The 57,671-nt window shown below is 54.0% G+C and carries 53 protein-coding genes and 1 tRNA gene (2 of these 54 running past the window's edge); 25 read left to right on the forward strand and 29 right to left on the reverse strand.

Annotated features, from left to right (window positions below; genetic code table 11):
• The 3 genes from betA to OGV67_RS21770 all read left to right on the forward strand — a co-directional run.
• Positions 1-493, forward strand: partial view of a choline dehydrogenase gene (gene betA, locus OGV67_RS21760; RefSeq protein WP_012133412.1) — the 3' portion only. It extends 1,184 nt beyond the left edge of the window; only the last 493 of its 1,677 coding nucleotides appear in the window; its start codon lies off the left edge, out of view; it ends in the stop codon at positions 491-493.
• A 105-nt stretch (positions 494-598) separates the two neighbouring features.
• Positions 599-1,717, forward strand: a complete 1,119-nt coding sequence (locus OGV67_RS21765) for a YbdK family carboxylate-amine ligase (RefSeq protein ID WP_115614983.1) — start codon at positions 599-601, stop codon at positions 1,715-1,717.
• A gap of 65 nt (positions 1,718-1,782) precedes the next feature.
• Complete coding sequence (locus tag OGV67_RS21770; RefSeq protein ID WP_012133415.1) at positions 1,783-2,031, forward strand: DUF1158 domain-containing protein; 249 nt, start codon at positions 1,783-1,785, stop codon at positions 2,029-2,031.
• On the opposite strand, the gene OGV67_RS21775 is transcribed toward OGV67_RS21770, so the two are convergent.
• The gene (locus tag OGV67_RS21775; RefSeq protein ID WP_115614984.1) at positions 1,960-3,585 is read right to left on the reverse strand and encodes an alpha/beta hydrolase-fold protein; all 1,626 of its coding nucleotides are present in this window, start codon (positions 3,583-3,585) and stop codon (positions 1,960-1,962) included. The two genes, OGV67_RS21770 and OGV67_RS21775, sit on opposite strands and share 72 nt — an antisense overlap.
• A 157-nt stretch (positions 3,586-3,742) precedes the next feature.
• On the opposite strand from OGV67_RS21775, the gene OGV67_RS21780 reads away from it, so the two are divergent.
• Positions 3,743-5,887 carry a TonB-dependent siderophore receptor gene (locus OGV67_RS21780; protein WP_114847776.1) on the forward strand — a complete coding sequence of 715 codons (2,145 nt, stop codon included), beginning with the start codon at positions 3,743-3,745 and terminating at the stop codon, positions 5,885-5,887.
• 36 nt (positions 5,888-5,923) lie between these two features.
• Here the strand turns inward: OGV67_RS21780 and OGV67_RS21785 are convergent, their stop codons facing one another.
• Positions 5,924-6,265: a RamA family antibiotic efflux transcriptional regulator gene (locus OGV67_RS21785; RefSeq protein WP_024130566.1), complete on the reverse strand. Its 342-nt coding sequence runs from the start codon at positions 6,263-6,265 to the stop codon at positions 5,924-5,926.
• Between the two features lie 29 nt (positions 6,266-6,294).
• Entirely contained in the window at positions 6,295-7,395 is a 1,101-nt protein-coding gene (locus OGV67_RS21790) for an MBL fold metallo-hydrolase (RefSeq protein ID WP_012133420.1), read from the reverse strand.
• A 190-nt stretch (positions 7,396-7,585) separates the two neighbouring features.
• Between OGV67_RS21790 and OGV67_RS21795 the strand changes: the two genes are divergently transcribed.
• From OGV67_RS21795 to nfsB, 3 genes are all read left to right on the forward strand, one after another.
• Positions 7,586-8,167, forward strand: a complete 582-nt coding sequence (locus OGV67_RS21795) for a TetR/AcrR family transcriptional regulator (RefSeq protein WP_012133421.1) — start codon at positions 7,586-7,588, stop codon at positions 8,165-8,167.
• Positions 8,167-8,535, forward strand: a complete 369-nt coding sequence (locus OGV67_RS21800) for an MmcQ/YjbR family DNA-binding protein (RefSeq protein ID WP_058668738.1) — start codon at positions 8,167-8,169, stop codon at positions 8,533-8,535. Before OGV67_RS21795 ends, OGV67_RS21800 begins: the two co-directional genes overlap by 1 nt.
• A 120-nt stretch (positions 8,536-8,655) precedes the next feature.
• Positions 8,656-9,309: an oxygen-insensitive NAD(P)H nitroreductase gene (nfsB, locus tag OGV67_RS21805; protein WP_286466077.1), complete on the forward strand. Its 654-nt coding sequence runs from the start codon at positions 8,656-8,658 to the stop codon at positions 9,307-9,309.
• Between the two features lie 239 nt (positions 9,310-9,548).
• On the opposite strand, the gene OGV67_RS21810 is transcribed toward nfsB, so the two are convergent.
• Positions 9,549-10,415, reverse strand: a complete 867-nt coding sequence (locus OGV67_RS21810; RefSeq protein WP_049010291.1) for a helix-turn-helix transcriptional regulator — start codon at positions 10,413-10,415, stop codon at positions 9,549-9,551.
• Positions 10,416-10,522: 107 nt separating this feature from the next.
• Between OGV67_RS21810 and OGV67_RS21815 the strand changes: the two genes are divergently transcribed.
• Together OGV67_RS21815 and OGV67_RS21820 are read left to right on the forward strand one after the other, a co-directional pair.
• The gene (locus OGV67_RS21815; protein WP_200003501.1) at positions 10,523-11,959 is read left to right on the forward strand and encodes an MFS transporter; all 1,437 of its coding nucleotides are present in this window, start codon (positions 10,523-10,525) and stop codon (positions 11,957-11,959) included.
• Positions 11,960-12,033: 74 nt separating this feature from the next.
• Positions 12,034-13,278 carry a mechanosensitive ion channel family protein gene (locus tag OGV67_RS21820; RefSeq protein WP_012133427.1) on the forward strand — a complete coding sequence of 415 codons (1,245 nt, stop codon included), beginning with the start codon at positions 12,034-12,036 and terminating at the stop codon, positions 13,276-13,278.
• A 2-nt stretch (positions 13,279-13,280) separates the two neighbouring features.
• On the opposite strand, the gene OGV67_RS21825 is transcribed toward OGV67_RS21820, so the two are convergent.
• From OGV67_RS21825 to OGV67_RS21850, 6 genes are all read right to left on the reverse strand, one after another.
• Entirely contained in the window at positions 13,281-14,261 is a 981-nt protein-coding gene (locus OGV67_RS21825) for a LacI family DNA-binding transcriptional regulator (protein ID WP_071259815.1), read from the reverse strand.
• 77 nt (positions 14,262-14,338) lie between these two features.
• Complete coding sequence (locus OGV67_RS21830) at positions 14,339-15,490, reverse strand: Gfo/Idh/MocA family protein (RefSeq protein ID WP_115614987.1); 1,152 nt, start codon at positions 15,488-15,490, stop codon at positions 14,339-14,341.
• Entirely contained in the window at positions 15,487-16,515 is a 1,029-nt protein-coding gene (locus OGV67_RS21835; RefSeq protein ID WP_049010298.1) for a sugar phosphate isomerase/epimerase family protein, read from the reverse strand. The genes OGV67_RS21830 and OGV67_RS21835 overlap by 4 nt, the downstream gene beginning before the upstream one ends.
• Before the next feature lie 15 nt (positions 16,516-16,530).
• Positions 16,531-17,772 (reverse strand): MFS transporter, encoded by a 1,242-nt coding sequence (locus OGV67_RS21840; protein ID WP_049010302.1) that lies wholly within the window; start codon positions 17,770-17,772, stop codon positions 16,531-16,533.
• Positions 17,773-17,969: 197 nt separating this feature from the next.
• Positions 17,970-19,364 carry a phenylalanine transporter gene (gene pheP, locus OGV67_RS21845; RefSeq protein ID WP_115614988.1) on the reverse strand — a complete coding sequence of 465 codons (1,395 nt, stop codon included), beginning with the start codon at positions 19,362-19,364 and terminating at the stop codon, positions 17,970-17,972.
• 125 nt (positions 19,365-19,489) lie between these two features.
• Positions 19,490-20,575 carry a YncE family protein gene (locus OGV67_RS21850; protein ID WP_115614989.1) on the reverse strand — a complete coding sequence of 362 codons (1,086 nt, stop codon included), beginning with the start codon at positions 20,573-20,575 and terminating at the stop codon, positions 19,490-19,492.
• Positions 20,576-20,982: 407 nt separating this feature from the next.
• Here OGV67_RS21850 and OGV67_RS21855 point away from each other — a divergent pair, with 407 nt between their 5' ends.
• Positions 20,983-22,158, forward strand: coding sequence for a coiled-coil domain-containing protein (locus OGV67_RS21855; protein ID WP_047458292.1), 1,176 nt, complete (start codon positions 20,983-20,985; stop codon positions 22,156-22,158).
• A gap of 64 nt (positions 22,159-22,222) precedes the next feature.
• Here OGV67_RS21855 and OGV67_RS21860 read toward each other — a convergent pair whose 3' ends face one another.
• From OGV67_RS21860 to OGV67_RS21880, 5 genes are all read right to left on the reverse strand, one after another.
• Positions 22,223-22,918 carry a flagellar brake protein gene (locus OGV67_RS21860; RefSeq protein ID WP_012133436.1) on the reverse strand — a complete coding sequence of 232 codons (696 nt, stop codon included), beginning with the start codon at positions 22,916-22,918 and terminating at the stop codon, positions 22,223-22,225.
• Between the two features lie 627 nt (positions 22,919-23,545).
• On the reverse strand, positions 23,546-26,692 hold the full coding sequence (locus tag OGV67_RS21865; RefSeq protein WP_012133439.1) for a CusA/CzcA family heavy metal efflux RND transporter: 3,147 nt from the start codon (positions 26,690-26,692) through the stop codon (positions 23,546-23,548).
• 11 nt (positions 26,693-26,703) lie between these two features.
• A complete protein-coding gene (locus OGV67_RS21870) occupies positions 26,704-27,975 on the reverse strand; it encodes an efflux RND transporter periplasmic adaptor subunit (RefSeq protein ID WP_200003499.1) in 1,272 nt (423 codons plus the stop codon).
• A 98-nt stretch (positions 27,976-28,073) separates the two neighbouring features.
• Positions 28,074-28,421 carry a cation efflux system protein CusF gene (cusF, locus tag OGV67_RS21875; RefSeq protein WP_115615347.1) on the reverse strand — a complete coding sequence of 116 codons (348 nt, stop codon included), beginning with the start codon at positions 28,419-28,421 and terminating at the stop codon, positions 28,074-28,076.
• Positions 28,422-28,452: 31 nt separating this feature from the next.
• The gene (locus OGV67_RS21880) at positions 28,453-29,835 is read right to left on the reverse strand and encodes an efflux transporter outer membrane subunit (RefSeq protein WP_115614990.1); all 1,383 of its coding nucleotides are present in this window, start codon (positions 29,833-29,835) and stop codon (positions 28,453-28,455) included.
• A 194-nt stretch (positions 29,836-30,029) separates the two neighbouring features.
• Here OGV67_RS21880 and cusR point away from each other — a divergent pair, with 194 nt between their 5' ends.
• Entirely contained in the window at positions 30,030-30,713 is a 684-nt protein-coding gene (cusR, locus tag OGV67_RS21885) for a copper response regulator transcription factor CusR (protein WP_024130574.1), read from the forward strand.
• Positions 30,703-32,154, forward strand: a complete 1,452-nt coding sequence (locus tag OGV67_RS21890) for a Cu(+)/Ag(+) sensor histidine kinase (protein ID WP_012133444.1) — start codon at positions 30,703-30,705, stop codon at positions 32,152-32,154. The genes cusR and OGV67_RS21890 overlap by 11 nt, the downstream gene beginning before the upstream one ends.
• 57 nt (positions 32,155-32,211) lie before the next feature.
• Here the strand turns inward: OGV67_RS21890 and OGV67_RS21895 are convergent.
• Positions 32,212-32,288 (reverse strand) — tRNA-Arg (locus OGV67_RS21895).
• A 257-nt stretch (positions 32,289-32,545) separates the two neighbouring features.
• Here OGV67_RS21895 and fimW point away from each other — a divergent pair.
• The 4 genes from fimW to fimZ all read left to right on the forward strand — a co-directional run bounded on the left by fimW (position 32,546) and on the right by fimZ (position 36,019).
• The gene (fimW, locus tag OGV67_RS21900; RefSeq protein WP_047458307.1) at positions 32,546-33,139 is read left to right on the forward strand and encodes a fimbria biosynthesis transcriptional regulator FimW; all 594 of its coding nucleotides are present in this window, start codon (positions 32,546-32,548) and stop codon (positions 33,137-33,139) included.
• 178 nt (positions 33,140-33,317) lie between these two features.
• On the forward strand, positions 33,318-34,043 hold the full coding sequence (locus OGV67_RS21905) for an EAL domain-containing protein (protein WP_258865976.1): 726 nt from the start codon (positions 33,318-33,320) through the stop codon (positions 34,041-34,043).
• A 19-nt stretch (positions 34,044-34,062) separates the two neighbouring features.
• The gene (gene fimY / locus OGV67_RS21910) at positions 34,063-34,785 is read left to right on the forward strand and encodes a fimbria biosynthesis regulator FimY (protein ID WP_115614992.1); all 723 of its coding nucleotides are present in this window, start codon (positions 34,063-34,065) and stop codon (positions 34,783-34,785) included.
• A gap of 601 nt (positions 34,786-35,386) precedes the next feature.
• The gene (gene fimZ, locus OGV67_RS21915; protein WP_012133449.1) at positions 35,387-36,019 is read left to right on the forward strand and encodes a fimbria biosynthesis transcriptional regulator FimZ; all 633 of its coding nucleotides are present in this window, start codon (positions 35,387-35,389) and stop codon (positions 36,017-36,019) included.
• A 55-nt stretch (positions 36,020-36,074) separates the two neighbouring features.
• Here the strand turns inward: fimZ and sfmF are convergent, their stop codons facing one another.
• The 6 genes from sfmF to fimA form a co-directional block, all read right to left on the reverse strand.
• A complete protein-coding gene (gene sfmF / locus OGV67_RS21920; RefSeq protein ID WP_012133450.1) occupies positions 36,075-36,587 on the reverse strand; it encodes a fimbria assembly protein in 513 nt (170 codons plus the stop codon).
• A 15-nt stretch (positions 36,588-36,602) separates the two neighbouring features.
• On the reverse strand, positions 36,603-37,610 hold the full coding sequence (gene fimH, locus OGV67_RS21925) for a type 1 fimbria D-mannose specific adhesin FimH (protein WP_115614993.1): 1,008 nt from the start codon (positions 37,608-37,610) through the stop codon (positions 36,603-36,605).
• Between the two features lie 13 nt (positions 37,611-37,623).
• Positions 37,624-40,236 (reverse strand): fimbrial biogenesis usher protein, encoded by a 2,613-nt coding sequence (locus tag OGV67_RS21930; protein WP_058668727.1) that lies wholly within the window; start codon positions 40,234-40,236, stop codon positions 37,624-37,626.
• Between the two features lie 31 nt (positions 40,237-40,267).
• Positions 40,268-40,960, reverse strand: coding sequence for a type 1 fimbria chaperone FimC (gene fimC / locus OGV67_RS21935; protein ID WP_101743900.1), 693 nt, complete (start codon positions 40,958-40,960; stop codon positions 40,268-40,270).
• A 44-nt stretch (positions 40,961-41,004) separates the two neighbouring features.
• Positions 41,005-41,538 (reverse strand): type 1 fimbrial protein subunit FimI, encoded by a 534-nt coding sequence (gene fimI, locus OGV67_RS21940; RefSeq protein WP_012133454.1) that lies wholly within the window; start codon positions 41,536-41,538, stop codon positions 41,005-41,007.
• A 75-nt stretch (positions 41,539-41,613) separates the two neighbouring features.
• A complete protein-coding gene (gene fimA, locus OGV67_RS21945; protein WP_024130577.1) occupies positions 41,614-42,165 on the reverse strand; it encodes a type 1 fimbrial major subunit FimA in 552 nt (183 codons plus the stop codon).
• Between the two features lie 576 nt (positions 42,166-42,741).
• On the opposite strand from fimA, the gene folD reads away from it, so the two are divergent.
• Together folD and ybcJ are read left to right on the forward strand one after the other, a co-directional pair.
• Positions 42,742-43,608, forward strand: a complete 867-nt coding sequence (folD, locus tag OGV67_RS21950; protein WP_012133456.1) for a bifunctional methylenetetrahydrofolate dehydrogenase/methenyltetrahydrofolate cyclohydrolase FolD — start codon at positions 42,742-42,744, stop codon at positions 43,606-43,608.
• A gap of 1 nt (position 43,609) precedes the next feature.
• Positions 43,610-43,822, forward strand: a complete 213-nt coding sequence (gene ybcJ, locus OGV67_RS21955) for a ribosome-associated protein YbcJ (RefSeq protein ID WP_047458327.1) — start codon at positions 43,610-43,612, stop codon at positions 43,820-43,822.
• 98 nt (positions 43,823-43,920) lie between these two features.
• Here ybcJ and cysS read toward each other — a convergent pair whose 3' ends face one another.
• Positions 43,921-45,306: a cysteine--tRNA ligase gene (gene cysS / locus OGV67_RS21960; protein ID WP_115181883.1), complete on the reverse strand. Its 1,386-nt coding sequence runs from the start codon at positions 45,304-45,306 to the stop codon at positions 43,921-43,923.
• A 173-nt stretch (positions 45,307-45,479) separates the two neighbouring features.
• Here cysS and ppiB point away from each other — a divergent pair, with 173 nt between their 5' ends.
• From ppiB to mnmH, 5 genes are all read left to right on the forward strand, one after another.
• Entirely contained in the window at positions 45,480-45,974 is a 495-nt protein-coding gene (ppiB, locus tag OGV67_RS21965; protein ID WP_003021875.1) for a peptidylprolyl isomerase B, read from the forward strand.
• A gap of 2 nt (positions 45,975-45,976) precedes the next feature.
• Entirely contained in the window at positions 45,977-46,699 is a 723-nt protein-coding gene (lpxH, locus tag OGV67_RS21970; protein WP_200003498.1) for a UDP-2,3-diacylglucosamine diphosphatase, read from the forward strand.
• Positions 46,700-46,817: 118 nt separating this feature from the next.
• Complete coding sequence (purE, locus tag OGV67_RS21975) at positions 46,818-47,327, forward strand: 5-(carboxyamino)imidazole ribonucleotide mutase (protein WP_049011469.1); 510 nt, start codon at positions 46,818-46,820, stop codon at positions 47,325-47,327.
• Positions 47,324-48,391 carry a 5-(carboxyamino)imidazole ribonucleotide synthase gene (gene purK / locus OGV67_RS21980; protein WP_012133462.1) on the forward strand — a complete coding sequence of 356 codons (1,068 nt, stop codon included), beginning with the start codon at positions 47,324-47,326 and terminating at the stop codon, positions 48,389-48,391. Before purE ends, purK begins: the two co-directional genes overlap by 4 nt.
• Before the next feature lie 99 nt (positions 48,392-48,490).
• Positions 48,491-49,573 carry a tRNA 2-selenouridine(34) synthase MnmH gene (mnmH, locus tag OGV67_RS21985; protein WP_115614994.1) on the forward strand — a complete coding sequence of 361 codons (1,083 nt, stop codon included), beginning with the start codon at positions 48,491-48,493 and terminating at the stop codon, positions 49,571-49,573.
• Positions 49,574-49,634: 61 nt separating this feature from the next.
• On the opposite strand, the gene OGV67_RS21990 is transcribed toward mnmH, so the two are convergent.
• The 6 genes from OGV67_RS21990 to ybbA all read right to left on the reverse strand — a co-directional run bounded on the left by OGV67_RS21990 (position 49,635) and on the right by ybbA (position 57,030).
• Complete coding sequence (locus tag OGV67_RS21990; protein WP_012133464.1) at positions 49,635-50,294, reverse strand: methionine ABC transporter permease; 660 nt, start codon at positions 50,292-50,294, stop codon at positions 49,635-49,637.
• Positions 50,287-51,303, reverse strand: a complete 1,017-nt coding sequence (sfbB, locus tag OGV67_RS21995; protein ID WP_012133465.1) for a virulence-associated ABC transporter ATP-binding protein SfbB — start codon at positions 51,301-51,303, stop codon at positions 50,287-50,289. The genes OGV67_RS21990 and sfbB overlap by 8 nt, the downstream gene beginning before the upstream one ends.
• A gap of 62 nt (positions 51,304-51,365) precedes the next feature.
• Positions 51,366-52,196, reverse strand: a complete 831-nt coding sequence (locus tag OGV67_RS22000; RefSeq protein WP_114847729.1) for a MetQ/NlpA family ABC transporter substrate-binding protein — start codon at positions 52,194-52,196, stop codon at positions 51,366-51,368.
• Between the two features lie 291 nt (positions 52,197-52,487).
• Positions 52,488-53,630 carry a porin gene (locus OGV67_RS22005; RefSeq protein WP_024130578.1) on the reverse strand — a complete coding sequence of 381 codons (1,143 nt, stop codon included), beginning with the start codon at positions 53,628-53,630 and terminating at the stop codon, positions 52,488-52,490.
• 302 nt (positions 53,631-53,932) lie between these two features.
• Positions 53,933-56,347 (reverse strand): putative ABC transporter permease subunit YbbP, encoded by a 2,415-nt coding sequence (gene ybbP / locus OGV67_RS22010; RefSeq protein ID WP_110494573.1) that lies wholly within the window; start codon positions 56,345-56,347, stop codon positions 53,933-53,935.
• Complete coding sequence (gene ybbA, locus OGV67_RS22015) at positions 56,344-57,030, reverse strand: putative ABC transporter ATP-binding protein YbbA (protein WP_012133471.1); 687 nt, start codon at positions 57,028-57,030, stop codon at positions 56,344-56,346. The genes ybbP and ybbA overlap by 4 nt, the downstream gene beginning before the upstream one ends.
• Between ybbA and tesA the strand changes: the two genes are divergently transcribed.
• Both tesA and OGV67_RS22025 read left to right on the forward strand, forming a co-directional pair.
• Positions 57,001-57,624, forward strand: a complete 624-nt coding sequence (gene tesA / locus OGV67_RS22020; RefSeq protein WP_115615349.1) for a multifunctional acyl-CoA thioesterase I/protease I/lysophospholipase L1 — start codon at positions 57,001-57,003, stop codon at positions 57,622-57,624. The genes ybbA and tesA overlap by 30 nt on opposite strands.
• Before the next feature lie 28 nt (positions 57,625-57,652).
• A protein-coding gene (locus tag OGV67_RS22025) for an SDR family oxidoreductase (protein ID WP_049009020.1) crosses the window boundary here: on the forward strand, positions 57,653-57,671 show its 5' portion. 752 nt of this gene lie beyond the right edge of the window; 19 of the gene's 771 nt are visible here — the first part of the coding sequence; the start codon lies at positions 57,653-57,655; its stop codon lies off the right edge, out of view.

Raw genomic sequence — 57,671 nt, forward strand, 5'->3', positions numbered from 1 at the left:
ACATGTGCACATTAAATCGCGCGATCCGCGCGAGCATCCGGCCATTCTGTTTAACTATATGTCTACCGGGCAGGACTGGCAGGAGTTCCGCGATGCCATACGCATCACGCGTGAAATCATCAACCAGCCTGCGCTGGACAAATACCGTGGACGCGAAATCAGCCCCGGCATTACGTGCCAGACCGACGAACAGCTGGATGCGTTTGTGCGCGACCACGCGGAGACCGCGTTTCATCCTTGCGGCACCTGCAAGATGGGTTACGACGAAATGGCGGTAGTCGACGGCGAAGGCCGGGTTCACGGCGTGGAAAATCTGCGCGTGGTGGACGCCTCCATTATGCCGCAAATTATCACCGGCAACCTGAACGCCACCACTATTATGATCGGCGAGAAGATGGCCGATGCGATTCGTGGCCGCGAACCGCTGGCAAAGAGCACCGCGAGCTATTACGTCGCAGGTGATGCGCCCGTGCGTCAGCCGCCGCTGCGTTAATCCCGCCTCTTTTTCCCGCTCTGCTGCTGAGCGGGAAAAGACCACGCCCCCCTCCTCCTCCCTGACATCTATACTCAACGCAACGCCCTGACAAAAGAGAACGTTATGCCGCTACCCGATTTTCACGTTTCCGAACCGTTTACGCTGGGAATTGAACTGGAAATGCAGGTGGTCAATCCGCCGGGTTACGATTTAAGCCAGGACTCTTCCACCCTGATTGACGCCGTCAAATCCCAGCTCACCGCCGGAGAAGTGAAGCACGATATCACCGAAAGCATGCTTGAGATGGCGACGGGAGTCTGCCGCAACATTGACCAGGCGGCGGCGCAGTTCTCCGCCATGCAGCAGGTGATTTTGCAGGCTGCCGCAGACCACCATCTTGAAATCTGCGGCGGGGGTACGCACCCTTTTCAAAAGTGGCAGCGCCAGGAGGTGTGCGACAATGCGCGCTACCAGCGTACGCTGGAAAACTTCGGTTATCTGATTCAGCAGGCGACGGTATTTGGTCAGCACGTCCATATTGGATGCGCGAACGGTGATGACGCTATCTACCTCCTGCATGGTCTGTCGCGCTTTGTTCCTCACTTTATTGCGCTGGCGGCGGCATCGCCGTATATGCAAGGGTCAGATACCCATTTTTCCAGCGCCCGGCTGAATATCTTCTCAAGCTTTCCTGATAACGGCCCGATGCCGTGGGCCAGCAACTGGCAGGAATGTGAAGGGCTGTTCCGCCGCCTCGCGTACACCAGCATGATCGACAGCATCAAAGATCTGCACTGGGATATCCGTCCCAGCCCTCACTTCGGCACGGTAGAAGTTCGGGTAATGGATACGCCTCTGACCCTTGCTCATGCGGTCAATATCGCGGGGCTGATTCAGGCGACGGCCCACTGGCTGCTGACCGAGCGCCCGTTCAGGCATCAGGAGCGGGATTATCTGCTGTACAAATTCAACCGCTTTCAGGCCTGTCGGTATGGTCTGGAGGGAACATTGACCGATGTCCACACCGGCGACCATCACCTGCTGTCTGATGACACGCTGCGCCTGCTGGAGAATGTCGCCTCCTCCGCAGATAACGTCGGCGCCGCCAGCGCCATTAACGCTCTGCGCCTACAGGTGAAAAACGGGCTGAATGAAGCGCGGCAGATGCGGGAGTTTGTGACGGATGGCGGCTCACTAATTGGGCTGGTGAAAAAACATTGCGAGATCTGGGCGGGTCAGTAGGCGACGATTTGCGTTAGCCGGCGATATCCCGGACAATGGCTTTTTAACTCAAGTTTAACAATGCCATGAAACACCCGCTTGAATCGTTGATGACCGCTGCTGGCATCCTGCTGATGGCTTTTCTCTCCTGCCTGCTGCTGCCAGTGCCCTCGCCTGGCATGGTGCTGGCGCAAAAGCTGGTTGCGACCTTCCATTTAATGGATCTCAACCAGCTTTACACCCTGCTGTTTTGCCTGTGGTTTTTAACGCTTGGCGCTCTCGAATATTTCGTGATCCGCTTTATCTGGCGTCGCTGGTTTTCGCTGGCTGACTAAGCCGGTGAAATCCCGCATACCGTGAACCAGCGCTTCACACCACGCGGCGTAATCGTGTCCGCTTGACCACGGATGAAAACTCACCGGATAGCCTTTTTCACGTAGTACCTGCGCAAATTCCAGCGTGTTGCGATAAATACCGCCGTCCGGGCCTTTGGTTTCAAAGCGGCCAGCCTGCAACCAGAAGCGGACAGGATAACGCGGCGAATTCTGGTACTGACGCGTCAGCCAGCTGGCCTCCTCGTCTTTTGGCGCCCACCAGTACGAACCGGATAAACTCAGCACGTTGCCGAACAGACGCGGATAGCGCAACGCGACCCAGGATGACGCCAGCCCGCCATAGCTGGAGCCCGCCAGCACCGTTTTTTGTCGTTGCGTAGTCACCCCCTGCTGACGCAGCCAGGGCAATAATTCATGCGCCATAAAGTCGGCAAAATCAGGGTTCGGCGGCAACTCTTTCGCCCGTCTGGCGTGATCGAGCGTATCAATAAACACCACGTTTATCGGCGGCAGTTGATGGCGCGCGATCAGCCCATCCAGCACGCGATCGATATGGTAATCATCAAGATACGTTTTGCCGTCAAACAGCATCAGCGTCCAGCGTGCCGGTTGCGCGCTGTGTGGGCGATAAATCGCAATTTCACGACTGTTGCCCAGACGTTCGCTGAACAATGTTTTGCGCGTAAGCGAACCGTAACGAACAGGCTGCGCGGTAGCTTGCGCAGAGCAAAAGCGCGCGGGACTCAGATCGAGAAGGGAAAACTGATTCCAGCGATCGGCATACTTCTCGCCAAGCGTCAGCGGGTTAAGCGGATCTCTCTGCGCGCTGACCAGAATCGCCCGCCGCTGATCGCGCGGCGAACCGTTCACCAACGGAACATCCGGCGCCAGTTTGTACTGCATTACCGTATCCGCAGGCACCACATAGCTGCGGAACCAGACGTCGGAATCGCCCAGGCGGAACAGAGGATCGTGATCGCCTGCCGGAGAACCGAGAATAAAAACGTTCTGCTTCGCACCGCGCCACAGAAACGTAACCCGCTTATGGCTGTCGTCAACCGGCTCCACCAGCGGCGTGCCGTTGCGCTGTAGATCCTGCCAGAAATGGGCGGTTCCGGCGCCTGCCGCCAGCGCTTTTTCCAGTTGCTGCAAGGTTGGGCTGACGGGAGCGACGCGCTGTATTTTCGGCAGCGGTGTGGTCTCTTTCATCTGCCATGTAAACCGCCAGCGAGCGCCCTCATTACCGTGCAACACCAGCGAGGTGGCCTGTTGTACCGGCAAAGAAAACAACAGCTGATGCTCGCCATCGGCCGGGCCGCCTTCCAGTAAAGTACGGATGCGACGGTTCTGGCCGTCCAGCAAACGAGCATCGGTAATCCCCGACAGGGTGGCCGAAACATAATTTTCACTCAGCGCGGGAAGCACAAAGCAGATCTCGCCGCTGGCATCAAATTTCCCCTGCTGCTCTCCCTGAACGGAGGGCGTCGAACACGGCATCGCCTGAGCCGACATCGTCCCCAGCCCAACCACCAAACCACTCCATGCCATCTTCATTAACGGTGCTTTCCTGATGAAATTTGTTAACAACGCTAATGCAAATGGTAATGATTTGCAATAACATCTGTCACGTTTAATGAGGATGGCAGTCCGGCATTTGTCTGACAGGACGACCGGACAATTTCAGGTATGGCATAGAAAAGGATGCTAAATGATATTTAAAAATAACAAGATAATGCAGCTCTGGGTTCTCAGTCTGGCGACCGTCAGTACGACGACGTTTGCCAAAACGCAGGAGGAGACCATTCTGGTGACGCAAGGCGTCAGCCAGGAACCCACTGCGCCGGTGAAGGGAATGGTGGCGACCAAAACCCTGTCGGCAACCAAAACCTCCGCGGAGCTGGTAAAAACGCCGCAGTCCGTCTCCGTCGTTACCCGCGACCAGATGGACGCGCTGGACGCCACCTCCGTCTCCCAGGCGCTGCGCTACACCGCCGGGGCATTTACGGAGTATCGCGGCTCATCCAACCGTAACGATGAAGTGTTTGTACGCGGCTTCAGCTACGTTCCTAAATTCCTTGATGGTCTGAGCTTTGGCGCAACGGCGTCATCGCAAACCGGCACCGTTGATCCGTGGCTGCTGGAGCGGGTAGAGCTGGTACGCGGCCCGGCTTCGGTTCTGTTTGGCCAGGTGAACCCCGGCGGGCTTATCAGCATGACCAGCAAACGCCCCACCAGCGAACCGATTCATAAGGTTCAGTTCAGCACCGGTAATCGCGATCTGGCGGAAGGCGCATTTGATTTCGGCGGCCCGCTGAGCGATGACGGCCGGGTACTGTATCGCCTGAACGGGATCGCCCGCACTCAGCATAACCAGGTTGAAGACTATAAAGATTCGCGCGTCGCGATTGCTCCGGCTATCACCTGGTATCCAAACGATCAGACCCGTTTCACGCTGCTGACCAGCTACCAGAAAGATCCCGATGCGGGCTACCGTAACTTCCTGCCTGCTTACGGCACCGTCACCAGCGCTAACGGAAAATATATTCCGCTCGATTTTAACGTCAGCGATCCTGATTACGATCAGTCGTGGCGTGAGCAGACGATGGTGGGTTATGAGTTTGAACATCAGTTCAACGACATGATGACCTTCCGCCAGAACGCCCGCTATGCCAGCATCAAGCAAAAATACCGCTATCTGGTTTACTTCAACAGCAAACCGGAAAGCACGCTGCTCAGCCGTCGCGCCCAGCATGAGGAGCGCACGACCAATGAGTTTGGCATTGATAACCAACTGGAAGCACAGTTTGCGACCGCGCAGATGAACCATACGCTGCTCGGCGGGCTGGATTACAAGTCCAGCAACGACAAGCAACTGTTAATGCGCGGTTCCGGCTCGCAGTACGATATGGACTGGACGCACCCGGTTTATGGCGTAAACGTCGATGAAAGCACCTTCAGCACCGCCAGCCACGAACAGCAGAACCTCGATCAGATGGGCCTCTATTTGCAGGATCAGATGAGCTGGAACAACTGGGAGCTGCTGCTCTCCGGGCGCTATGACTGGACGGAAGTTCGCACCACCGATTACATCAACAGTGAGAAAACGCAGCAGAACGACAACAAGTTCACCTGGCGTACCGGCTTGCTGTATGCCTTTGATTTCGGCCTCTCGCCGTACATCAGCTACAGCACCTCGTATGAGCCTAATCTGCAAACCAACCGCGCGCCGGGCAGCGCGCCGTTTAAACCCACTACCGGTAAACAAACCGAAGTGGGCGTGAAGTATCAGCCGGTGGATAACACGCTGATGTCGCTGGCGTTATACGATCTCAAACAGAGCAATGTGTCCACTTACAACAGCACGCTGGGCTGGTTCGAAAACGCAGGGGAAGTGCGTTCCAAAGGCGTGGAAGCGGAAATTCACTCTTCACTGTGGGATAGCGTCAACCTGATTGGCTCGTATACCTACACGGATGCGGAAACCGTCAACACCACGGTAGCGGGTACGGAAGGGAAAACCCCTGCCCGTATTCCTGCTCACATGGCTTCCGCCTTCGCCAGTTATACCTTCCCCGGCGGCCCGCTGAAAAGCCTGACGACCGGCGTGGGCGTGCGCTACATCGGCACCAGCTACGGCGATGCGAAAAACACCTTTAAAGTGCCGGCGGTGGATCTGTATGACGCGATGGTGAGCTACGAACTGGGAGAACTGAACAGCAGCCTGAAAGGCGCAGCCGTACAGTTTAATGTCAATAATATCGCCGATACGAAATACGTAGCCTCTTGCGCCAGCGACACCGCCTGCTTCTATGGCGTAGGTCGTACGGTTACGGCAACAGTGAGCTATTCCTGGTAAGAAAGATTCCCGGCAGCCAGGCGCTGCCGGGGAAACTCAGTGCGTACGGCTGTGATTCTCTTTACGGTAGGCACCCGGCGGCTGATTAAAGGTTCGGGTGAAGATCCGCGTAAAGGTCTGCTGCGAATCAAAACCGTACTTCAGGCAGATGTCATACACCCTTTGGTCGGTATCGCGTAAATCACGCGCCGCCAGCCGCAGCTTACGCTCCCGGATATAGCGCCCCAGACTCTCCCCTTTGTACTGCATAAACAGGCGTTGCAGATGCCATTTGGAGTACCCGGCGTGGCGGGCAATATCATCAATGCGCAACGGTTGATTTAAATTATCATCAATCCACTCGACAATAGTGTCGATTACCTGAGCGGAAATGGTCATCGTGCTCTCCCCCTCCGAAAAATGGTCGCTTATTCCCACCAGGCCGTAAACTGCTGGGTCGGATCGGCCAACATCACCGGTTCTCCCAGCGTCGGCGTCAGCAGGCGGTAGCGTTTATGACGACTCGCCAGCGCCAGACGTTTATACGGATCGTCCCAACTGTGTTTCGCCAGGACAAAACGCCCGGCATGACCGGGTAAAATCGCTTTTGCGCGCAGGTCCTGCGCCGCCTGCGCGGTCTCTTCCGGCATCATGTGAATGTATCGCCAGTCCCGGTCGTACTGACCGTTTTCCATGATGGCCAGATCGACTGAGCCGAACTGTTCTCCAATCGCCTTAAAATGCGGCCCGTAACCGGAATCCCCGCTGTAATAAACCTTCTGTTCAGGCGTCTCAAACATAAAACTCGCCCACAGCGTCTGGTTACGTTTGAGCCCCCGACCAGAAAAATGGCGCGCGGGCAGGACGTGGATCAGCAGCGCGTCATCGATCCTGACGGACTGGTTCCAGTCGCGCTCGTCGATAATCCCGCCATTCATGCCCCAGTAGCGCAAATGCGATCCCACACCCAGCGGCGTAATGACCCGCTTAATCTTCGGCATCAGCGCTTTGATGGTGGCGTAGTCCAGATGGTCATAGTGATCGTGCGAGATGATCAGCAGGTCGATCTCCGGCATATTTTGCGCCGTCCAGGGGTAGTCTCCGGCAAAGGCTTTATTCAGAAACGAAAACGGCGCGGCATAGCTGCTGAATACCGGGTCGATCAGAATGCGTTTTCCCGCCAGTTGCAGATACCAGGAGGAATGGCCCAGCCAGATGAGCGTGTCCCGATCGCGCGGTACGCTGGCGAGATCGGTGTTTACCAGCGGCAACGGCTGGGCAGGCCGCGCATTTTCACGTTTAGCGACCAGAAACTCCCACCATGCGGCGAGCATCCCCTTATCCCCGGTGTAACCGGGAGTGGGTAATTGATTATGAAACTGTCCATCACGATAGTGTGGAGACTGTTCCACCAGGCTCAGTTGAGCGCCCTGCGGCACCTGACCAAACCCGGCGTTAAGGACAAACGGCAGACTCGCTGTAGAAGCAATAAGCATAATAACAACCACACAAATTGTGAGACGCTTCATATCCTGATCCGAAAACGCGCCCCTTTCCGCTGGTTTGCGCGACTGTCACTTGATTATGAGTGAGTAAGCACTCATTATAGAAAGCGAAGGAATCTCGTCAAGATGATTTTCAATCTTTGACATTCACCGTTGCGGCGCTGCAAAGAGCGTGTTTCAATCGTGTTTTTTACATCATTAAGGGTAAAGTGTAGTGGCTCGTCCGAAGAGTGAAGACAAAAAACTGGCGTTACTGGAAGCCGCAACAAAAGCGATCGCGCAATCCGGCATTGCCGCCTCCACCGCCGTCATTGCTCGCAACGCAGGTGTTGCTGAGGGAACATTGTTTCGCTATTTCGCGACAAAAGATGACTTAATCAACGAGCTTTATCTGCATTTGAAGCAGGATCTCTGCCAGTCGATGATGGCGAATCTGGACCGTTCAATCACCGACACCAGAACCATGACGCACTTCATCTGGAACAGCTACATCAACTGGGGCCTGAACAACACTAACGGACACCGCACCATCCGCCAGCTTGCGGTTAGTGAGAAAATCACGAAAGAAACCGAGCAACTGGCGGACGATATGTTCCCGGAACTGCGCGATCTCTGCCATCGTTCGGTTCTGCCCATTTTCATGTCTGACGAATACCGCGCCTTTGGCGATGCCCTGTTCCTCACCCTGGCGGAAACCACGATGGAATTTGCCGCCCGCGATCCGGCCCACGCAAATGAGTACATCTCGCTGGGTTTTGAAGCGATGTGGCGCGCCCTCACCCGCGAGGAAAAATAATGGACGGCCAGACGCTGCACCGTTGTGCGAAACGCATCGCGCTCGAACTGCCTTTCACCGAACACTGCTGGCCGTTCGGCCCAGAGTTTGATGTCTTTAAAGTTGGCGGCAAGATATTCATGATCGTTTCAGAACAACGCGGCCGTCGGTTTGTGAACCTGAAATCCGATCCACAGAAATCCCTGTTAAATCAGCAGATTTACCGCAGTATTGAACCCGGTTACCACATGAACAAAAAACACTGGATTTCCGTTTACGCAGGAGACGATATCACGCCGTCGCTGCTTGCCGACCTGATCGGCGACTCCTGGAATCTGGTGGTGGATGGTCTGGCTAAAAAAGATCAAAAACGTCTGCGCCCCACCTGATTTATCGTTGATATCGATAAGTGTTTTCGCATTTTTCTCTCTTATCTTTTATGCGCTAACCCTGTACCCTGCTGGCACGAAAACGCACCCGCAGGGTATTAAAAAACATCAGGAGTATTTATGGATATCGTTTCTGTCGCCTTAAAACGCTACTCCACTAAGGCGTTCGATCCCAGCAAACAACTGACCGCAGACGAAGCGGAAAAACTCAAAACATTGCTGCAATATAGCCCTTCCAGCACCAACTCTCAGCCGTGGCATTTCATCGTCGCCAGTACCGAAGAAGGGAAAGCGCGCGTTGCGAAATCCGCCGCCGGTAATTTCGTGTTTAACGAGCGCAAAATGCTGGATGCTTCCCATGTCGTCGTGTTTTGCGCAGAAACCGCAATGGACGACGCCTGGCTGGATCGCGTTGTCGATCAGGAAGATGCCGATGGCCGTTTTGCCACGCCGGAAGCCAAAGCGGCAAATAACAAAGGCCGTCGCTTTTTCGCGGATCTGCACCGCCGCGACCTGAAAGATGACGATCAGTGGATGGCGAAACAGGTATACCTGAACGTTGGCAACTTCCTGCTGGGCGTCGCCGCGATGGGTCTGGACGCCGTACCGATTGAAGGCTTCGACGCCGCGGTTCTTGACGCTGAATTTGGCCTGAAAGAGAAAGGTTATACCAGCCTGGTCGTGGTGCCTGTCGGCCATCACAGCGTAGAAGATTTTAACGCTGCGCTGCCGAAATCCCGCCTGCCGCAGGAAACCACCCTGACGGAAGTCTGATTTCTTGTTATGCCGGATGGCGGCTGCGCCTTATCCGGCCTACGGAGCACGTGTTATTGTAGGCCCGGTAAGCGTAGCGCCACCGGGCGCAATGCCGGATGGCGGCTGCGCCTTATCCGGCCTACGGAGCACACGTTATTGTAGGCTCGGTAAGCGTAGCGCCACCGGGCATATCGCCTTATCCGGCCTACGGAGCATACGTTGTTGTAGGCCCGGTAAGCGTAGCGCCACCGGGCATTTTACTGCTTATCCAGCCACGCCAGCGCCTGTTCTCCGGCCTCATCCATCGGTAAATACACCAACAACCGGGAGCCGTTACGCGGTGCGGAATACCAGTACATCTGCTGCAAACTAAAACGCCCTAACCGGGGATGGAGAAAATTCTTCACCTGGTTTTCCACGCCACGCACTTCATAACGCTGATGCCATAACGCTTCAAACTCAGAAGATGCGGCGAAAAAGCGCGCCAGTTTATTTTCCCACCCCGGATCGCCACGGTGTTCCGCCATTGCCGCACGAAAATAAGAGACAAACGTCGGCAGCACGTCGCGGTTTTCTATGCGGCTGCGCCAGGTTTCGTTGGTGAGGTAGAGGTAAATACAGTTGCGATCGTCATCCGGGATCGTGGCAAAATCCACGCCCATCAGCCGACAAAAACTCTCATTCCACGCCACAATATCAAAATTGGGTTTCTGAATGCTGGCTGGCTGCGGCATCAGGCTGTCAAGCATACGACGGGTTCCCGCGCTGATCCCCTCGCACACGGTGATCTGCGTCGATTCCGGCGGCGTCAGCCCGGCCAGTACAAACAGGTGTCGGGTTTCCAGCGGGCTGCATTGCAGCGCATTCGCAACGCCAACCAGTACCGACTCAGAGGGATTCACCTCCCGCCCCTGTTCCAGCCAGGTGTACCAGGTCACGCCAACTTCCGCCAGCATCGCCACCTCTTCGCGGCGCAGACCGGGCGTTCGCCGCCGACCGACGCGCGGCAGCCCCATACGTTGCGGATCGAGGCTTTCCCGCCGGGCGCGTAAAAATGCGCCGAGCTGCTTCCGGTTGTCTGCGGGTTGCATCACCGTGGGCTCACGTCGCGTCATCACCGTCATATTACCTCCAGCATGGTAGTACCAATACCAGTATAACCAGGAACTGGTACCCGTTTAATTCTTCAGTAATGCTACGTCCATCTGTTGAATGACGCAATGGAGTTACCATGAATACGTCAGTCGTTTCACTCAGTCGCACCGGGCTATCGCTCTTGCTGACAGGCCAAATGCTGCCGCTTATTGATACATCGATTACCAACGTCGCCCTGGAGTCCATTACCCGCTCTTTACAGGCGACGACGACGCAACTGGAGTTAATTGTCGCCCTCTATGGGATAACGTTCGCGGTCTGTCTGGCGCTGGGGAGCAAGCTCGGCGATAACTACGGTCGCCGCCGCCTGTTTATGTGGGGAGTCGCATTCTTTGGCGTCGCCTCCCTGTTTTGCGGTCTGGCGAACTCTATTCACATGCTGCTGGGCGCCCGTATTTTGCAGGGGGCTGGCGCGGCGTTGATCGTGCCGCAAATTCTCGCCACGCTTCACGTCACGCTAAAAGGAAGCGCGCACGCAAAGGCCATCAGTTTGTATGGCGGTATTGGCGGCATTGCCTTTATCGTCGGTCAAATGGGCGGCGGCTGGCTGGTCTCGGCGGATATCGCCGGGCTTGGCTGGCGCAACGCATTTTTTATTAATGTCCCGGTCTGCCTTCTGGTACTGGCATTCAGCCGCCGCCACGTTCCCGAAACGGCCAGCGAAACCCGCGCCGACATCGACTGGTTGGGCACCGTCTGTCTGGCCGCCATCCTCTGCTGCCTGCTTTTTCCTATGGCGCTGGGGCCAGAAACCGGCTGGCCCTGGCAGGCTCAGGCGGCGCTATTTGCCATTCTCCCGCTGGGATGGTGGATGCGTAAAAATGCGCTCCGGCAGGAGCTGCGCCACCAGCACCCGCTTCTGCCGCCGCGCCTGTTACGGCTGACCAGCATCCGCTTCGGCATTCTGATCGCATTGCTGTTTTTTAGCGCATGGTCAGGTTTTATGTTCTGTATGGCGCTGACCCTGCAAATGGGTCTGGGGATGGCGCCGTGGGAATCCGGTAACAGCTTTATCGCCCTCGGCGCGGCCTATTTCATCTCGGCCTGCTACGCACCGCGATTGATTGCGCGCTACAGCATGGGACGTATTCTGTTGATGGGTCTGGCGATTCAGATAGTCGGCTTAGCCGGGTTAATGATGACCTTCTGGCATTCGGGCATGCAAACATCCACCTTCGCGCTGGCGCCGGCAACGGCCCTGATAGGTTATGGACAGGCGCTGATCGTGAACAGCTTTTATCGTATCGGCATGCGCGATATCAGCACGCAGGATGCCGGAGCCGGAAGCGCCATTTTAAGCACGTTGCAGCAAGCCACATTGGGGCTTGGCCCGGCGGTGCTGGGGGCGTTATTTTTGCATCTGCAACACAATAGTCACGGCGATTATACGCAGTCGGTGATCGGTTTTCTGGCCGTCGAAGCCGCCATGATGATCAGTCTGGTTCTGGCGACATTATGGTTTCGCCGCGCATTGAATATCAATGCAACCCGCCCCTGTATGACGTCAAAATAGCAAACCTGCGTCGTGCAATTTGCATAATATCCGCACAGCGGTCATCATAGACCGCTGTTTATAAAGGAGACGTTATGCAGGAATTAATATCTCAGGTAGAAGAACTCGGGATCGAAATGAATCACACCACTTCGCTGGTGATGATTTTTGGCATTATTTTTCTCACTGCCATCATTGTGCATATTATTTTGCATTGGGTGGTGCTGCGAGCCTTTGAAAAGCGCGCCAGCGCCAGTTCACGCCTGTGGCTGCAAATCATTACCCAGAATAAATTATTTCACCGCCTGGCGTTTACGCTCCAGGGGATTATCGTCAATATTCAGGCTGTGCTCTGGCTACAAAAGGGGACTGAGGCGGCTGAAATATTAACCACCTGCGCACAACTGTGGATCATGATGTATGCCCTGTTGTCCGTCTTTTCGTTACTGGATGTTATTCTCAACCTGTCGCAAAAATTCCCGGCGGCGTCTCAGCTTCCGCTGAAAGGAATATTCCAGGGCATCAAACTCATCGGCGCCATTATCATCGGTATTCTGATGATCTCCCTGCTGATAGGTCAGTCTCCGGCTATTCTCATTAGCGGTCTCGGCGCGATGGCCGCCGTCTTAATGCTGGTGTTTAAAGACCCCATTCTCGGTCTGGTCGCGGGTATACAGCTTTCAGCGAACGATATGTTGAAGCTGGGCGACTGGCTGGAAATGCCGAAATACGGCGCGGACGGCGCGGTGATCGATATCGGCTTAACCACCGTGAAAGTGCGCAACTGGGATAATACCATTACCACCATCCCCACCTGGTCCCTGGTTTCGGACTCTTTCAAAAACTGGAGCGGCATGTCCGCCTCTGGCGGTCGCCGAATTAAACGCAGCATCAGTATCGACGCCACCAGCATTCATTTTCTTGATGAGGATGAGCAGCAGCGTTTATATAAAGCGCATTTGTTAAAGCCCTATTTAACCACCCGTCATCAGGAAATCCAGGAATGGAACCAACAGCAGACTGCGCCGGAATCCGTACTCAATCATCGTCGGATGACCAATATTGGCACTTTCCGCGCCTACCTGAATGAATATTTACGCCACCATCCGCGTATCCGCAAAGATATGACCATGATGGTACGCCAGCTTGCGCCGGACGATCAGGGTTTACCCATTGAGATTTACGCGTTTACCAATACCGTGGTGTGGCTGGAATATGAAAGTATTCAGGCCGATATTTTCGACCACATTTTTGCCGTGGTCGAAGAGTTTGGCTTACGGATTCACCAGTCCCCTACAGGAAACGATATTCGCGCGCTGTCCGGGGCGTTTCAGCGCTAATATCAGGTACTGGCGCGGGAAATATAGCGCCAGTCCATCATCACCCTTTCGGTTGACGCATCCGGGTGTTCAATCCGGTTCAGCAGCAGCCCGACCGCTTTACGGCCAATATCGCGGGAAGGCTGCTCGATAGTGGTCAGCTGCGGGGAGACCATCTCCGCCAGTTCCGTACCGTCAAAACCCACGACGGCGATATCCTGCGGGATGCGCAATCCGGCGTTAGCAATGGCGCGCATGGCCCCTGCCGCCAGGGTATCCGATACCGCAAAAACCGCATCCGGGCGCGTTTCTGCCGCCAGCAAAACGTCCATCGCCGCCATTCCGGCGCTGGAACTCAGTTCGCTGGCATACTCTACCGCCTGATAATCCAGAGACCAGGCATGAAGCGCCGCCTTATACCCCCGCTCCCTCAGACGCGCATATTTATAGCTTAAGTCATGGTTAATCAGCGCAATCCGCTGATACCCCTTTTCGACCAGATGGGAGATGACCGACTGTGCGGCATCAACGTCATTGATCCCCACACAGGAGACCGCGCCTTTATCGGCGTATTCCGCGCACTGCACCCACGGCGCATCGCCGATCATGGTGGTCAGCTCCGGTAATTTTGAAAACGCGTCCATAGTGATAATGCCATCGACAATTTTCCCCGAGAGCAGTTTCAGCGCCGATTTTGAACGCGCCATATCCGATCCTGAATTACACAGCAGAATGCGATACCCGTTTTTCTCAGCCTCTTCTTCAATGCCCTTCACCACTTCTGCGCAAAAAGGGTTCGCAATATTTGAAACCATCACCAGAATCATTGAGCTGCGCGCGGTGCGAAGCTGGCGCGCCAGCAGGTTGGGCTGATAGTTACTTTCCTTGATGGCTTGCAGCACGCGCTCGCGGTTTTTGGCTTTGACGGTATCACTGTTATTGAGCACGCGTGATACCGTCGCCACCGACACACCGGCGAGCTGGGCGATTTTTTGAATAGACATAACGGCGACACATCCTGCGGTTTGCGCTTTGTGTTGAGGCTACCATAAAATCGCCCTCCGGCGAACCGGGCGAAGGTTTACCGCATCACGCTCACCCACCGCTGGTGTTGATGGCTTTTCACAATGGCGTCAATGATATACATCACGTCAGCACCGTCCGCGAACGAGGCAAAACGACACACCTCCGGCGCGGGCATTTTTCCTGCCTGCACCGCAAGATAAAACTGCTGCATCATGTTTTTAAAGGCATCCGGCCAGCCCTCAATATGCCCACCGGGAAAGTGCGCGCTGCCAGCCACATCCGCGTTCATTAATCCGGGGTCGTCCGTCAGGATCTGATTCGCCTGCTGCCGGTGGCCGATCCACAACTGCTGCGGCACTTCCTGATCCCAGGCCAGCGAACAGTGACTGCCGTTAATCTCAAATGTCAGCTGGTTTTTCCGCCCGGCGCTCACCTGTGAAACGCTGAAACAGCCTTTGCTGCCGTCATCAAAACGCACCAGCACCGCGCCTCTGTCTTCCGTACTGACCGGTTTATCTACCCACTGGCGCTCCGTGAGCGGCTGAGTAAACGTCGAGCCCCCTTCCACGCTGGCCTTACGCGTTGGCCAGACCGTGGCGAGATCCGCCATCACCTCCACAATCCGCTTTCCGGTAACAAACTGCACCGTGTCGCACCAGTGTGAACCGATATCCGCCACCGCGCGTGAGCTCCCGCCAAGCGCGGGGTCTACGCGCCAGTTATAGTCGGTTTCCAGCAGCATCCAGTCCTGCAAATAACTGCCCTGCACGGAAAACTGCCGCCCAATGCTCCCGGCGCGTACCATGCTGGCGGCCTGCTGCACCATCGCAAACTGCCGGTAGACAAAACTCACGCCATGCACCACCCCCGCCTGCTCCGCCAGCGCGGCCAGTTCACGCGCTTCATCCGGCGTCATGCAGAGCGGTTTTTCGGAGAACACAGACAACCCCGCCCGCAACACCTGGCGATTGATATCAGCATGAAGATGGTTCGGCGTGCAGTTGTGTACCACCTGCAATCCCGGATGCGCCAGTAATGCCTCCACGCTGCCGTAAGCGTGCGGAACGTTTAGCGCCCGGGCTTTCTCCTGCGCCTTCTCCAGCGAACTGTCGCAAAGCGCAACCACCGATACGTTTCCCGGTCGGCGCAAGGCTTCAATATGCGCAGGGCCAATAAACCCGGTTCCGATAATGCCAACCTGAATCATTTACGTACCTCATCACCCGCAGCGAAATCATCAAACGCATGCTCCGAAACCGGAATAATATGACGGCGAATAAATTCACTGCCCTCACGCGCGCCGGTAGCGGCTTCTTTCAGGCAGCACTCCCACTCCAGTACCGCCCAGCCGGGGTAATCATATTGGGCGAACTTGCTGAACAGCGTTTTGAAATCCACCTGTCCGTCACCCGGCGAACGAAACCGCCCGGCCCGCTCAATCCAGGGTTGATACCCGCCGTATACGCCGCTACGGCTGCTGGCGCGATACTCGGCATCTTTCACATGAAACGCTTTAATGCGCGAGTGGTACACATCCACAAAGCCCAGATAATCCATCTGTTGCAACAGCAGGTGGCTGGGATCGTACAGAATATGGCAACGCGGATGATCGTCGACCAGCGCTAAAAAACGCTCGAACGTGACGCCATCGTGCAAATCCTCGCTGGGGTGAATCTCATAACACACGTCCACGCCATGCTCATCAAAGCAGTCGAGAATCGGTCGCCAGCGGCGCGCCAGTTCGCTGAACGCCTCGTCAAAACGCTGACGATTATGCGGCGGCCAGGGGTAAAAATAGGGCCAGGCGAGCGAACCGGAGAAGGTGGCATGTGCGGTCAGCCCCAGTTTTTGCGAAGCGGCGGCAGCCTGTTGCAACGTCTGCGTCGCCCATGCCTGTCGCGCCTGCGGGTTTCCGCGCACCGACGGCGGCGCAAAACCGGCAAACGCCTCATCATAGGCCGGGTGTACCGCAATCAGTTGACCTTCAAGATGGGTCGATAACTCACTGATGACCAGGCCGTGATCCGCCAGCATCCCGCGAATATCATCACAGTAGGTCTGGCTCACGGCGGCCTGTTCAACATCAAACAACGCTTTATGATTGCAGGGGATCTGCAAGGCCTTATAACCCAGCCCAGCCGCCCAACCGGCCAGCCCTTCCAGCGTATTAAACGGGGGTTGCCTGCCGATAAACTGCGCCAGAAAAATACCCGGTCCCTTAATGGTTCTCATAACCCCTCCTGAAAATTACGCCTGCTCTTTCTCGTCATACTTGAAAGCGAAAAGGAAAATCGCGGCAATCACCGCAGCGGCCACTGCCGGGAGCCACCAGAACGTCACCCAGGCCTGGGGAACCGCCTGCCCCGCCACCAGGCGGTTGTACAGCGCGCCGGAGATCTGCGAGCCGAGCAGCATACCGATGCCATAGGTAAACATGACGATCATACTTTGCGCCTGCCCTTTCACCTTTTCTCCGGCAATGCGGTCGGTATAGATAAAACCCACGACAAAGAAAAAGTCATAGCACACCCCATGAAGCAAAATACCGAGATAGAGCAGGAAGCGCCCCTCTTCGCTGATGCCGAGCGCAAAGAAGGCATAACGGACAAACCAGGCGCACATCCCGATCAGCAGCATGTATTTCACCCCCAGGCGGCGGAACAGGAAGGGGATCACCAGCATAAAGACGATTTCGGACATCTGGCCGAATGACATCGCGGTGCTGACATCGCCCACGCCAGCATCCGCCAGGAACGAGGCGGTATAGGCGTAGTAAGTCCCCAGCGGCACGGAGATTAACGTCGCGCAAAGCGAGAACACAAAGAAGTGGCGGGTCTTGAGTAATGCAAACGCATCAGCGCAAAAAAGATCGCGTATCTTCACCGGCAACCCCTTCGCTGGCGCAGGGGTGTGCGGCAGCGTCAGGCTGTAGAGCGCCAGAATCACAGAGCAGAGCGCGGCAAGCGTGAAGATCCCGGTGGTGTCGGAAATCCCCGTCACGCCGATAAAAATACCGGCCACGATCCAGCCAATCGTGCCGAACACGCGCACAACCGGGAAGGTCTTATCTTTATCTGACAGGCTATGAAAGGCGATGTTGTTGGTCAGCGCCAGCGTTGGCATGTAGCACAGCGTATAGCCAAACAGCAGCCCGATGAGCAATGCCCCGTTTTGCGCCACCAGCGCCTGCGGTACAAACCACAGAATCGCCGCCCCCGCCACATGCATCACCGCCATCACTTTTTGCGACGCAAAGAAGCGATCCACCAGCATCCCCAGTACAAACGGCGACAGGATGGAGGCGATCGGCCCGGCGGAAAACGCATCGCCAATCAGCAGCGACATGTTGTACTGGGTCATCACCAGCCCCAGCGTCACCGACCAGCTCCCCCAGATGAAGAACTGTAAGAACATCATTAACGACAGTCTCGGCACCAGCAGCCGGTACTGTACGGTCTGTTTTCCACTACTTTCGGTTGTCGACACCATTTTTTGCCTCACCTTTAAAAAGTAATCGATTACAAATAAACTCAAAATGAAAAGTAATCGATTACAAAACAAAGATCCTGCGGATCAAATAAGAATTGCGAGGAGAGTCACGATAAAGGTGAAGTGTGGCGCGGCGCGCGATGTTGCGGGTGGCGGCTGTGCAGGCCCGGTAAGCGCAACGCCACCGGGCTGCAGGATTAACGGGTTTTACGGCGCAGTAATTTAAAGGCAACGAACAGGAACAGTATCCATACCGGCAGCAATACCGCCGACATGCGCATATCGTCAATGGTACACATCAGAACCAGAATCATCGCCAGAAAAGCAATGCACAGGTAGTTCCCGGCAGGGTACAGCAACGCCCTGAACTGCGTGTCGCGACCTTTGCGCCGCATCGCTGCGCGAAAACGCAGGTGCGCCAGGCAGATCATAATCCAGTTCAGCAGCAGCGTGGCGACCACCAGCGCCATCAGTAAGCCAAAGGCTTTCTGCGGCAGCAGATAGTTGATGAGTACCACCAACGAGGTGATAGCGCCAGAGAGCACCAACGAGTTCACCGGTACGCCACGGCGACTGACGCGGGTTAAAAACTTCGGCGCATTTCCCTGAACGGAAAGACCGAACAGCATACGGCTGTTGGAATAGACGCCGCTGTTATAAACCGACAGCGAGGCCACCAGAATGACAAAGTTCAGCGCAGAAGCCACCACGTTACTGTCGAGATTATGGAAAATCATCACGAACGGGCTGCTGTTGGATTGCACTTCCACCCACGGATAAAGCGCTAACAGCACCACCAGCGAACCGATATAAAACAGCAGAATACGGTAAACCACCTGATTCACCGCTTTTGGAATGCTTTTATGCGGATCGCGTGCTTCAGCGGCGGTGATCCCAATAAGCTCAAGCCCGCCGAAAGAGAACATGATCACCGCCAGAGAGAGGATCAGCCCGTTCCAGCCGGTAGCGAAAAAGCCGTTGTAGCGCCAGAGGTTCTCGATACTGGCATGTTCTCCCCCGTTACCAGAAAAGAGCATCCACAGGCCAAAGCCGATCATGCCGATAATCGCCAGCACTTTGATTAGCGCAAACCAGAACTCCGTTTCACCGTACAGGCGCACGTTCACGAGGTTAACGGCGTTGATGATAATGAAGAATGCGGCGGCCCAGATCCAGGTTGGAACATCGGGAAGCCAGTATTGCATATAGATACCGGCGGCAGTCAGCTCCGCCATCCCAACCAGTACGAACATGACCCAGTAGTTCCAGCCGGAAAGAAAACCGGCGAAGGGGCCCCAGTATTTGTATGCAAAGTGCGCGAAAGAGCCGGAAACGGGTTCTTCAACCACCATTTCACCCAGCTGGCGCATGATGAGGAAAGCGATAATTCCGGCGACGCCGTAACCCAGCAGAACCGCCGGGCCAGCCATTTGAATGGCGGGGCCAATCCCCAGAAACAGACCTGTACCAATTGCGCCGCCCAGCGCAATCAATTGAATATGGCGGTTTTGCAACCCCCGTTGAAGCGTCGGCTCTCCGTTCGACGCAGCATCAGACAAACTGTTGCCAGATGCAGTTGACGCGTTTTTCACGCCCTACCCCTGTATCGTTTTTATTGAAGGGGCACCTTTTAACATTTCGCTATAGTTGCCGCAAGGCACAATCCTCAGGGATGCGCCAGGCATCCCTGCCTGACGCCCCGAGGCGACGCTATTTATTATTTGTTCAGATCAATACGCACCACGCTGTCTGGCGCATCAGTCGAGTGATCTTTATTGAATTTCTGTTTCACCGTGACATACAGCGTCTGACCATCGGCGGACAGCAGCAGGCTGTTTGGATTCGGCGGCAGATCCCAGGATTTCTTCACGCTGTAATCCGTCGCGTTGAGGCTGAGCAACTTCCCGGACTCACGCTGAGAAATATAAAGTTCATTGCGTTTCGGGTTGAATTTCACCGATAAGGAATCACCCACCTCCAGCTGTTTGATAAGTTTGCCCGTATGGATATCCAGCACCAGCGTGGTTTTCGCTTTGGAGTTGTCGGTAACAAACAGGCGACCGGTTTGCGTATCTTCCGCCATATTCAGTAGCAGCGCCGGTTTATCACCCAGCGGTTTCCAGCGTTTTTCTACGCGCTGCGTGCGAGGATTGATAACCAGAATTTCACCGCCGCCATTCGCGGCATAGATACGCTGCGTGCTGTCAGAGTAGTGCAGACCGGTCATCCATTTACCGGTATTTTTGATGCGGGTTTTCAACTTCAGGGTGTCGGCATCGACGACCCAGATCACCGCCGGATCGGCAACGGCGCCGATATACAGCAGGCCGTTATGCAGCAGAACCTGACGCGCGCCGTACGGGAATCCTTCCGGGTTACGTTCCGGGAAGAGCACACGGTTTTTCACTTTGCCGTCGGCGGTATTCAGCGCGCTCACGCCGCCATCCAGCGAATTGGTGACATAGACGGTTTTACCGTCCGGCGAAATCGCCATACCGAAGTTTTTCAGGTCAGTGTGGCTGGCGCCAATGGTTTTCAGCGTCTTCGGGTCCAGTTTGTAGACCACCCCGCCCTGCACATCTTTAAAACCTTCGGCGCTGGCAACGTAAAGCGCATCGCCTGACGGGCTTAACGCCATTTCATACAGTCCATCGGCTAAATCACGTTTCTGAACATCGGTCGCAACGGCTGGCGCAGTCGGCGTTGCCTGCGGCGCAACGGGGGTTGAAGAACCGGAAGTGGCCGCACAACCACTTAATGCAACGGCAATCAGCAGGGCCAACGCGGATGTTGTCTTTTTCATTTTGGAAATCCTTACCTGGGTAATGTGAACCATGTGAAAAAAGCCTGATAACGTCCTTTGCACGCGGCAGTGACGTGATGAACCATCCGTGTAGAGAGGGAAAGTCTTACGAACCGTAAGCGCATTCGCCGCCAGGCCATTAAATAATAAAGAGAATGAGAACTATACTTATTCTCTTTAGCGAAGCAAGAATAATTCACCCGAAAGACGAAATTTCAAAACGGTGGTTTGAAGTACAAGCCAGATGGACATACCTGGGCACGTCGTATAATTTTCATGAATTGTTCTGGACGAAAAGGCTTCACACACCACAGAATATGTTTTAATTTTTTTTCTATATTTTCAAACGCGTGAGTCGGATCTACTATCTGTCACTCGTTTTTGAGTCACGTCGGGCATCGGCTGTCATGAATAAAATCATTAAACGGTTAGAGATCGTCAAAAGCGCCATCGAACTTGAGGATGAGGAGATCATCCATCAGCAACTTGCGCACCTGAAAGACGCCTCTCTGGATGCGGCCATCGGCACCATTGCCCTGGCGATCGAGGAGCGACGTTTCGGCGACGCGATGCGTGAAATTGCCGCCTGGTTACAGTCCCAGCGCGCCGTCTCGACGTGGCAGGACCCCGGCATCGCCGCCAGCAAGCTGGAACTGAAGGCGCTCGAAACGCAGCTACGCGAGCTGATCGACAAACGCAATGCCCGCATCCAGATCCTCGACGACTTCAACGATTTGTATCACTTGCGCCTTGGCCCGCTCATGGGCCGTATTCTGGAGCTGCGCAAACAGCTGGCCGCCAGCGCGCAGCGTAGGCAAGAGGCCGAACTTAGACGACGTGAAAAGGACTATCAGTCCTGCCAGCAGTATATTTCTCAGGCTATCGATCAGTTAGTGAAGCTTAAACAGCACTGGGTGAGCCTTAGCTCAACCTCCCGGGAAGCGGTGGAAACCAGAAAGCGTATTCAGCAGCAGACGGAACTTATCACCTCCCTGCTGGCGGAAATTCGCGAGCTGGAGAATGATTTCTCACGTCAGGATGACAGCGCAACCCGACAGGCGCGTGAAGAGGCCGATCACGAATATGAGGAATATCAGGAGCAGCATCAGGATGCGCAGCACCGCTATGCGCGCGATCAGCGCCTCTCTGCTGATGAACGTAATGAGCTTAAACGCCTGTGGCGCCAGGCCAGCCGACTCTGCCACCCGGACGTGGTCGCCGATGAGCTGAAAGAAAAAGCGCACCAGATGATGGTTCAACTTAACCAGGCCCGGCAGAATGCCGACCTGGCCACGATCCGTTCGCTACTTACCCAGTTGCAAAGCGGTCTGGAGCCGATGCTGGCGAGCGACAGGCTGAACAATCTTGCCCATCTGCGCAGTAAGATAGAGCAACTCAGAACGCAAATTAACGCCCTGCTCAAAGAGATAAGCGAGCTGGAAACGGAGAACGCCTGGCGTCTTGCCACATCCGTAACCGACAAAGAAGCGTACTTTGCCGAGCAGGAGCGCGCATTAGCGGAAATTCGCGATACGCTGGAAGTTCAGGTAAAACATGCGGAACAAGAGATCCTCGCAGGGTAAGGCGGAGCGTCAGGGAGGCAGGGATACCGTTGCTCACAACATCATCATGACCACCCTTTACCCTTTATAGCCGTCGAACTTTATTGCCCATTAAAAAACTAATGATGATTCTTTCGATCTCTGCTTCTTCACGCGAATTTTTAAAATCAAAACGGCAGGAGACCTGATAACAGGAATACAGCTGATTCTCTGCATCAAATTCATTGACCATCACCACATCCACCACTTTTAAGTCGAGTTGCAAATAGCCGAATTGCTCAAAATCCAGAGACGCGCCTTTTATGACGGCATCTTTATAGAGAAAACGCGTATTCGCATCCTGCGCAATTAATGCGCATCCCCCCCTGGACATATTTTTAATTTTGAAAGAATAATTCTCTCCATTTTTATATCGTCCAAAGCAGTTGAAACTGTGTCCCTTCAGGAAGGAGAAGCGCTGATGCTGGCGTCGTTGTATAAGAAAGACCATCTCGGGAATGAAATACGCCAGCGCATTCTCCATGCCGTCTGACATTTCCTGATCAATTCTGGCGTTAAATTTTATAATTCCATTTTCACTGTGAAGAATAAACGTTTGGATCTTTTTGGTGACAATATCCTTATGGTGAGGGATAACAAAATGTTCAAAATCAACTTTTTCCAGCTGCGTGACCACACTAGTGTTGGCATATTTAAGCTCTAGTTTAGTCTTCTTTAGTAGCTCTTCACGGAAAACAGCGATAATTTCAAACTTGTTATCCTTCATCAATCCAAAACTCATCAGCAAGTCCTTATTTTTTATTCGAGATACATCTCATTCTCGTTTATGTGAAAAACGCAAAATCGTCCCCCATCCCTGGCTTTTGATTACCATAATGGATTCCAGATCAAATAATTCGTGAGAAATTAAGTTTTTAACTATTTTTGCCGTTTTATTGATACATAAAAACATTCATAAATGATTAAAGTTAGCGTAACTTATGTGCTACACAATACAAATTTAACTCAAAATTATAACAATTTGGAATAACATCGCTGCTCGCGCCGCGATTCTGAAATAAAAAAAGAGGGATTGCAATATAAACTAAAGGAGTAGACTGTCGGATTTTTTCATTATGCGTGGAATTTACACTGCGGCATCGTCTTTAATATTGAAGAAGATCTGGAGAACAAAAATGTAACGTCAGGAGGGAAAAAATAATAATGAACCTGAGCAGAAACACTTAAAATAAATTAACCTGTTAAGGCTTACTTTCTTTGCGGCGATAAAGACAAAATATTCACCACGAAACAGTAATAACTTGATTTTAAAAGATAAACATAATTCACCGTTCAATACGCTATGGCATCTCATCCGGCCCATGAAGCGTACTCCACGGGCCGGACGACTGGCGCAGCAGGTATAACGTTATGAGCGCTTATGTTGATGCGTGCGCAACCACATCAGTTTATACGCCGCCGGAATGATAAATAGCGACAGCAGCGGCGCGGTGATCATACCGCCAATCATCGGCGCGGCAATACGGCTCATCACTTCTGAACCCGCCCCGGTTCCCCATAAAATAGGCAACAGACCGGCGATAATCACCGCCACGGTCATGGCCTTTGGCCGCACGCGGAGAACCGCACCGTGGTACAGCGCCTCATCAAGTTTCTCTGCCGTAAAGGTTTGTGGATTATCCAGAGACGGCTCCGCTTCAATCGCATGACGCAGGTACATCAGCATGACCACGCCAAACTCTGCGGCGACGCCTGCCAGCGCGATGAATCCTGTTCCGGTGGCAACGGACAAATGAAAACCCATCCAGTACAGGAACCAGATCCCGCCGACCAGGGCGAAAGGAACGCTGGTAATGATCAGCAGCGCTTCTCCCACCCGACGAAACGCCAGATACAGCAGAACGAAAATAATCATCAGCGTCATCGGCACCATCAGCTTCAGCTTATGGCTGGCGCGTTCAAGCAGCTCAAACTGCCCGGAAAACGCCACGCTGGTTCCCGGTTTCAACTGCACCTTTTCCGCGATCGCTTTTTTCAGATCGTTAACTACCGACACCATGTCACGATCGCGCGCATCAATATAGATCCAGCTTGCAGGTCGGGCATTTTCGGTTTTCAACATCGACGGTCCTGGCGCGATCTTCACGTCCGCCACATCCGCCAGGGTAATTTGCTGCTGCATTGGCGTCAGAATCGGCAGTTGACGTAAGGTTTCCGGGCTGTCGCGATAGCGTTGCGGGTAGCGCAGGTTAATGGGATAACGCGCAATCCCCTCCACGGTTTCGCTTACCATCGCCCCACCGACTGCGGAGGTAATAAACAGTTGTACATCACCGACGGTCATCCCGTAACGGGCGGCTTTTTCACGATGAATGTCGATATTGAGGTAACGGCCTCCTTCCAGCCGTTCCGCCAGCGCCGACGCAACGCCCGGTACGGTTCTGGCAACCTCTTCGATCTGCTCCGCCGTGGCATCAATATCAGCCAGCACGGTGCCGGACACTTTAATGCCAATCGGACTTTTTATCCCGGTAGACAACATGTCGATTCGGTTACGGATTGGCGGCACCCACAGATTCGCCAGCCCCGGTAAGCGCACCGTTTTATCCAGTTCTTCGATGATTTTGTCCATCGTCATTCCCGGTCGCCACTGATCCTGCGGTTTCAGTTGGATCGTCGTTTCCACCATCTCCAGCGGCGCAGAGTCGGTGGCCGTTTCCGCCTTGCCGGTTTTGCCGAACACGCGCGCCACTTCCGGCACCGTCATGATCAGCTTATCGGTTTTTTGCAGCATATCCGCCGCCTGCGCCGCCGAAATCCCCGGTAGCGTGGAAGGCATATACAGCAGATCGCCCTCGTTAATTTGTGGTAAGAACTCCCCGCCCACTTTATTAAGCGGCCAGATGACCGTCAGGATCGAAAGTACCGCCACCAGCAGCGTGGTCTTCGGCCAGTGCAGCACTTTCAACAGCAGCGGGTGATAAATGCGGATCAAAAAGCGGTTAAGCGGATTACTGCTCTCTGCCGGGATCTTGCCGCGAATCCAGTAGCCCATCAGGATCGGGATCACCACGATCGCCAGGAAGGCCGCCCCTGCCATCGCATAGGTTTTGGTGAATGCCAGCGGGCCGAACAGGCGTCCTTCCTGCCCTTCGAGGGTAAAAATCGGGATGAACGACAGGGTAATAATCAGCAGGCTGATAAACAGCGCCGGGCCCACTTCCACCGAGGCGTTCGTGATAACTTTCCAGCGCGTTTCGTTATCCAGCGGGTCGCCGGGATGCTGGTGCGCCCACTCCTCCAGCCGCTTATGCGCGTTTTCGATCATCACAATCGCGGCATCCACCATTGCCCCTACCGCAATGGCGATCCCGCCGAGCGACATAATATTGGCGTTCAGCCCCTGAAAATGCATCACGATAAAGGCAATACAGAGGCCTAGCGGCAACGAAATGATCGCCACCAGCGCAGAGCGGACATGCCACAGGAACAGCGCGCAGACCAGCGCAACCACAATAAACTCTTCGAGCAATTTGTAGCTGAGGTTATCAATAGCGCGGTCAATCAGCTGGCTGCGATCGTAGGTTGTCACGACGTCAACGCCTTCCGGCAGGCTGCTTTTCAGCGTTTCCAGCTTCGTCTTCACGGCGGAAATAACGTCCCGGGCGTTTTTACCGGAACGCAGGATCACCACCCCGCCCGCTACTTCGCCTTCGCCGTTCAGCTCAGCAATGCCCCGGCGCATTTCCGGGCCAATCTGTACGCGGGCGACATCGCGAAGGTACACCGGAACGCCGTTCTCACCAGACTTCAGCACAATGTTGTTGAAGTCATCGAGGGTCTGCAAATAGCCGCTGGCGCGCACCATGTATTCCGCTTCTGACAGTTCGACGGAGGAGCCCCCCGCCTCCTGGTTGGACATGTCCAGAGCCGACTTCACCTGCGCAAGGCTGATGCCATACTGCGTGAGTTTCATCGGGTCGATAACGACCTGGTACTCTTTCACCACGCCGCCGACCGAGGCCACCTCCGCCACATTCGGAATGGTTTTCAGCTCATACTTTAAAAACCAGTCCTGTAAAGAGCGCAGTTCCGCCAGATCGTGTTTACCGCTGCGATCCACCAGCGCATATTCAAATATCCAGCCGACGCCGGTGGCGTCTGGCCCCATTTCCGCGCTGACGCCCGCAGGCAGTTTCCCCTGCACCTGATTGAGGTACTCCAGCACGCGGGAACGCGCCCAGTAGGGATCGGTGCCATCTTCAAAAATGACGTACACGTAAGAATCGCCAAACTGCGAGAAACCGCGCACCGTCTTCGCGCCTGGCACCGACAGCATGGTGGTCGTCAATGGATAGGTCACCTGATTTTCAACAATCTGCGGCGCCTGTCCCGGATAGCTGGTTTTCACAATTACCTGCACGTCAGACAGGTCAGGCAGCGCATCAACCGGCGTGTTAATGATGGTCCAGGTTCCCCAGATGCTGAGGAACAACGCCCCCATCACAACCAGAAAACGGTTCGCTACGGAGCGGCGGATAATCCATTCAATCATTTGTCATTCCCTCAATGTGAATGGGCCGCATGATCGGGCGCAGCAGATTGCGCCCGCATACGATCCAGCGCGCCGGAGATATTGGCTTCGGAGTCAATCAGGAACAGTCCGCTGGAGACCACTTTTTCACCTTCGGCAAGCCCGGCGCGAATCGCCGTCACGCCTTGTGATTCATGGAACACCGAGACCTGTTTCGGCACAAAGCGACCGTCATTGTCAACGGCGATCACCCGCTGTTCCGTTCCATTATCAATCAATGCCTTAGACGGGATTAGCAGCATCGGTTCGCTTTGCGTTTTCAGCTTCAGGTACGCATTCATTCCAGGCTTGAGCGCTTCATCCGGGTTATCAACCTGTAAGCGCAACTGGAGGGTACGGGTGGTGGCGTCCACGCTTGGCAGAATCGCCCATTTACTGATGGTGAAGCGTTTATCCGGCCACGCGGGCACGGTAATATCGAACTGCGAGGCATCTTTAATCAGCCATGCGATGGATTCAGGAACGGCCGCGCTGATCCACACCGGGTCCATCCCCTGGATTTTCGCCACCACGTTATCTTTGGCGATATTCATCCCGGCGCGCAGATCGAACGCGGTGATCACCCCATCAATAGGCGCTTTCAGGGTAAAACGGGTTTGAATTTTACGGGTCGAGACTAAGCGGCGGATATCCTCTTCCGGCATCCCGGCCAGACGCAGTCGTTCAAGAATGCCTTCCACCTGCGTTGCCGTACCGCCCGTTTCCCGCAGCAGTAAATATTCACTCTGGGCTTCAACCCAGTCAGGAATGGTCAGGTCGATCAGCGGCGTTCCTTTCTTAATTTTATCCCCCACCGTCAGCGGCCAGACTTTATCGATAAAGCCAGCGGAACGCGCCTGCACAATCACAAACTGGTATTCATTGAAACTGACGTTAGCCGGAAAAGTTTGCGCGTAGCGCAGCGGCCCACGGCGGACAGCCTCCGTCTTTAACCCTAAATTCTGCGTCTGTACCGGATCGATACGCACGCCTGGCGCAGAGGTCGTGTCTGACTCTTCGTCAGCGTATTTCGCCACCAGATCCATATCCATAAACGGCGATTTACCGGGCTTATCAAAGCGCGTATTCGGATACATGGGGTCATACCAGAACAGAACCTTACGGGCCTCTTTTTCGGAGGCTGGCGCAGTATCGACAGGCTGATGCGCAGATGCAAAATAAGCGTAAACGCCGACCGAGATAATCCCTCCGACGATCATACTGCCGAGAATAAGCGCGGTAGTTTTTATTTTTAAAGACGCCATAGTGACTTCCATTCGATCCATTTTCTGGATCAGTTACGCGGGAGATATGCCCGCGCTTCTGTAAACCCGGGCAAGAACAAAGAGACAGCGAATACGCTTTACTGGCTGACCTGAATATCGCGTAATAAAGAGAGATTGCCCTGCTGAACAAAAGTAAACGCCACTTTGTCGCCGGGTTTAATTTCACCGGAACGGGTTTCCGGGGTCAGGGTAAAGCGCATCGTCATCGCAGGCCAGTTGACCGCCGGAATAGGTTCATGATCGATAGTCACTTTTTTCGTGTCTTTGTCGATGGCTTTAACCACGCCGGTTGAATGAATCACCTGCTCCTGCTGCGCCGCTGATGCGTTATTCATCATCTCGCCGTGGTGGTGTTCATTCGCCTGAACGTTAAATACCACGGCGGAGAACAGACCCAAAATCGCCGCTTTTACTGTATTGTTCATCATGCTTTCTCCTGAAAATAACGATAAATTTTTATTCCACCCAACCGCCGCCCAGCGCGGTGAACAGCGTAATTTCATTAGCCTGTCGGGCGTAATTCAGATCGAGTAACGTTTGCTGGGTTGAAAACAGAGAGCGCTCCGCATCCAGCACTTCGATATAGCTGACCGCGCCATGCTGATAAAGCGCTCTGGCGCGTTGCAGCGTAATACGCAGCGAGCTCAGATAACGCTGTTGCGCGGTTATCTGGTCGTCCAGGCTTTGGCGCAAAGCCAGCGCATCTGCCACCTCTTTAAACGCGGTCTGGATCTTCTGTTCATAATTCACAACCGATTGCTGCTGGCGAATTTCCGCCAGATCGAGGTTGGCCTGATTACGTCCGGCGTTAAAAATCGGCAGTTCCACTTTCGGGATAAAATTCCACATCCCGCTCGCAGCATTAAATAAACGGGAGAGATCGCTGCTGCTGCCGGACACCCCGCTGGTCAGGGTAATGGAGGGAAAAAAGGCCGCGCGCGCCGCGCCAATATTGGCATTCGCCGCCATCAACGTATGTTCAGCTTCCATAATATCCGGGCGCTGCAACAAGATTTGCGAGGAAAGCGACGGCGGGAGCGTCACGTTTTTAATATCTCCGCTATCGCGCGCTCTGTCATCCGGCAGCACAGAATAAGTGCCCAACAGCAATTGCAGCGCATTATTAGCCTGCGCCAGCTCGCCCTGTCGTTTCGCAATATCGCTGCGGGTGCTTTCAATCACGCCCCGCGCCTGTTCCAGCGCCAGAACGGTCGTGCTGCCGGTCAGCAACTGCTTTTCTACAAATGCGTAAGAGCGTGTATAGTTTTCCAGCGTTTCTTGTGCGATTTGCAACTGCGCGTACGCCAGCCGTTGATTAAAATAACTTTGCGCCACGTTTGAGATTAATAAGATATGCACTGCCCGGCGCGCTTCTTCGCTGGCAAAATAGTTCTGTCGGTCAGCCTCACTCATGTTTTTCAGCCGACCAAAAAAGTCCAGATCAAAACTCAGATTCAGCCCGGCTTCATATTCGCGGGTACTGCTGCTGTCACCCTTTAATTTTCCTTCCCAGCTTCCGCTGGCATCGGAATTAAGCTGCGGATAACGATCGGCATCCGTCACCCGGTATTGCGCTCTGGCTTCCTGCACTTTCAGCGTCGCCATGCGCAAGTCACGGTTATTGCGTAACGCCTCGCCGATCAGCGACTTTACTTGCTCATCAACAAAAAAGGTTCGCCAGCCGGTCTCCTGATATCCCGCAGGCGCAGAAACCAGCGCATTCTGGCTCAGGGAGAATTGTTGCGGCACCGGCAACGCGGGCCGCTGATAGTCCGGCGCCAGCGAACAGCCCGTCAGAACAAGCATCACGCTGAGGGTAAGAAGCTTAAATTTGCGCATAGCGTTTCTCGTCCCAACGGGACTGATAACCATATAGTGAATGTGAATTTATGCCCTGTACCTTAACGAAGTGACTCTGTTCGGCCCGTGACAGGAAAATGACAAAGTTGTCATTTTCCCAATAACCGATTGCTATCCGATCCTGCTCCTCTAGAATTGAAAACCCGCCCAACCTTTGCGTGAAGGAAGACGTGATGAAGATTCTGATAGTCGAAGACGAGAAAAAAACCGGTGAATACCTGACCAAAGGTCTGACGGAAGCGGGCTTCGTGGTGGACCTGGCGGATAACGGGCTTAACGGGTATCACCTGGCGATGACGGGAGATTACGATCTGCTGATCCTCGACATCATGCTGCCGGATGTGAATGGCTGGGATATTGTCCGTATGCTGCGCACCGCCAACAAAGGCATGCCAATCCTTCTTCTTACCGCGCTGGGCACCATTGAACACCGGGTAAAAGGTCTGGAGCTGGGGGCTGACGACTATCTGGTTAAACCGTTCGCTTTCGCTGAATTACTGGCTCGCGTCAGAACGCTGCTTCGTCGCGGCGCGGCGGTGATGGTCGAAAGTCAGTTTCAGGTCGCGGATTTGACGCTCGATCTGGTCAGCAGAAAAGTGACCCGCAACGGCATGCGCATCACGCTCACCAGTAAAGAGTTTACGCTACTGGAGTTTTTCGTTCGCCACCAGGGTGAAGTCTTGCCCCGCTCGCTGATCGCTTCCCAGGTCTGGGATATGAACTTTGACAGCGATACCAACGCGATTGACGTTGCCGTTAAACGTCTGCGCGCGAAAATCGATAACGAGTTCGAACCGAAACTCATCCAGACCGTGCGCGGCGTGGGCTATGTGCTTGAGGTACCGGATGGTGACTAAACGCTTTCAGCGCCCTTTCTCGCTGGCGACGCGCCTGACATTTTTCATCAGCCTCGCCACCATTGCCTCTTTTTTCGCGTTTGCCTGGATCATGATTCACTCCGTAAAAGTGCATTTTGCCGAGCAGGATATCAATGACCTGAAAGAGATCAGCGCGACGCTGGAGCGAATCCTCACGCATCCCGACGAACCGGAAGCGCGTCGGCTGGAAATCCTAAAAAACGTTGCCGCCGGTTACTCGAACGTCATCATTTCGCTGGAAGATGCCAACCAGCGGGCGATTTTTCACTCTCCCGGTTCGCCTGACCTTCGCCAGTTCATCGCCAAAGCCACGCCGGATAGCAGCGCGCGTAACGGCGATGTCTTTTTGTTGTCCAGCCCGGACTTACAAAGCAAGAGGCACGCTAACGGGCACGGTACTCATTCCGCATGGCGCATGATTCGCCTGCCGGTCGGGCAACTCGCGGACGGGCAACCGGCCTACACGCTCTATATGGCGTTGTCGATCGACTTCCATCTGCACTATATTAACGATCTGAAAAATAAGCTGATTATGACGGCCTCGTTGATTAGCATGATGATCATTTTTATTGTGCTGTTCGCCGTCTACAAAGGCCATGAACCGATTCGCAGCGTCAGCCGCCGGATTCAAAATATTACGTCGAAAGACCTCGATGTGCGTCTTGACCCGCAGGCCGTTCCGATTGAACTGGAGCGGCTGGTGCTCTCGTTTAACCATATGCTTGAACGCATTGAGGATGTTTTTACCCGCCAGTCGAATTTCTCTGCGGATATCGCCCATGAAATTCGCACCCCGATTACGAATCTGGTGACGCAAACAGAGATTGCGCTAAGCCAGACCCGCAGCCAGAAAGAGCTGGAAGACGTACTCTACTCCAACCTCGAAGAGTTTGGCCGTATGTCGAAGATGGTAAGCGACATGCTGTTTCTGGCTCAGGCCGACAATAACCAGCTCATCCCGGAGAAAAAGGCGCTCGACCTGGCGGATGAAGTCCACAAAGTGTTCGACTTTTTTGAAGCCTGGGCGGAAGAACGCGAAGTGCGTTTGCATTTTGAAGGACGCGCATGTTGGGTATCCGGCGATCCCATCATGTTACGCAGAGCGCTCAGCAACTTGCTGTCTAACGCCATGCGCTACACCCCGAAAGGCGAAGCCGTCACCGTGCGGCTCAAAGAAATGGACAGACAGGCACAGATTACCGTTGAAAACCCCGGCGCCCCCATTGCGCCAGAACATTTACCGCGCCTGTTTGACCGCTTCTACCGGGTTGACCCTTCCCGACAGCGTAAGGGCGAAGGCAGCGGAATTGGGCTGGCGATTGTGAAATCAATCGTCATCGCCCATCAGGGAACCGTGTCCGTAACGTCCGATCTGCGCGCAACGCGCTTTATTCTGACATTGCCGAAACATGGCGATTGAAATGCAGTGATAACGGCGCTGCGAAATGGAGTCTGACAGAAAGGCGAGAATAAAGACTGGCGCGCCCTACAGGATTCGAACCTGTGACCCACGGCTTAGAAGGCCGTTGCTCTATCCAACTGAGCTAAGGGCGCACTGTGTGAAGCGATGGCTTCATGCGGATGAAACGCGTGAATTATACGGTGAGCGCCTGCTGAGTCAATGGCTTTTGTTCTGGTTGCTGAGGAAGTGTACGAATATCTTTTTTTCTGGCGCTACGCAACTATCCAGGAAATCACCTGGTAAGAACTCGGCCTGCATAAAGTGGCATTTTAAGGATAAATGTATTTAGAAAATTAATGCGTTTACTTACTATTTCCTCCCCACTTCCCAGCTGTTCAGGATATTTTTTATGCTGAGTGTCGCCATAAAAGAACAAAATAGCCATTTCGAACACGGTCTTAAAATCATCATGACTCGTCTGACTCATCAGTGGCATCAGAAAATTCAATTTCTACCTGCTGATGATATAGACAAAGCGGATATCGCATTTTTATCGCTGGATGAAGACTGGTTTAGTGCCGGATGTTATCAGATACCGGTACATACCCGGCACCAGCAGAGAGTCATTATTTGTAATGAATACGATAAAGACAAACTTATGTTCAGACCGTGTCTCTATATGCTGCCGCATATTTACCGGGAGGACGATGTTGATGAGATAACCAAAAAGATGGTGCTTATCCTGCATAAACGGGCACTTCGCCGCAGCGTTCCCCCTTCTGTTTGCCATTACTGTACGACTCGCCATTTCTCCATTCTGGAACGCCAGTTTTTAAAGATGGTCGCCCGCGGGCACCGGTTAAGCGAAATTGCCGTACTCCTTTCGCTGAGCGAAGAACAAACCAAATCAATTCGCCGCAGCATCATGAAGAAACTGCACGTAAAAAATGAACAGCAGTTCTTAAATTACATCAGAGTTAACCTGGGTTTTCTGCAAGAATAGACATATTCTCAATTTTCCATCCATCATGTTGAGAAATATCTCACAGATGATTAAGTAACGTCATCTACAGCGATTTTTCGCATACTGCCACAATGACACTTATCATATTTCCTGATTGCACAACCGTCAGGAACCGAAAATATTCGGCGGCATTTTTTATGCCTACAGGAGTGTTTTTGTGGCAACTCGCCCGGTATTACAGGGAAATATTCTTGACTCTGCAACATTGCGCACTCAAAAGGAAGGTCCTTTTTGTTGGGAATATCCTTTAAAGCTTGAACCGATAGTCCATTTATCTTCTGCCCGCACCTTTGGCTATGAAGTTCTGACTCAGGTTCCTTTTCATGTCAATACTGAGCATTTTTTTCACCACCTCTCGCCAGAAAAAATAGTGGCGAATTTTTATCAGCAAGTCGCCACTATTACGCATTATCCCAAAGGCGTACATTATTTTCTTAATTTACCGCTGAAGGTATTTTTACACCTGGATTTTTTTAATTCAGGAGTAACCCCCTGCCCGCCCAATCTGATCCTTGAAATCCAGGACCCAGAAACGCTTTTTTCACTTAATAGCCGCCAGCGTTCCCAACTCTATGAAAAAATAAAACAGGTTGAGTCTATCGGAATTCCCGTCTGGCTGGATGATGTCGATGAAAATTTGATCAAAGAAGTGGCTGCCGCCCGCTGGCGTTTTAGTGGTCTGAAACTGGATAAAAATGCGTTCTGGGATCTAATTCTGCATCCTCAGAAACTGCGCCAGGTGATTTTTATGGGGTATAACATTGCAGATGTCATACTCATTGAAGGTATTGAAAATCATGCGCAAAAAGAAATTGCTTTTCATTCTGGCGCCCAATTAGGCCAGGGATACTTATGGCCCGCGCTTTTGCAAAACAAAGAGTAGAAAAACGGAAAGGGAAAGGATGCGCAGCGCACTTCGCAAAGAAAGACATCGCCGTTTAAGAAATACCGATTGCACTCATCACTACCATCACCTTGAACCACAGGTATTTGATCGTCTGGAATATCTGACCCAACGTCTCAATTATGCCCTACCGGACAATACAATCTCTCAGGTTATTATCACGACGGATAACTATCTCGGATATACACTGAATCGCTATTTATTTTCTGGAAAACGCACGGCGGTGTTCAGCTCTCTGGAATCACCCTCACGCAGGCTGGAAGAGACGGGCATCAGACAATTGATTGTTGATATGGCTGGACTGGCGGTCTCCTGCTACGAAACGCTTGAGCGATTACGCCTTCTTATCCGAGAGCGAAGCGATATCCAGGTTTACTTACTGGTGCCGGATAAGGATGTTAGTCTGACGCGTTTTATGCAAAAAGCCGGTAAGTTTTATATTCTGCAACGTCGCCAGAATCTCTCATCATTACGTAACGCCTTATTATCTCCCCCCACCGTTAAAAATACTGATGGCACCTTTAGCCATACTGACTGGAAGATCATTTCCGCGTTATCTCAGGGTATGTCTTTAAAGGAAATCGCGCTTTTACTCAATACGCCTTATCACCGGGTGATCTACCGACTCAATCAACTTATTACTCAGTTGGATCTGCCGCATCGACACAGTTTGCTGTATCTGATACATCGCCTTAGCGTCACTTCTCTTCACTTAATTTAACACGCTAACCTCTTAAGCTATAAGATTTTTTAAGAAATTACTTATTTTAACGCCTGACTAAATGTAAATTTTTTACATAAAATTAATATTTACAACTATTCCTGGTATCATAGGAAAATCCCTCTTTCTCTATAATCCTTCAATTGACGGGCTCTCACGGCCTCATCGTTGAAAATTTGCCCAAAAATCACATAACAGAAACTAAACAATTGGTTTTTTGTGTTGTTTTTATATTTAAAAAAAATACTTTTAGCCACGTAACATTGATTCAACAGAGAATAAAACCAAACGCTATTAAACAGTCTAAAACATGCAGAACATCCTAACAGCCAGCACCGATTTGTGTACCGTAAGCCTTTTCCGAAAAAATAGACCAGGTATAATCTCCCTATTCTTAGTTAATCAGAATTTTCTTTTTTGTTGGTGCGAAATGGATATTCCCCACGCTTATTGCTCTTACGCAAAATAGTCAGTTAACAAGGATGGTATTACCTTCACCACTTCCCAGGTTCGTGAGGTATATTCTGGCTATTTGATAATTAATAGTGTCTGACGCTTATCCGCAAACGGAAGACGCGCAAACAGTCTGAGGCATACAACAATGAAACCTGCATCCGTTATCATTATGGACGAACACCCTATTGTCAGAATGTCGATAGAAGTGCTTCTCGAAAAGAATAGTAATATCCAGGTTGTCCTGAAAACCGATGACAATCGTACCGCGGTAGATTATCTGCGCACATATCCTGTGGATCTGGTCATCCTGGATATAGAGCTGCCGGGTACAGATGGATTTACACTGCTTAAACGAATCAAATCAATACAAGAAAATACCAAAATTCTTTTCTTGTCGTCTAAATCTGAATCTTTTTATGCCGGGAGAGCTATCCGGGCAGGCGCAAACGGATTTGTCAGTAAAAGAAAGGATCTCAATGATATTTATAACGCAGTGAAAATGATCTTATCAGGATATTCTTTTTTTCCTTCAGAGACGCTAAATTTTATCAGTAATACCAGTTCACGAAAAGGTGAGCACAATGATATGCCGCTCTCAAACAGGGAGGTTACGGTACTGCGCTATCTCGCCAACGGTTTATCGAATAAAGAAATCGCAGAGCAGCTCTTGCTGAGTAACAAAACCATCAGTGCGCATAAAGCGAACATCTTTTCGAAACTCGGCCTGCATACCATTGTTGAGCTTATTGATTACGCGAAGGTACACGACTTGCTGTGATCGTGGCTGACTCCCGACGAGAGATCGTTCGGGAGTACGTTATTGGGCTCGGGCTTCAGTTGTAATTGATCATAAAAGTCGCATCCGCCTTTGCGACTCCCGGCTGAACGCCATCGGCCAACGCAATGTAATTCGCATAAAACGTCAGCGTAGCATTACCGTTTTCATCAACGCTTACCGACTGGCTGGCTTGCTCAAGCGGTAATCTGCTGCGATCGCTGTCGCGGATCTCAATGGCCACTTTTTGCGCCATGACCGCATCATCCAGCGCCAGCAGCGACGTCCCCGCCGCTGGCGTTCCTGAAAAGGTCATCGACGCCGCGCCCGGCGGGCAGCCCTCAAGTTTGATGCTGAAAGGCACGGGCTGGGTGGTATCGCCGCTGGTTTTCAACTGCTTCGTGGGCCAGGTGCCCAGCTCGACCGTTTTGTTACTGTCACCGGTCACTGCGGTGCAGGTGAAGTCCACAACATTACCGCGCAGTTCAATATTAATCTCGCCCAGAGCGGTGTCAGCCCGGCAAAGCGGGCTCAGCAACACGCTGCAAAAAATAGCCAGCAAAAGTCTCATGGCTGTGCGTTCCCCTTAGTCGTAATCCACACGCAGATACCCACGAGCGGTAAAAGGCCCTTCCGTCGGTTTACTCCCCGTGATGCTTACCGGCCATGCGCGGATCCCCACGCTGGCGGCGGCGCTGTCATCCAGACGGAATGGAATTTTGCTGGCCAGATTGTTAGGCGTCAGCGGCACGCCGCCGCTGTCGGAAACGATAAAGCCTAAGTCGGGATTATCAGAGACCATCGCCTGCCCGGAGATTTTCTCCGCCTCCAGACGCATCGACAAATAGGCCTGCGCCGCGACGTTCGTACATTTTATGGCGACCGTTTTTGTCTGCGGCGTCACCCCTTCCGGGCGATTCCCCGCCCCGGCTTTGCTGAACAGCGCGGCGCCGATATCGCCAAAATCAAATTCCACAACCTGCCCGGCATTCACTTCACAGCTTTGCGGAACCTCGACTTTACCGCTGTAGCTGATGGTATAAACCGGCATGCTCAGAGCATCGCCGGTGCTGGTGGTGACATACACCGAGAACATGGTCTGGCGGGGAATCGGCACCATGTTGATAAAAGGCCGTATCACTTTGAGTTTAAAGATCAGCTTAGAGTCCATCACGCCGAAGGGCTTTTGTTTCGGTACATTGGGGTGCGTCCCCATGCGAATATAATTACGGGGCGGATAAAATAATCCGGCATAGCTGTCGGTGATGCTCATCGCCCCCAGCAGGTAGTCATTGAGCTTGAGATACTGGAATCCCCCTTCCGTACTTTGCACGGGAAGTTCAGTCACATAGCTTCGAAAGGTATAATCCACATTCGTACCAGCAGGACACGTCGCCTGTACGCCAACCCAGCCCGATTTCTCCGGCAGCGTCACCACCTGTCCTACCTGATTATTGCTGCTGGTAAAAACATTCGACAGATCGTAAAACACATCGGTCGGCGTACCGTTCGAGTTATGGCAGACCGTCGCCCATGCCGGATTCGCCAGCAATAATGCGATGGCGCCCGGCAACAACCCTGATTTCATTTTCATCTTTTCTTACCTTTCATGACGACGGACGTTTACAGGTTGCATTAAGCAGCGTCACCGCCTGCTTCAGGCTCTCTTCAGGCAGGGAATAATGCGCCACGCAGCGGGCGTTCGCTCCCTCTCCCCACTGAATCAGCAGTTCCCCTTTCAGCGGCAGTCCGCTCAGATAAATTTGCCCGTCATCGCCCGCCATACTGGTGACGCCGCTGGCGGTTTCGCGCACAATTGAGCCAAACGGCACCGGGCGATCGCCCTGTTTTGCGGTGACAATTGCGCGCACGCCGATTCGCGTGTCAAAGGCAGCGCGTACCAGCGCCCCTTGCGTCGGCACCACGCTGCTGACGTTATTTTCCACATCGGTGTGGTTATCCATTGAGTTGGTATCCAGCGCGACACGGTTATAGCGATATACGGTGGCGTAAGGCATGACCGCATATCCGCGCCAGTCGGTTTGCACCCCGGTCTGGTTTTCTATATGCACCCCTTCGGCGCCTGGCGCTTTAATCAGGACGTTGGTATCGCCTAAAGGCTGACTGAGCGTGATGCCGTCCGCATGACCGACCACGCCGCCAGACAGCTGCCAGTTGTAGTCATGCTGGTCTCGATCGTAGTTGTACCCCACGCCGAGCGTCCCGTAAGCCGCCTGCCAGTTCGCGCTGGCGCTGCCGCTGTAGCCATTGGTGCTGCTGTGTCCCTGGTTCACGCTGTAGCTCAGGTTACGCCCGTCTAACAATGTCCCGCCGATGCCGGTCTGCCAGCTGTTCTGTCCATTGCTGTTCCGGTTCGCGTTAAAGGTGGCGTAGGTGCGATCCAGGGCATTGTCGCGCGAGTAGCGCCGCCCGGTGAGCACGCTGAACGGAACCGACATGTTGAATGCCAGAATGCGATCGGTGCCGGAAATCCCTACGGATTCATTCCACGACCAGGAAAGGGAGTAGCTGATCCCTTGCCAGCCGCTGGCATATCCCAGTTGATACCAGGTATTGGCATCCGACGTGTTCCAGTATGTTTGCTGACTGCCGGAGATATACAGCGAGCCGTAATCCCCCAGATTCTGTGAAATGTTGACCTGGAATCGGCCTTTTTTGCTGTAGTTCAGGTTGTGATAGCTCTGCACTACCGGCACTTTATGACGCTTACCTTCGCTGTCATATTCATACTCGTACCCTTCCATACTGCGGTACGCCACATCGTCAAGCGTGTAGAATCCGCGCGTGGAATAGCGATAGCCCAGTAACTGGAAGTTAGTGCCGTAGTTGTTCAACGACTTGGCGTACAGGAAACGCAGCGACTGCCCCTGGTGGGTGCTGTCATCCGCCAGTTGGCTGCGGGCGTGGGTGACGTCTACCGAGACCGCGCCCCAGTCGCCCAGGTTCCGTCCGGCCCCCAGCACCACCGAGCTGTAGCGCGAAGCCAACTGCGTGCCGCCATAAGCAGTATACCCTTCAGGCAGACCGGCGATCAGCGTTCCCTGGAAGAAGAATGGCGAGGATTGCTGGCTATTGCCGCTGCGGAAATCCCCTGCCACCAGGTCGAACTTCATACGTCCTTCGCGCTGCAACAGCGGAACGGTGGAGTACGGCACCGTATAGCGCTGCTGACTGCCGTCTTTCTCATCAACCGTCACGTCCAGGTCGCCGCTTGAAGACGTTGGGTTGAGGTCGGTGATCGCGAAAGCGCCCGGTGAGACATAGCTCTGATAGATCACATAGCCGTTCTGGCGGATAGTCAGTTTTGCGGCGGTACGGGCGATCCCACGCACGGTCGGCGCATAGCCTTGCAGGCTATCAGGGTACATATTGTCAGACGAGTAGAGCCGCGCCCCGCGAAAGCCCACGCTGTCAAACACGTCGTTGCCGGTGTTGCTGTCCCCCATCACCAGTTCGCTTTTCAACGGGATGATGGCGCGTTGTACCCAGGTGCCGATGTTTTTCCAGCTTTGCGAGTGGTATCCGTCGCCTTTGGAATAGCTCCACGCGCCGTTGTTACGCAACCGCCACGGGCCATAGTTCAGGCCGCTCATCAGGCTTAAAAAATAGCTGTCGCTGTTCGTCCCGCGACTGCCGGTAAAACTGTAGTTGATAAGCGCGGCGGGAATCCCCTCATCCCACTCTTCCGGCGGAATATACCCGCGCGCGCTGTTCAGCATTGACGCCTGCGGAAGACTGATATTTAAACGCATTGAGGAAAAATCAAAAGCGATTTCAGCGCCGGGAATCGCCTCTGGCAAATTGATGCAGGTCTCCTCCTGGCTTTGCCCAAGCACAGGAAAGGCGGTGGTATTTACCCCCAGCCTTTTGATCCACGCCAGATCAAAACAGGGCATTAATCCGCCTGATTTTTCACCGGTTTTCGTCGACGAGGTTTCAAAGCGAATATCCTGGGTCGCGACGAACTCATCGTTGCGCCAGATATCCACCCGATAGATGCCCGGGGGCTGGTGATTGCCTTTCTCAAAACGTGACAAATCTGCCACGGACGCAGCATCTGCCGACAAAAAAGCCGGGTTAAAGTAACTTTCGCCATGACTTATCGCCGGATAGAGCGCCGCCAATATGGACAACGCCACCCCCGTCAGATGTGGCGTATACCCCGGCAGTGAACCGGGAAGATACGTTATCTTCTTCATCGTTTTCTCAGTGTGGCTTCACACATTCCGATCAGCGCAAGCTAACCGTTTTCGCCGGTGTCAGCGCACCGTAATCATTTACCGTCTGGAACGTCACACTTCCCTGCGCGCCTGCCGGAAGCAGAATCTGGGTATTGTTCTTCGGCGCGACCATGACGTTATCAACCTTCTGATTTCCCACTTTGAGATTGACCAGCGTGAGATAGTAAGCAGACGGATTGGTGATTTTCAGGTGGTTCCCGGAACGGGAGAATTGCAGCATTCCTGGCGCGTCTTCCTGCACCTGCGGCAGATTGGCAGGGCGAACAAACAGCTTAATGCGCGACAGGATCGCCAGTTGCAGGACGTTTTTGCCTTCAAGGCTGTTTTTATCCACCGACGGTATCGCTTTCACGTTCATCCAGAACAAAGACTCCCGATCGGCAGGCAGGGGTTGTCCGGCATAAATAATACGCAGCGTGTTTTCACTTTTGGGTTCGCTGACAAACAGCGGCGGTGTAACAACGAACGATTTTTCTTTGACGCCGGCGCTGTTCTCAATCCATGAATTAACCAGATAACGCTCTTTCGATGCGCTGTTGCTAATTGCCAGCGAGGTCTGTTTGGCGTCCGCCGGATAAATAACGCGGGTGGCGCCTAATGCAATTCCCCCGGCCGCCTGCGCACTCATTGAAGTCAATAAGGCAATAAAAATAATAAGGCCTGATTTTATATAATTAAGCATGGCAAAAAATACCTTTTGCGTTTTATCAACGCCCGGAAAACAAATCAGGGGTAAACCAGCGTAAACCACACATCTGAATGAATACTTCCCGGCGTCATATTTTCCGAGATTGCCCGATAGCGAGCCGTGAAATGAAATGTCATTTCTTGCGTTAAAATAGGGGCATAATGAAGCGGCAAGGAATTGGGTATGATTTGCCGTTGTTCTTCATCAAATAATGCCAGACCAATACCGGAGGTCGCCGCCGTGTCGCTGCGCGCCAGGAATACCTGCGGATCTTCTGCGGGAGTCACACCGGAAAAAGCGATCCCAACATGGCTATAAACCTCTGAACTACAATCGGTTAATCGCAGCGCGAAAGGAATGCTGGTCGGGGCGAAACTCCCGGTGCCAGAAAAGACATTGGTGCGGTATTGCCCCATCTGTACACGGAGATCCTGGCTTTCGGAATTCACCGCGCAGGCGCCGTTTACCAGTTGGCCCCGCAGGTGAAGATTACCGCTCTCCAGTATCACCGTATGCGCGAATGCGGGCATCGCGCAAATCAGCCCCACCAGCGCCACGCCTTTGCTAATCATCTGCTGTATCACTTATCGTCCCCGGATAGCGCCTCATCCATTGAGGCTTGCCACATCCCTGAATCCCTGGTGGGTTTATTCGTACTTCATGATGAAGGTTGCGTCGGCGTTAGCCTGACCCGGCGTGGTGTCCGCAGCAGTCGCTTTATAACGCGCGGTGAAACGCAGCGTGTTGCTACCTTCTACCAGCGCCTGAGCCGTAGAGAAGGTCGCGCCGTCTGGCTTCAGCGGAGAAGAGGTGTTATCAAGAATTTCGATCCCTACGCCGCCTGCCGTGGTGCCATTGTCACCAGACACGACTGCCAGCAGGCTGTCATTTGTACCGTCAGCCTGACCAGAGAACGCAACGGCAGCGGTCGCTGCTACGCTCGGATCGCAGTCATTCAGTACAATGGTGAACGGAATCTGTGCGCTGGTATCGCCAACAGCGGTAAAGCTGGCGGTACGATACTGGCCCAGGGTCACGGTCTGATCGGCAGATTTCGTGCTAACGGCACACGCAGCATTGACCAGCTCACCTTCAAAGTGAACCGTACCGCCGCTAACGCTTACCGGATCGGCATGAGCCGCACCAGCAGCAAACATCAGGCCAGCAATAACGGAAGAGGTCATTAATTTAAGTTTCATGGATTTCCCTTGAATTACGCACATTCGGCTCCAGTTTCCTGCGGGAACCGTTTGAATCAAAATCGACATAATAATGTCAGGCTAATTATCTCTGCATCCTGTAAAGATATATATCGAAAGAGAATTAGCTAACCTTTTTACCCCAACTCTCCTGAGCATTAGATTCACTAATTAATCTTTACGAATATGACAATTCGTCACAGGGATAAATTAAACATTTCAATAAGTGAAAAATACCTTCAATCTCTTTAATTAGCCCAGGTAAATTCTTATTGGGATATAGGACAGGTCTAAGCCTTTTTTATATAAAAGTGTTCAATATCACACTTAACGCCACGTTTTTCGCGGCATTCCCCCTAATTTTAGCAGGGTGATGAATTGTTTCTTTTAGGTTAATTTTGATTAGGTTGCTCATTAATCACCCACAGGATTTTGCCCCTCGCCGCAGCCCGTATCGCAGTGGTCACTGCACCGATCACACGTAAAGACGCAAACGATAACTGACAGCGCGCCCCGCTTCTGACAAAATAGCCACATCCCCTTCGACTTAATGTAACAGACGGAATCCTCTCTCTGATGGCAGCAAAGATTATTGACGGTAAAACGATTGCGCAGCAGGTGCGCTCTGAGGTTGCTCAAAAAGTTCAGGCGCGTGTCGCGGCCGGACTTCGCGCTCCAGGGTTGGCCGTTGTATTGGTAGGCAGCAACCCGGCTTCGCAGATTTATGTGGCGAGTAAGCGCAAAGCCTGTGAAGAGGTGGGATTCGTCTCCCGCTCCTATGACCTGCCCGAAACCACCAGCGAAGCAGAACTGCTGGAGCTGATTGATACGCTTAACGCCGACAACACTATCGACGGTATTCTGGTGCAGTTGCCGTTACCGGCGGGCATCGATAACGTCAAAGTGCTGGAACGCATTGCGCCGGACAAAGACGTAGATGGTTTTCATCCCTACAACGTAGGCCGTCTGTGCCAGCGCGCGCCGCGTCTGCGCCCCTGTACGCCGCGCGGCATCGTCACGCTGCTGGAGCGTTACAACATCGATACCTTCGGACTGAATGCCGTCGTCATCGGCGCCTCGAATATCGTCGGTCGCCCGATGAGCATGGAACTGCTGCTGGCAGGCTGCACAACGACCGTGACTCACCGCTTCACCAAAGATCTGCGTCGCCATGTTGAACACGCCGATCTGCTGATTGTCGCCGTCGGCAAACCCGGATTTATTCCCGGCGAGTGGATTAAAGAAGGCGCCATCGTGATTGATGTCGGAATCAACCGACTGGAAAATGGTAAAGTGGTCGGCGATGTGGTCTTTGAAGACGCTGCCGCGCGCGCATCCTATATCACCCCGGTGCCGGGCGGCGTCGGTCCGATGACGGTCGCAACACTTATCGAAAACACGCTACAGGCGTGCGTTGAATATCACGATCCACAAGGTAAATAACATGGCAACATTCTCTTTAGGCAAGCACCCGCACGTTGAGTTGTGCGACCTGCTCAAACTGGAAGGCTGGAGCGAAAGCGGTGCCCAGGCGAAAATTGCCATTGCAGAAGGTTTAGTGAAGGTTGATGGCGCGGTTGAAACCCGCAAACGCTGCAAAATTGTTGCCGGGCAAACCGTCAGCTTCGCAGGGCAAAGCGTTAACGTCGTCGCCTGATTCAGAGTGCCGGATGGCGACGCTATCGCGTCTTATCCGGCCTACTGGTTATGCCAGTGTAGGCCGGATAAGGCGTTAGCCGCCATTCGGCAATGACGTTATTTACGGCGCCAGGTTGTCCCTTGCGGACCATCTTCCAGCACGATGCCCATCTCATTCAGACGGTCACGCGCCGCATCCGCCGCCGCCCAGTCTTTGGCTTTACGCGCATCCAGACGCTGTTGAATTAACGCTTCGATTTCAGCCACTTCGCCGTCATCCGCCTGCGCTCCGCTTTGCAGGAACGCTTCCGGCTCCTGCTCCAGCAGCCCCAGCACGCCGGAAATTTTACGCAGATGTGACGCCATCGCATTCGCGGCAGCCATATCCTCACTCTTCATACGGTTCACCTCACGCGCCATATCAAACAGCACGGAGTAGGCTTCCGGCGTGTTGAAATCGTCGTTCATCGCCTCCACAAAACGCGCTTCAAACGCTTCGCCGCCCGCAGGCGCAACGGTTTTGTCCGTTCCGCGCAGCGCGGTGTACAGACGCTCCAGGGCGGAACGCGCCTGCTTGAGGTTCTCTTCGCTGTAGTTGAGCTGGCTACGATAGTGGCCGGACATCAGGAAGTAGCGAACGGTTTCCGCGTCGTAGTATTTCAGCACATCACGCACGGTAAAGAAGTTGCCCAGCGATTTCGACATCTTCTCACGATCCACCATCACCATGCCGGAGTGCATCCAGTAGTTCACATACTCACCGTCGTGCGCGCAGGTAGACTGGGCGATTTCGTTCTCATGGTGCGGGAACATCAGGTCGGAACCGCCGCCATGAATATCAAAATGGTTGCCCAGCTGTTTGCAGTTCATGGCGGAACATTCAATGTGCCAGCCCGGACGACCCGCGCCCCACGGCGACGGCCAGCTCGGTTCGCCCTCTTTGGACATCTTCCACAGCACGAAGTCCATCGGGTTGTGTTTTACGTCAACGACGTCAACGCGAGCGCCCGCCTGTAGCTGTTCCAGATCCTGGCGCGACAGCTGACCGTAGTTCGGGTCGGTCGGCACGTCGAACATCACGTCGCCATTGTCCGCCACATAAGCGTGACCTTTGGCGATCAGCTGTTCGGTGATCTCAATAATTTCGGCGATATGGTGCGTTGCACGCGGCTCCAGATCCGGGCGCAGAATATTCAGCGCATCAAAATCTTTGTGCATCTCCGCAATCATACGATCGACCAGCGCGACAAAGCTTTCACCGTTTTCGTTCGCCCGTTTAATGATCTTGTCGTCGATATCGGTAATGTTACGCACGTACTTCAGCGTATAACCGAGGAAACGCAAATAGCGCGCAACGACATCGAAGGCGACAAACGTACGCCCGTGACCGATATGACAGAGGTCGTAAACGGTAATACCACACACGTACATGCCGACTTCCCCGGCATGAATAGGTTTGAATTCCTCTTTTTGGCGCGTCAGTGTATTAAAGATTTTTAACATCGAAGATTCCGTATAGACGTGTGTGGGTAATAATATCCGTATGATACATATTATTCGTAATCGAAGCAGCACACTTTGCGAGGTGATCGCAGCGTGCGGTTATGCTATAACACCCCCCTATATGTGACCCTTATCGGGGTCGAAGCACCACTATATCGGAACAGGATGCAAAAATGGTTACTTTCCACACTAATCACGGCGATATCGTAATCAAAACGTTTGATGACAAAGCGCCTGAAACAGTTAAAAACTTCCTGGACTACTGCCGCGAAGGTTTTTACAACAACACCATTTTCCACCGTGTTATTAACGGTTTCATGATTCAGGGCGGCGGTTTTGAACCTGGCATGAAGCAGAAAGCGACCAAAGAAGCGATCAAAAACGAAGCCAACAACGGTCTGAAAAACACCCGTGGCACGCTGGCAATGGCGCGTACTCAGGCTCCACACTCCGCAACGGCGCAGTTCTTCATCAACGTGGCCGACAACGACTTCCTGAACTTCTCTGGCGAAAGCATGCAGGGCTGGGGCTACTGCGTATTCGCTGAAGTCGTGGAAGGCATGGACGTGGTTGATAAAATCAAAGGCGTATCAACAGGCCGCAGCGGTATGCATCAGGACGTGCCGAAAGAAGACGTTATCATCGAAAACGTGACCGTCAGCGAGTAATCGTGGCGACACTGTTTATTGCAGATCTTCACCTCTGCACGGAAGAACCGGCGATCACCGCCGGTTTTCTGCGTTTTTTAGCCGGTGACGCGCGCCAGGCCGATGCGCTGTACATTCTTGGCGACCTTTTCGAAGCCTGGATAGGCGACGACGATCCCAACCCGTTGCACCGAGAAATGGCCGCAGCCATTAAAGCCGTTGTAGATTCCGGCGTTCCCTGCTTCTTTATTCACGGCAACCGTGATTTTTTGATCGGCAAACGCTTTGCCCGTGAAAGCGGAATGACGCTATTGCCGCAGGAAAAGGTGCTCGACCTCTATGGCCGTCGCGTATTGATTATGCACGGCGACACGCTCTGCACCGACGATGCCGGTTACCAGACGTTTCGCGCCAAAGTTCACAAACCCTGGCTACAGACGCTGTTCCTCGCCCTGCCGCTGTTTATCCGCAATCGTATTGCCGCCAGAATGCGCGCAGGCAGCAAAGCCGCCAACAGCAGCAAGTCACTGGAGATCATGGACGTTAATCCACAGGCCGTGGTGGCCGAAATGGAAAAACACCATGTGCAATGGCTGATTCATGGTCATACCCATCGCCCGGACGTTCACGAACTGAGCGCTAACGGCAAACCCGCGTTCCGCGTTGTTTTAGGCGCCTGGCATAGCGAAGGGTCGATGGTCAAAGTCACGCCGGATGACGTTGAGCTTCTCCATTTCCCGTTTTAACCTCTCCCGTGAATTGACGACGTCATAAGGTACGCAACCGTTTTCCTTGGCGTATTTCCGTGCTATTCTCTGTGCCCTCAAAAGCCGAGAGTTGTGCACCACAGGAGTTTTAAGACGCATGTCTTCCCGCAATAATCCGGCGCGTGTCGCCATCGTGATGGGGTCCAAAAGCGACTGGGCTACCATGCAGTTTGCCGCCGAAATCTTCGATATCCTGAACGTTCCACACCACGTTGAAGTGGTTTCCGCACACCGCACCCCCGATAAGCTGTTCAGTTTCGCCGAGAGCGCCGAAGAGAAGGGTTATCAGGTGATTATTGCCGGTGCTGGCGGCGCGGCGCATCTGCCGGGAATGATTGCGGCAAAAACGCTGGTGCCGGTACTGGGCGTGCCGGTGCAAAGCGCTGCGCTGAGCGGCGTGGACAGCCTCTACTCTATCGTCCAGATGCCGCGCGGCATTCCGGTCGGCACGCTGGCGATCGGCAAAGCGGGCGCGGCGAACGCGGCGCTGCTGGCAGCACAAATTCTGGCGACACACGATAAAGACCTGCGCCAACGTCTGGCGGACTGGCGTAAAGCCCAGACCGATGAGGTGCTTGAGAATCCCGACCCACGAGGTGCGGCATGAAGCAGGTCTGCGTACTGGGTAACGGCCAGTTAGGACGGATGCTGCGTCAGGCGGGCGAACCGTTGGGCATCACCGTCTGGCCTGTCGGGCTGGACGCGGAACCTACCGCCGTTCCGGTTCAGCAAAGCGTGATCACAGCGGAAATCGAACGCTGGCCGGAAACCGCGCTGACCCGCGAACTGGCGCGCCACCCGGCTTTCGTCAACCGCGACGTTTTCCCGATTATTGCCGACCGCCTGACGCAAAAGCAGCTTTTTGACAAACTCTCGCTGGCGACGGCGCCCTGGCAGTTGCTGGCAAGCCGGGACGAGTGGCCCGCCGTATTTGCGCGTCTGGGCGAACTGGCTATCGTCAAACGGCGCGTCGGCGGTTACGACGGCCGTGGGCAGTGGCGTTTACGCGCGGATGAAACCGCTCAGTTCCCGGACGACGGTTACGGCGAGTGCATTGTTGAACAGGGCATTAACTTCTCTGGCGAAGTGTCGTTAGTCGGCGCACGCGCCCATGACGGCAGCACCGTGTTCTACCCGCTGACGCACAACCTGCACCAGGACGGGATTCTGCGCACCAGCGTAGCGTTCCCGCAGGCCAACGCGAAACAGCAGGAACAGGCGGAAGCCATGCTCTCCGCCATCATGCATGAACTGGGTTATGTCGGCGTCATGGCGATGGAGTGTTTTATCACGCCGGAAGGGTTGCTCATCAACGAACTGGCGCCGCGGGTACACAACAGCGGGCACTGGACGCAAAACGGCGCCAGCATCAGCCAGTTTGAGCTGCATCTGCGCGCGATCACCGGCCTGCCGTTACCGTCACCGGTCGTGGACAGCCCGTCCGTGATGGTGAACCTGATTGGCAGCGCTCTGAATTACGACTGGCTGAAACTGCCGCTGGTACATCTGCACTGGTACGACAAAGAGGTTCGCGAGGGGCGTAAAGTGGGCCACCTGAACCTGACCGACAGCGATACCGATCGCTTAAGCGCAACGCTGGAGGCCTTAGTTCCCTTGCTACCGCCGGAATACGCCAGCGGCATCATCTGGGCGCAAAGTAAGCTTAAGTAATACATAAAATGCCGGGAAAGGAATCTTATCCTTTTCCGGCTCCTCCTTCAGCGCGTAAAATCCCCATCATTGCCGTTTGTTTTTTTTCAGGATTCCACAATGAACGATGGGACGGACTATCGCGCCATTCTGGCGGCCGATACGCCTTTAATCGACGTTCGCGCGCCGATAGAATTTACGCAGGGCGCCATGCCCGCCGCGATTAACCTGCCCTTAATGAATGATGAAGAACGCGCGGCAGTCGGCACCTGTTACAAACGCCAGGGGCCGGAAGCGGCACTGGCGTTGGGCCATAAACTCGTTGCCGGCGACGAGCGTCAACGGCGGCTGGAGGCCTGGCGAAAAGCCTGTATTCAACATCCCCGGGGTTATCTCTGCTGCGCGCGCGGCGGTCAGCGTTCGCATATCGTACAACAATGGCTACATGAGTCCGGCGTGGATTATCCGCTGATCCAGGGCGGCTACAAAGCGCTCCGCCAGGCGGCCATGCACATCACCGACACGCTGGTACAAAAACCCATGATCTTAATTGGCGGCTGTACCGGCAGCGGAAAAACACAGTTGGTTCGACAGCAGCCGAACGGCGTGGATCTGGAAGGGCTGGCGCATCATCGCGGTTCGTCATTCGGCCGCACGCTGAAGCCGCAGCTGAGTCAGGCCAGTTTTGAAAACCAGCTCGCCGTGGAGATGTTGAAAACCGACGCCCGTCAGGAGTTGCAGATGTGGGTGCTGGAAGACGAAGGCCGGATGATTGGCGCAAATCATCTGCCCGAATGTCTGCGCGAACGCATGGCGCAGGCATCCATTGCGGTTGTGGACGATCCGTTCGAGCTGCGTCTGGAGCGGCTGCGCGAAGAGTATTTTATCCGCATGCATCGCGATTTCACCCATGCCTGCGGGGAAGAAGACGGCTGGCAGGCGTACAGCGACTATCTGCATCATGGGCTTTCCGCTATTCAGCGCCGCCTTGGTTTGCAGCGTTTTAAAGAGCTGACGGTAAAACTAGACGCTGCGCTGGCCATGCAGCAGGCCAGCGGCAGTACCGACGGGCATCTGGCCTGGCTGGTGCCGCTCCTCAACGAATACTACGATCCAATGTATCGCTATCAACTGGAAAAGAAAGCCGCGAAAATCGTCTTTCGCGGCATATGGCAGGACGTTGCACAGTGGCTTCAAAACTAGCGATTGCAGGCATTCTGCCGGATGGCGGCTAACGCCTTATCCGGCCTACAAATATTATGCCCTAATGTCTGTCGCGTTTATCGGCGCGTTTCGCCAGCCAGTCGCCGAGCATCTGTACAACCTGCACCAGAATAATCAACGCGACCACGGTGACAATCATCACCTGGGTTTCGTAGCGGTAATAACCGTAGCGAATCGCCAGGTCGCCGACCCCGCCGCCGCCGACAATCCCGGCCATCGCGGAATAGCCAATCAGACTCACCAGCGTGATGGTCAGCCCGCGTAGCAGACCGGCGCTGGCCTCTGGCAGCAGTACGGTGCAGATAATGCGCATAGGACTGGCGCCGAACGCTTCTGCCGCTTCGATAATCCCTTTATCAACCTCACGCAGCGCGCTATCAACCAGACGCGCATAGAACGCTATCGCCGCAACAGAGAGAGGGACGGAGGCGGCAATCGGCCCGATGGTATTGCCGAGCAAAAATTGCGTGAGCGGCAACAGCAGCACCAGCAAAATCACGAACGGCACCGAGCGGATAATGTTCACCAGAACCGAACTCACCAGATACACGAAGCGATTCTGCCAGAACAGATTCCGGTCGGTGACAAAGATAAGGAAGCCGAGCGGCAGCCCGCCGACAACCGCCAGCACCGTTGAAATGCTCAGCATTTGAAAGGTTTCATTGAACGCCAGCGTTAAATCCGGCAGTAAATCATCCACGAATCACCTCCACCTGCGCAGTACGTTGCCGAATATGCGCTACCGCGGCATCCACCGCTGACGGGTTGTGCGGCGCAGTCAGTTGCACCACTAAAATCCCCAACGCGCGTTCGCCGATATATTCAATTTTGCCGTGCAGAATGTTCACCGCTACGCCGAACTTCACCGCCACATCAGACAACACCGGCTGCTCTGCCGAATCACCGATAAACAGAATTTTCAGTAACTGTCCGGGCAAATGCTGGCGCAGACGTTCCGGTAACGTCAGATTGAGGGTGTGCGACACCAGCTGCTGTGTGAAGGCGTGCTGCGGATGAGCGAAAACATCAAACACGTCGCCCGACTCCACCACTTTGCCGCCGGACATCACCGCCACGCGATCGCAGATGGACTTGATCACATTCATCTCATGGGTGATCAGCACGATCGTGATCCCCAGCTGTTCGTTAATCTGTTTGAGCAGCGCCAGAATGGTCGCTGACGTTTCCAGATCCAGCGCGGAAGTCGGTTCGTCGCAGAGCAGTACATCTGGATGGTTGGCGATCGCGCGGGCAATCCCCACTCGCTGCTTTTGACCGCCGCTAAGCTGTACCGGAAAGCGGTTCGCCTTATCCGCCAGCCCGACCAGCGCCAGAATTTCGGCAACGCGCGGGGCGATCTTGCTGCGCTCCCATCCGGCGGATTTCAGGCTGAAAGCGACGTTTTGCGCCACCGTGCGGGTATGCATCAGATTAAAGTGCTGGAAAATCATCCCAATACGCTGGCGGGCTTTACGCAGATTCGCCCCTTCCAGCGCAGAGATCGCCACACCGTTCACTTTCACGCTTCCCTGACTCGGGCGCGTTAAGGCATTAAGGGTACGCAGCAGCGTACTTTTCCCCGCGCCGCTGGTGCCGACAATGCCAAAAATTTCGCCCGCCGCTATCCGCAGGCTGACGTCATCCACCGCGCGGGTCGATGCGCCACGGCCTGCCGTGAAATCCACGCAGACCTTTTCAATCTCAATCATGCTCACCTCAGAAATGCGAAAAGGGCAGTCGCCGCTGCCCCGTTAATTCCCTTGCGCAGCGATTATTTGTCTGCGGTCATCCATTCCGGCTTCTGGAAGGCGCTGTAAATATTCTTCGGATCGTCAATAACCGCACGGTAGGCCGGAGATTTCACCGCGTCGACAATATCTTTCGCGAACGGCTTGTCGGCATCTTCACTGCGTACGGCAATGATATTTTTCAGGTTTTCATCCAGTTGCTCTTGTTTTAGCGCGCTGGAAAGATCCAGCCCCGCCGCAACGGCGAAATTACCGTTAACCAGCGCGCCGGTCACGCCATCCAGCGTGCGCGGCAGCTGTGCCGCTTCCAGCGGTTTAAACACCAGCCCTTTCGGGTTGCTGGCGATATCACGCTCAGAGGCTTTCGTCGGGTCGATATTGTCTTTAATGGTGATAAGACCGATTGATTGCAGGAAACGCAGACCGCGCGCCAGATTGGTCGGGTCATTCGACAGGGTGATAATGTCCCCTTTCTTCAGCTCGTCCAGGCTGTTGATTTTACGGGAATAGAACCCCATTCCGGCCGTCGGCACGACGATCAGCTTCGTCAGTTTCAGCCCTTTATCGGCGGTGAATTTTTCAAAATAGAGCGTATGCTGGAACAGGTTAGCGTCAATGCTGCCATTGGATAACGCCATGTTTGGCTGAACATAGTCGCTAAATTCGCGCACCACGACCTTGTAGCCTTTCTCTTTCAGCGTTGGCGCGATGGCCTGTTTGACCATATCGCCATACGGACCCGGCGCGACGCCGAATACAATAGTCTGTGGATCGTTATTAGCATGAGCAAATTGCAGGCCGCAGGCCAGCAAAAGCGCCCCGGCGGCAACGCGTAAACTCTGACGCAGTCCCATAATTTCTCCCTTTTAAATGTTGTGATGCAGTGCAGTACGCCGTGCGATGCGACGTTGTTCATTTGGGCCTGAATACAAGGCTATTTGTTAACATGACACAGTTCACAACCTGTTGTCCTTGAAATTATTTCATGATGTTGCAGAGTATGTCGTTGAAAGGGGATGGGAAGAAATGAAAAAGCCGGATAGCAGCATAAATGCCTTATCCGGCCTGGACGCTCTATTATTGTGCTGCACTCGTAGGCCCGATTAGCGCAAGCGCCATCGGGCATTCGGTTTGGCAGGCGTCAATTAGAAGTCGTAACGCAGACGAACCAGGTTCATATCGCCCAGATCGTCGGTGCTGGAGGTGAATACGTGTTCGTAATCCACGCGGAAACCATAATCCAGCTGGAAGCTAATACCGACGCCATTATCAATACGCTGGTAGTTACGGCCGTTCACATATTCAATACGGTCACCCATAAAGTACGGCTGAATAGATTTCACCGCATACTGGTTGATCGGGAATTTATAACCGGCAAAGTATTCAATACCCCATGCGTCGCCCGCAAAGTAGTCATGCGCGTCTACGCGTTTGGTGGTCATGAAGTTCTGATACCAGCCGCCGCCCAGCGCGAAAGTCCAGTTATCCGGCGTCCAGCTAAGCGCAGTACCAACGATATTTTGATCGTAGTCTTTACCGTCGCCACCGTTACCTGGGCGCATTTCCGCACGCGTATAGTTCCACGCCGTACCCCAGGTCAGATCGTCCGTGATGTGGTAATCCGCACCCAGAGAACCGCCGCCTTTACGCTTGTAGCGCAGGCCGTTGTTCGGGTTGTAATCATCGCTGAACAGATAAGACGCGTAGAGATCGACGTCGCCGACTGTTTTCTTATACTTCAGGGATTTACGGGTACGGTAAGAACCGTCATAGTCGCCGTTGATACCGTTGCCTGGCGCCTGACCAATCATGTCATAGTCCCAGATATCGGTTTTCACGCCAACCACATCATAATAAACGCTGTTCTGTTGACCGAAAGTCAGCGTACCCCAGGTATCGCTTTTCAGACCGGTGTACAGCATACGACGAGTGGTGTCGTTCGCGCCGTCTGCGTAGTGATTATCCCAGTTGAACATCGCCGGGAAGTTAACGCCCAGCTCGTAGTAGCTGACCCAGCTAATGTCATCAAACAGATAGTAATCAGCCGCGAAACGGAAACGGGTGCCGCCATCGAAGCCATTACGTTTGTAACCATTTTTACCGTCGTCGCCAGCCATATTCTGGAACTGAGGACGAATACTGCCGCCAACGGTGAAGTTAAGACGGCTCAGCGGATTACCCGCCTGTGGATCTTGTTTCAGAACAGTGATTTCCGCCTGAGATGCGAAAGACGTTAATGCCACTGCCGCGCCGATCGATGCCGCCAGCGCTGTTTTTTTTATTGTCATTATATTTTCCTTGATAGATTTACCCGTCATTATTCGCACTGCCGGCAAAATACCGGCAACGTAAAAAACAACGGGCATAGCCCGCTAACTATTTAGCAATTAAATATTAACTGGTATTAATCCTGTCGTGTTGGCGGGTTTTTAATGTTTTGTGCTACTAAAAATCGAGGGGTTAACAATTCGTGCCACATAGGGAGTACACACCAGTATAAACACCGGTGCGTAATCATCACGTATATAAATTATATTATTAAAACTACACACCGGTATAAAAACCGGTGTGTGATCATCACATCTATAAATTAATTATTAAACTGGCGAAATAACGCTTTGCCTTTTAACAGACGCGCACCGAGCCATCCGCCGCATAATGAAAGTAATAATGCGCCGCAGACGGGCAAAATAATCCACACGCGCCAGTCCGGTTCCCACGGAAAATCGAACACCTGGCTTTGCAGCACCGCCAGCGCAGTTTCCGCGCCGATCGCCGCCACCAGCCCGGAGACCATACCCAGCATGGCAAATTCACACCAGAGCGTGGTGCGCAGCAGTTTTTTGCCCGCGCCTAAGGTGCGCCAGACCACCAGTTCCTGATGACGTTGACGCATTCCGACCTGAACCTGCGCCAGTAACAACAGCATGCCGCAGGCCGTGACCAGCACCACCATCACCTCCAGCGCCCGACTGACCTGCTCCAGCACCTGACCGACCTGTTTCAGGATCGCGCCGATATCCAGCAGGCTGATGGTCGGGAACTCGCGATTAAGCTGCGTCAGCATGCCGTTGCCATTTTCCCAACGGAAGCTGGTAAGCCAGCTCTGCGGCTGCCCGTCCAGCGCGCCGGAGGGGAAGATAAAGAAGAAGTTAGGCCGCAGACTTTCCCAGTCTACTTTGCGCAGGCTGCTGACCGTCGCGCTAAAGTCCTGGGTATCGCCCATAAAGGTCACGCGATCGCCGAGTTGTATATTCAGCCGCTTCGCCAGCCCTTCCTCTATCGAGACCTCTCCCGCTTTTGGCGGCCAGCTTCCGGCGGTAATCGGGTTATGATCCGGGCGCGTATCCTGCCACGTCAGATTCAGCTCACGGTTAAGCGCTTCGTCCTGATTTCCTTCGGTCGGCAGACCATTAATCTCCGTCAGTCGCGCCCGCACGATCGGGAAGAATGCCTCCGGGATCACCTGATGCTCAGACAGGAAGGCTTTCAGCGGCACCACCTGTTCAGAAGCGATATTGATGAGGAAATAGTTCGGACTTTCCGGCGGCAGTTGTTGTTGCCAGCGATCCAGCAGATCGCCGCGCAGCACCAGCAGAAGCGCCAGCAGCATAAAAGAGAGCGAAAAAGCCGAGAGCTGGCTTAACGTGGACCACGGCTGGCGCAGCAGTCGGCTTACGGCCAGGCGCAGAGGCAGCGATGTCAACGTCATACCACGCAGCACGTTCAACAGCATCCAGCCCAGCACACCGCAAAGTAGCGCCAGCACCACCGCGCCGGCCAGCACCGCCCACAGCAACATGCTGCCGCCCATCAACCCCGCGAGCAGCGCGACGACGACAACCGTGACCACCGGAAGATACACCTTCAGCGGCCAGACACGCGCAACCACATCACGCCGCAGCACACGCAACGGCTGCGTCGCCAGCAGCAAACGATACGGACGCAGTCCAACCAGCAAAGAAATGATGATCATCGTTCCCAGCGCCCACAGCCACGGCCAGAGGCTGGCTGGCGGCAGAACGGCGGGTAACACCGGTTTAAGAAGCACCATTAGCACGTTCTCGAACAATAACCCAATGGCGCCTCCCGTCACGGCGGAAAGAGCCAGCAGCATCCCCCACTGCCCGACGATCAGCTTGCGCAGCTGCGCCCTGCCCGCCCCCAGCGTTTTGAGGATCGCAATCAGATCGTAGCGGCTGCGGCAGTAGTGGCTCATCGCCACCGCCACCGCCGCGACTGCTAACAGCAACGTTAACAGCGCCGACAGCAGCAGGAACTGCTGCGAGCGTTCAAGCGATTTGCCCAGCGCGCCTTCATCTTGTTCCAGCCCATACCAGCGATGTTCAGGCTTAAGCTGCGGCAATAGCCACTTTTCATAGCCGTCCAACTGCTGCGGCGTACCGCCAAACTTATAACGCCACGTCACGCGGCTTCCCGGCTGTACTGCGCCCGTTTTTTCAACATCCGCAATGTGCATCATCAGGCGTGGCGCCATCTGGAAAGGGTTAAACCCGGAATCCGGCTCCTGTACCACCTCGCCAGCAATACGCAGCGTGGCGTCGCCGACGTCGATGCTGTCACCCGTTTTCAGGTTGAGGAGCGCCATCAGTCTTGGCGCCAGCAACACGGAACCCGGCTGCGGTTTTAACCCCGGCGGATTCGTTTGCAGCTCACCGTACATCGGATAAACGTCATCCACCGCTTTGACGCTGGCCAACTGCGGCGTATCGTCCGCGAAGGTCATGGTGGCGAAGGTCATCTGTTCGCCCACTTTCAGACCGCGTTTGCGCGCCTCATCGATCCACGCCAGCGGTACCTCGCGCGAACTGCGCAGCGCCCGGTCTCCGGCCATAAAATCACGGCTTTGCTGACTTAAACCCTTTTCCATGCGATCGCTGATATTGCCCAGCGCCAGCACGCAGGCCACCGCCAGACTCAGCGCCAGCCAGACAATCAGTAAGGAAGGTGAGCGCCATTCGCGCCAGAACCAGCGTGCAATCATGCCTCCTCCTGCAACTGCCCATCCACCAGGCGTAATCGTCGGTCGCAACGCGCCGCCAGCTGCGGGTCGTGCGTCACCAGAATCAGGGTGGTGCCATGTTCGCGATTAAGCGAAAACAGCAGGTCGGCGATTTTATCCCCGGTCTGCCGGTCAAGGTTTCCCGTCGGTTCATCGGCAAACAGCACGTCCGGCCGCCCGTTGAACGCTCTCGCCAGCGCCACACGCTGCTGCTCGCCGCCGGAAAGCTGGGCCGGAAGATGATCAAGACGTTTCCCCAGGCCTAACTGTTCCAGCAACGCTTTCGCGCCATCGCGGCTTTTCCCGCTGTTCTCTCCCCGCAGCAAGGCGGGCAGTTCAACGTTTTCCAGGGCATTCAGCGTGGGAATCAACATAAAAGACTGGAAAACAAAGCCGACATGCTGCGCGCGCAGCTGCGCCCGCGCCTCTTCATCCATCGTGTGCAGAGACTGCCCAACCAGATTCACCTCACCGCTGCTGCCATCATCCAGCCCGGCCAGAATCGCCAGCAGCGTCGATTTCCCCGATCCCGACTCGCCGATCAGCGCAATAGTCTCGGCGCGTTTGACAACCAGTTCAACTCCGGTAAGGATGGAAAGCTCATGCTCACCCTGACCGACGGACTTCTTAAGACGATGAACTTCAACAATGTTTTCCGCTGGCATTTGCCCTTCCTGTTTCTGGTCCTGTTAACGTTCCGCGCCGCCGCAGCGGACACGTTATTAATTCTGGGTGACAGCCTGAGCGCCGGATACCGCATGTCCGCCAGCGCGGCCTGGCCTGCGCTGCTTAACGACAAATGGCAGGACAAAACGCCGGTCATCAATGCCAGCATTAGCGGCGACACCTCGCAGCAAGGCCAGGCGCGTCTGCCTGCGCTGCTGAAGCAGCATCAGCCCCGCTGGGTTCTGGTCGAGCTTGGCGGCAATGACGGCCTGCGCGGTTTTCAACCTCAGCAAACCGAGCAAACCCTGCGTAAAATCCTGCTGGATGTGAAGGCCGCAAACGCCGAGCCGTTGCTCATGCAAATTCGTCTGCCCGCAAACTATGGTCGCCGTTATAATGAAACCTTTAGCGCCATCTACCCACGGCTTGCCAAAGAGTTTGATATTCCGCTTCTGCCCTTTTTTATGGAAGAGGTTTATCTGAAACCACAATGGATGCAGGACGACGGTATTCATCCTAATCGCGACGCCCAGCCGTTTATTGCCGACTGGATGGCGCAACAACTAACCCCATTAGTTAACCACGACTCGTAAATCAACGGAGATCCTGACAGGTAAAGTTATGCAAAAATCGGTCTTAA

Source organism: Citrobacter sp. CK188 (assembly GCF_030333525.1).
In the GTDB taxonomy this organism is placed as follows: domain Bacteria; phylum Pseudomonadota; class Gammaproteobacteria; order Enterobacterales; family Enterobacteriaceae; genus Citrobacter_B; species Citrobacter_B koseri.

Excerpts from the sequence above, each read along its gene's own strand:
- OGV67_RS21855 (WP_047458292.1), top strand. The coding sequence starts at position 20,983 with ATGAATAAAATCATTAAACGGTTAGAGATCGTCAAAAGCGCCATCGAA.
- OGV67_RS21880 (WP_115614990.1), bottom strand. The coding sequence starts at position 29,835 with ATGCGCAAATTTAAGCTTCTTACCCTCAGCGTGATGCTTGTTCTGACG.
- OGV67_RS21810 (WP_049010291.1), bottom strand. The coding sequence starts at position 10,415 with ATGACGGTGATGACGCGACGTGAGCCCACGGTGATGCAACCCGCAGAC.
- fimY (WP_115614992.1), top strand. The coding sequence starts at position 34,063 with ATGCGCAGCGCACTTCGCAAAGAAAGACATCGCCGTTTAAGAAATACC.
- OGV67_RS21825 (WP_071259815.1), bottom strand. The coding sequence starts at position 14,261 with ATGTCTATTCAAAAAATCGCCCAGCTCGCCGGTGTGTCGGTGGCGACG.
- OGV67_RS21790 (WP_012133420.1), bottom strand. The coding sequence starts at position 7,395 with ATGAAGCGTCTCACAATTTGTGTGGTTGTTATTATGCTTATTGCTTCT.
- OGV67_RS21800 (WP_058668738.1), top strand. The coding sequence starts at position 8,167 with ATGGACGGCCAGACGCTGCACCGTTGTGCGAAACGCATCGCGCTCGAA.
- OGV67_RS21830 (WP_115614987.1), bottom strand. The coding sequence starts at position 15,490 with ATGATTCAGGTTGGCATTATCGGAACCGGGTTTATTGGCCCTGCGCAT.
- OGV67_RS21850 (WP_115614989.1), bottom strand. The coding sequence starts at position 20,575 with ATGAAAAAGACAACATCCGCGTTGGCCCTGCTGATTGCCGTTGCATTA.
- folD (WP_012133456.1), top strand. The coding sequence starts at position 42,742 with ATGGCAGCAAAGATTATTGACGGTAAAACGATTGCGCAGCAGGTGCGC.
- ybbP (WP_110494573.1), bottom strand. The coding sequence starts at position 56,347 with ATGATTGCACGCTGGTTCTGGCGCGAATGGCGCTCACCTTCCTTACTG.
- cusR (WP_024130574.1), top strand. The coding sequence starts at position 30,030 with ATGAAGATTCTGATAGTCGAAGACGAGAAAAAAACCGGTGAATACCTG.
- OGV67_RS21840 (WP_049010302.1), bottom strand. The coding sequence starts at position 17,772 with ATGGTGTCGACAACCGAAAGTAGTGGAAAACAGACCGTACAGTACCGG.
- ppiB (WP_003021875.1), top strand. The coding sequence starts at position 45,480 with ATGGTTACTTTCCACACTAATCACGGCGATATCGTAATCAAAACGTTT.
- OGV67_RS21815 (WP_200003501.1), top strand. The coding sequence starts at position 10,523 with ATGAATACGTCAGTCGTTTCACTCAGTCGCACCGGGCTATCGCTCTTG.
- OGV67_RS21775 (WP_115614984.1), bottom strand. The coding sequence starts at position 3,585 with ATGAAGATGGCATGGAGTGGTTTGGTGGTTGGGCTGGGGACGATGTCG.
- OGV67_RS21785 (WP_024130566.1), bottom strand. The coding sequence starts at position 6,265 with ATGACCATTTCCGCTCAGGTAATCGACACTATTGTCGAGTGGATTGAT.
- tesA (WP_115615349.1), top strand. The coding sequence starts at position 57,001 with ATGAACTTCAACAATGTTTTCCGCTGGCATTTGCCCTTCCTGTTTCTG.
- OGV67_RS21835 (WP_049010298.1), bottom strand. The coding sequence starts at position 16,515 with ATGAGAACCATTAAGGGACCGGGTATTTTTCTGGCGCAGTTTATCGGC.
- OGV67_RS21820 (WP_012133427.1), top strand. The coding sequence starts at position 12,034 with ATGCAGGAATTAATATCTCAGGTAGAAGAACTCGGGATCGAAATGAAT.
- fimA (WP_024130577.1), bottom strand. The coding sequence starts at position 42,165 with ATGAAACTTAAATTAATGACCTCTTCCGTTATTGCTGGCCTGATGTTT.
- OGV67_RS21930 (WP_058668727.1), bottom strand. The coding sequence starts at position 40,236 with ATGAAGAAGATAACGTATCTTCCCGGTTCACTGCCGGGGTATACGCCA.
- sfmF (WP_012133450.1), bottom strand. The coding sequence starts at position 36,587 with ATGAGACTTTTGCTGGCTATTTTTTGCAGCGTGTTGCTGAGCCCGCTT.
- OGV67_RS21770 (WP_012133415.1), top strand. The coding sequence starts at position 1,783 with ATGAAACACCCGCTTGAATCGTTGATGACCGCTGCTGGCATCCTGCTG.
- fimZ (WP_012133449.1), top strand. The coding sequence starts at position 35,387 with ATGAAACCTGCATCCGTTATCATTATGGACGAACACCCTATTGTCAGA.
- ybcJ (WP_047458327.1), top strand. The coding sequence starts at position 43,610 with ATGGCAACATTCTCTTTAGGCAAGCACCCGCACGTTGAGTTGTGCGAC.
- sfbB (WP_012133465.1), bottom strand. The coding sequence starts at position 51,303 with ATGATTGAGATTGAAAAGGTCTGCGTGGATTTCACGGCAGGCCGTGGC.
- nfsB (WP_286466077.1), top strand. The coding sequence starts at position 8,656 with ATGGATATCGTTTCTGTCGCCTTAAAACGCTACTCCACTAAGGCGTTC.
- OGV67_RS21765 (WP_115614983.1), top strand. The coding sequence starts at position 599 with ATGCCGCTACCCGATTTTCACGTTTCCGAACCGTTTACGCTGGGAATT.
- OGV67_RS22005 (WP_024130578.1), bottom strand. The coding sequence starts at position 53,630 with ATGACAATAAAAAAAACAGCGCTGGCGGCATCGATCGGCGCGGCAGTG.
- cusF (WP_115615347.1), bottom strand. The coding sequence starts at position 28,421 with ATGAACAATACAGTAAAAGCGGCGATTTTGGGTCTGTTCTCCGCCGTG.
- mnmH (WP_115614994.1), top strand. The coding sequence starts at position 48,491 with ATGAACGATGGGACGGACTATCGCGCCATTCTGGCGGCCGATACGCCT.
- OGV67_RS21865 (WP_012133439.1), bottom strand. The coding sequence starts at position 26,692 with ATGATTGAATGGATTATCCGCCGCTCCGTAGCGAACCGTTTTCTGGTT.
- OGV67_RS21870 (WP_200003499.1), bottom strand. The coding sequence starts at position 27,975 with ATGGCGTCTTTAAAAATAAAAACTACCGCGCTTATTCTCGGCAGTATG.
- fimW (WP_047458307.1), top strand. The coding sequence starts at position 32,546 with ATGCTGAGTGTCGCCATAAAAGAACAAAATAGCCATTTCGAACACGGT.
- ybbA (WP_012133471.1), bottom strand. The coding sequence starts at position 57,030 with ATGCCAGCGGAAAACATTGTTGAAGTTCATCGTCTTAAGAAGTCCGTC.
- fimI (WP_012133454.1), bottom strand. The coding sequence starts at position 41,538 with ATGATTAGCAAAGGCGTGGCGCTGGTGGGGCTGATTTGCGCGATGCCC.
- OGV67_RS21890 (WP_012133444.1), top strand. The coding sequence starts at position 30,703 with ATGGTGACTAAACGCTTTCAGCGCCCTTTCTCGCTGGCGACGCGCCTG.
- OGV67_RS21860 (WP_012133436.1), bottom strand. The coding sequence starts at position 22,918 with ATGAGTTTTGGATTGATGAAGGATAACAAGTTTGAAATTATCGCTGTT.
- purK (WP_012133462.1), top strand. The coding sequence starts at position 47,324 with ATGAAGCAGGTCTGCGTACTGGGTAACGGCCAGTTAGGACGGATGCTG.
- purE (WP_049011469.1), top strand. The coding sequence starts at position 46,818 with ATGTCTTCCCGCAATAATCCGGCGCGTGTCGCCATCGTGATGGGGTCC.
- OGV67_RS22000 (WP_114847729.1), bottom strand. The coding sequence starts at position 52,196 with ATGGGACTGCGTCAGAGTTTACGCGTTGCCGCCGGGGCGCTTTTGCTG.
- cysS (WP_115181883.1), bottom strand. The coding sequence starts at position 45,306 with ATGTTAAAAATCTTTAATACACTGACGCGCCAAAAAGAGGAATTCAAA.
- fimH (WP_115614993.1), bottom strand. The coding sequence starts at position 37,610 with ATGAAAATGAAATCAGGGTTGTTGCCGGGCGCCATCGCATTATTGCTG.
- fimC (WP_101743900.1), bottom strand. The coding sequence starts at position 40,960 with ATGCTTAATTATATAAAATCAGGCCTTATTATTTTTATTGCCTTATTG.